Source organism: Stenotrophomonas sp. 80084_Sma (assembly GCF_056481995.1).
The window spans coordinates 56,250-113,920 of the sequence record NZ_CM151177.1; the positions used below are offsets into that span (position 1 = coordinate 56,250).

At 67.2% G+C, this 57,671-nt stretch carries 43 protein-coding genes (2 of these 43 cut by a window edge); 19 read left to right on the forward strand and 24 right to left on the reverse strand.

Translation table 11 applies throughout. From position 1 onward, the window contains the following. The 3 genes from pyrF to plsB form a co-directional block, all read left to right on the forward strand. On the forward strand, window positions 1–411 hold the 3' portion of the coding sequence (gene pyrF / locus ACZK3W_RS00250; RefSeq protein WP_478450283.1) for an orotidine-5'-phosphate decarboxylase. It extends 315 nt beyond the left edge of the window; 411 of the gene's 726 nt are visible here — the last part of the coding sequence; the start codon falls outside the window, past its left edge; the stop codon is at window positions 409–411. Between the two features lie 424 nt (window positions 412–835). Continuing rightward, window positions 836–1,786, forward strand: coding sequence for a hypothetical protein (locus ACZK3W_RS00255; protein WP_343237823.1), 951 nt, complete (start codon window positions 836–838; stop codon window positions 1,784–1,786). Further along, window positions 1,786–4,422, forward strand: coding sequence for a glycerol-3-phosphate 1-O-acyltransferase PlsB (gene plsB, locus ACZK3W_RS00260; protein ID WP_032128690.1), 2,637 nt, complete (start codon window positions 1,786–1,788; stop codon window positions 4,420–4,422). The genes ACZK3W_RS00255 and plsB overlap by 1 nt, the downstream gene beginning before the upstream one ends. A 100-nt stretch (window positions 4,423–4,522) precedes the next feature. Here the strand turns inward: plsB and ACZK3W_RS00265 are convergent, their stop codons facing one another. After that, the gene (locus ACZK3W_RS00265) at window positions 4,523–4,726 is read right to left on the reverse strand and encodes a YdcH family protein (protein WP_005421068.1); all 204 of its coding nucleotides are present in this window, start codon (window positions 4,724–4,726) and stop codon (window positions 4,523–4,525) included. 91 nt (window positions 4,727–4,817) lie between these two features. Between ACZK3W_RS00265 and ttcA the strand changes: the two genes are divergently transcribed. From ttcA to ACZK3W_RS00280, 3 genes are read left to right on the forward strand one after another with little or no spacing between them, the layout of a single operon-like run. After that, window positions 4,818–5,738, forward strand: coding sequence for a tRNA 2-thiocytidine(32) synthetase TtcA (ttcA, locus tag ACZK3W_RS00270; RefSeq protein ID WP_478450284.1), 921 nt, complete (start codon window positions 4,818–4,820; stop codon window positions 5,736–5,738). A gap of 36 nt (window positions 5,739–5,774) precedes the next feature. Further along, the gene (locus tag ACZK3W_RS00275; protein WP_005411825.1) at window positions 5,775–6,680 is read left to right on the forward strand and encodes a recombination-associated protein RdgC; all 906 of its coding nucleotides are present in this window, start codon (window positions 5,775–5,777) and stop codon (window positions 6,678–6,680) included. A gap of 59 nt (window positions 6,681–6,739) precedes the next feature. Next, complete coding sequence (locus ACZK3W_RS00280; protein ID WP_121504985.1) at window positions 6,740–7,519, forward strand: YgjP-like metallopeptidase domain-containing protein; 780 nt, start codon at window positions 6,740–6,742, stop codon at window positions 7,517–7,519. A gap of 490 nt (window positions 7,520–8,009) precedes the next feature. Here the strand turns inward: ACZK3W_RS00280 and ACZK3W_RS00285 are convergent, their stop codons facing one another. Beyond that, on the reverse strand, window positions 8,010–8,876 hold the full coding sequence (locus tag ACZK3W_RS00285) for a methylglyoxal synthase (protein ID WP_346485058.1): 867 nt from the start codon (window positions 8,874–8,876) through the stop codon (window positions 8,010–8,012). A 167-nt stretch (window positions 8,877–9,043) separates the two neighbouring features. Here ACZK3W_RS00285 and ACZK3W_RS00290 point away from each other — a divergent pair, with 167 nt between their 5' ends. After that, a complete protein-coding gene (locus tag ACZK3W_RS00290) occupies window positions 9,044–11,452 on the forward strand; it encodes an ATP-binding protein (RefSeq protein ID WP_201119265.1) in 2,409 nt (802 codons plus the stop codon). Here ACZK3W_RS00290 and ACZK3W_RS00295 read toward each other — a convergent pair. The 3 genes from ACZK3W_RS00295 to ACZK3W_RS00305 form a co-directional block, all read right to left on the reverse strand. Next, complete coding sequence (locus ACZK3W_RS00295; RefSeq protein ID WP_014035469.1) at window positions 11,438–12,883, reverse strand: FAD-dependent oxidoreductase; 1,446 nt, start codon at window positions 12,881–12,883, stop codon at window positions 11,438–11,440. The two genes, ACZK3W_RS00290 and ACZK3W_RS00295, sit on opposite strands and share 15 nt — an antisense overlap. Before the next feature lie 124 nt (window positions 12,884–13,007). Continuing rightward, entirely contained in the window at window positions 13,008–17,462 is a 4,455-nt protein-coding gene (gene gltB, locus ACZK3W_RS00300; RefSeq protein ID WP_478450285.1) for a glutamate synthase large subunit, read from the reverse strand. Between the two features lie 175 nt (window positions 17,463–17,637). Beyond that, window positions 17,638–18,027: an I78 family peptidase inhibitor gene (locus ACZK3W_RS00305; RefSeq protein ID WP_004133799.1), complete on the reverse strand. Its 390-nt coding sequence runs from the start codon at window positions 18,025–18,027 to the stop codon at window positions 17,638–17,640. Between the two features lie 111 nt (window positions 18,028–18,138). Between ACZK3W_RS00305 and ACZK3W_RS00310 the strand changes: the two genes are divergently transcribed. Further along, a complete protein-coding gene (locus ACZK3W_RS00310) occupies window positions 18,139–19,194 on the forward strand; it encodes a DNA topoisomerase IB (protein ID WP_180837748.1) in 1,056 nt (351 codons plus the stop codon). Here ACZK3W_RS00310 and ACZK3W_RS00315 read toward each other — a convergent pair. Continuing rightward, window positions 19,172–19,480: a hypothetical protein gene (locus ACZK3W_RS00315; RefSeq protein WP_004153470.1), complete on the reverse strand. Its 309-nt coding sequence runs from the start codon at window positions 19,478–19,480 to the stop codon at window positions 19,172–19,174. The two genes, ACZK3W_RS00310 and ACZK3W_RS00315, sit on opposite strands and share 23 nt — an antisense overlap. A 193-nt stretch (window positions 19,481–19,673) precedes the next feature. Here ACZK3W_RS00315 and ACZK3W_RS00320 point away from each other — a divergent pair, with 193 nt between their 5' ends. Beyond that, on the forward strand, window positions 19,674–20,780 hold the full coding sequence (locus tag ACZK3W_RS00320) for an SDR family oxidoreductase (RefSeq protein WP_478450286.1): 1,107 nt from the start codon (window positions 19,674–19,676) through the stop codon (window positions 20,778–20,780). 72 nt (window positions 20,781–20,852) lie between these two features. Here the strand turns inward: ACZK3W_RS00320 and ACZK3W_RS00325 are convergent, their stop codons facing one another. Continuing rightward, entirely contained in the window at window positions 20,853–21,920 is a 1,068-nt protein-coding gene (locus ACZK3W_RS00325) for a serine hydrolase domain-containing protein (RefSeq protein WP_478450837.1), read from the reverse strand. Window positions 21,921–22,191: 271 nt separating this feature from the next. On the opposite strand from ACZK3W_RS00325, the gene ACZK3W_RS00330 reads away from it, so the two are divergent. After that, the gene (locus tag ACZK3W_RS00330) at window positions 22,192–24,411 is read left to right on the forward strand and encodes an AAA family ATPase (RefSeq protein ID WP_478450287.1); all 2,220 of its coding nucleotides are present in this window, start codon (window positions 22,192–22,194) and stop codon (window positions 24,409–24,411) included. Between the two features lie 280 nt (window positions 24,412–24,691). Here ACZK3W_RS00330 and ACZK3W_RS00335 read toward each other — a convergent pair whose 3' ends face one another. Further along, window positions 24,692–25,855: an SH3 domain-containing protein gene (locus ACZK3W_RS00335; RefSeq protein WP_478450288.1), complete on the reverse strand. Its 1,164-nt coding sequence runs from the start codon at window positions 25,853–25,855 to the stop codon at window positions 24,692–24,694. A 325-nt stretch (window positions 25,856–26,180) separates the two neighbouring features. Between ACZK3W_RS00335 and ACZK3W_RS00340 the strand changes: the two genes are divergently transcribed. Both ACZK3W_RS00340 and ACZK3W_RS00345 read left to right on the forward strand, forming a co-directional pair. Continuing rightward, window positions 26,181–26,567 (forward strand): BlaI/MecI/CopY family transcriptional regulator, encoded by a 387-nt coding sequence (locus ACZK3W_RS00340; protein WP_478450289.1) that lies wholly within the window; start codon window positions 26,181–26,183, stop codon window positions 26,565–26,567. Window positions 26,568–26,570: 3 nt separating this feature from the next. Further along, window positions 26,571–28,496 carry a M56 family metallopeptidase gene (locus ACZK3W_RS00345; RefSeq protein ID WP_478450290.1) on the forward strand — a complete coding sequence of 642 codons (1,926 nt, stop codon included), beginning with the start codon at window positions 26,571–26,573 and terminating at the stop codon, window positions 28,494–28,496. A gap of 67 nt (window positions 28,497–28,563) precedes the next feature. On the opposite strand, the gene ACZK3W_RS00350 is transcribed toward ACZK3W_RS00345, so the two are convergent. The 3 genes from ACZK3W_RS00350 to ACZK3W_RS00360 form a co-directional block, all read right to left on the reverse strand. After that, complete coding sequence (locus tag ACZK3W_RS00350) at window positions 28,564–28,878, reverse strand: I78 family peptidase inhibitor (RefSeq protein WP_049461562.1); 315 nt, start codon at window positions 28,876–28,878, stop codon at window positions 28,564–28,566. A 66-nt stretch (window positions 28,879–28,944) separates the two neighbouring features. Further along, entirely contained in the window at window positions 28,945–29,967 is a 1,023-nt protein-coding gene (locus ACZK3W_RS00355) for a ribonuclease H-like domain-containing protein (RefSeq protein WP_478450291.1), read from the reverse strand. Then, window positions 29,964–32,453 (reverse strand): DEAD/DEAH box helicase, encoded by a 2,490-nt coding sequence (locus ACZK3W_RS00360; RefSeq protein WP_478450292.1) that lies wholly within the window; start codon window positions 32,451–32,453, stop codon window positions 29,964–29,966. Before ACZK3W_RS00360 ends, ACZK3W_RS00355 begins: the two co-directional genes overlap by 4 nt. Before the next feature lie 212 nt (window positions 32,454–32,665). On the opposite strand from ACZK3W_RS00360, the gene ACZK3W_RS00365 reads away from it, so the two are divergent. Then, complete coding sequence (locus ACZK3W_RS00365; protein ID WP_293797249.1) at window positions 32,666–33,184, forward strand: hypothetical protein; 519 nt, start codon at window positions 32,666–32,668, stop codon at window positions 33,182–33,184. 39 nt (window positions 33,185–33,223) lie between these two features. Then, window positions 33,224–33,898, forward strand: a complete 675-nt coding sequence (locus tag ACZK3W_RS00370) for a hypothetical protein (RefSeq protein ID WP_180837754.1) — start codon at window positions 33,224–33,226, stop codon at window positions 33,896–33,898. A gap of 99 nt (window positions 33,899–33,997) precedes the next feature. Here the strand turns inward: ACZK3W_RS00370 and ACZK3W_RS00375 are convergent, their stop codons facing one another. Genes ACZK3W_RS00375 through ACZK3W_RS00415 form a run of 9 tightly spaced genes read right to left on the reverse strand, consistent with a single transcriptional unit; the run spans window position 33,998 to window position 46,355 of the window. Further along, window positions 33,998–35,806 carry a hypothetical protein gene (locus ACZK3W_RS00375; protein ID WP_180837755.1) on the reverse strand — a complete coding sequence of 603 codons (1,809 nt, stop codon included), beginning with the start codon at window positions 35,804–35,806 and terminating at the stop codon, window positions 33,998–34,000. Then, window positions 35,803–37,971, reverse strand: coding sequence for a hypothetical protein (locus tag ACZK3W_RS00380; protein ID WP_478450293.1), 2,169 nt, complete (start codon window positions 37,969–37,971; stop codon window positions 35,803–35,805). The genes ACZK3W_RS00375 and ACZK3W_RS00380 overlap by 4 nt, the downstream gene beginning before the upstream one ends. After that, entirely contained in the window at window positions 37,968–39,095 is a 1,128-nt protein-coding gene (locus tag ACZK3W_RS00385; protein ID WP_180837757.1) for a BatA domain-containing protein, read from the reverse strand. The genes ACZK3W_RS00380 and ACZK3W_RS00385 overlap by 4 nt, the downstream gene beginning before the upstream one ends. Continuing rightward, window positions 39,092–39,988 (reverse strand): DUF58 domain-containing protein, encoded by an 897-nt coding sequence (locus ACZK3W_RS00390; protein WP_125893035.1) that lies wholly within the window; start codon window positions 39,986–39,988, stop codon window positions 39,092–39,094. The genes ACZK3W_RS00385 and ACZK3W_RS00390 overlap by 4 nt, the downstream gene beginning before the upstream one ends. A 7-nt stretch (window positions 39,989–39,995) precedes the next feature. Then, complete coding sequence (locus ACZK3W_RS00395) at window positions 39,996–40,979, reverse strand: AAA family ATPase (protein WP_004134018.1); 984 nt, start codon at window positions 40,977–40,979, stop codon at window positions 39,996–39,998. A gap of 16 nt (window positions 40,980–40,995) precedes the next feature. After that, window positions 40,996–41,703, reverse strand: a complete 708-nt coding sequence (locus ACZK3W_RS00400; RefSeq protein ID WP_293797261.1) for a DUF4159 domain-containing protein — start codon at window positions 41,701–41,703, stop codon at window positions 40,996–40,998. Next, entirely contained in the window at window positions 41,703–43,037 is a 1,335-nt protein-coding gene (locus ACZK3W_RS00405) for a TldD/PmbA family protein (RefSeq protein WP_053509475.1), read from the reverse strand. Before ACZK3W_RS00405 ends, ACZK3W_RS00400 begins: the two co-directional genes overlap by 1 nt. A gap of 21 nt (window positions 43,038–43,058) precedes the next feature. After that, window positions 43,059–44,693, reverse strand: a complete 1,635-nt coding sequence (locus ACZK3W_RS00410; protein ID WP_032128710.1) for a TldD/PmbA family protein — start codon at window positions 44,691–44,693, stop codon at window positions 43,059–43,061. A 30-nt stretch (window positions 44,694–44,723) separates the two neighbouring features. Next, entirely contained in the window at window positions 44,724–46,355 is a 1,632-nt protein-coding gene (locus ACZK3W_RS00415; RefSeq protein WP_478450294.1) for a TldD/PmbA family protein, read from the reverse strand. Between the two features lie 732 nt (window positions 46,356–47,087). Between ACZK3W_RS00415 and ACZK3W_RS00420 the strand changes: the two genes are divergently transcribed. Continuing rightward, window positions 47,088–47,702 (forward strand): DUF938 domain-containing protein, encoded by a 615-nt coding sequence (locus ACZK3W_RS00420; RefSeq protein WP_125893039.1) that lies wholly within the window; start codon window positions 47,088–47,090, stop codon window positions 47,700–47,702. On the opposite strand, the gene ACZK3W_RS00425 is transcribed toward ACZK3W_RS00420, so the two are convergent. The 3 genes from ACZK3W_RS00425 to ACZK3W_RS00435 all read right to left on the reverse strand — a co-directional run bounded on the left by ACZK3W_RS00425 (window position 47,703) and on the right by ACZK3W_RS00435 (window position 53,130). Beyond that, window positions 47,703–49,025, reverse strand: a complete 1,323-nt coding sequence (locus ACZK3W_RS00425) for a type II toxin-antitoxin system HipA family toxin (RefSeq protein ID WP_478450295.1) — start codon at window positions 49,023–49,025, stop codon at window positions 47,703–47,705. Between the two features lie 3 nt (window positions 49,026–49,028). After that, window positions 49,029–49,286, reverse strand: a complete 258-nt coding sequence (locus tag ACZK3W_RS00430) for a helix-turn-helix domain-containing protein (protein ID WP_004134030.1) — start codon at window positions 49,284–49,286, stop codon at window positions 49,029–49,031. Between the two features lie 157 nt (window positions 49,287–49,443). Then, window positions 49,444–53,130 carry an indolepyruvate ferredoxin oxidoreductase family protein gene (locus tag ACZK3W_RS00435; RefSeq protein WP_293799207.1) on the reverse strand — a complete coding sequence of 1,229 codons (3,687 nt, stop codon included), beginning with the start codon at window positions 53,128–53,130 and terminating at the stop codon, window positions 49,444–49,446. Window positions 53,131–53,298: 168 nt separating this feature from the next. Here ACZK3W_RS00435 and ACZK3W_RS00440 point away from each other — a divergent pair, with 168 nt between their 5' ends. Further along, complete coding sequence (locus ACZK3W_RS00440; RefSeq protein WP_032128715.1) at window positions 53,299–53,934, forward strand: tetratricopeptide repeat protein; 636 nt, start codon at window positions 53,299–53,301, stop codon at window positions 53,932–53,934. A 586-nt stretch (window positions 53,935–54,520) separates the two neighbouring features. Here the strand turns inward: ACZK3W_RS00440 and ACZK3W_RS00445 are convergent. Further along, on the reverse strand, window positions 54,521–56,005 hold the full coding sequence (locus ACZK3W_RS00445; RefSeq protein WP_253143521.1) for an AAA family ATPase: 1,485 nt from the start codon (window positions 56,003–56,005) through the stop codon (window positions 54,521–54,523). Between the two features lie 123 nt (window positions 56,006–56,128). Between ACZK3W_RS00445 and ACZK3W_RS00450 the strand changes: the two genes are divergently transcribed. The 3 genes in view from ACZK3W_RS00450 to ACZK3W_RS00460 are tightly spaced (at most 49 nt apart) and all read left to right on the forward strand, a layout consistent with a single transcriptional unit that may run on beyond the window. Next, window positions 56,129–56,758 (forward strand): ParA family protein, encoded by a 630-nt coding sequence (locus ACZK3W_RS00450; protein ID WP_010487235.1) that lies wholly within the window; start codon window positions 56,129–56,131, stop codon window positions 56,756–56,758. Window positions 56,759–56,807: 49 nt separating this feature from the next. Further along, a complete protein-coding gene (locus ACZK3W_RS00455) occupies window positions 56,808–57,284 on the forward strand; it encodes a SixA phosphatase family protein (protein ID WP_005407539.1) in 477 nt (158 codons plus the stop codon). Window positions 57,285–57,288: 4 nt separating this feature from the next. Further along, window positions 57,289–57,671: the 5' portion of a YceI family protein gene (locus ACZK3W_RS00460; RefSeq protein ID WP_032128717.1), read on the forward strand. The gene runs 235 nt beyond the window's last position; the window shows 383 of its 618 coding nt (coding positions 1–383); its start codon is at window positions 57,289–57,291; its stop codon lies off the right edge, out of view.

A 57,671-nucleotide genomic window follows, 5' to 3' on the forward strand; every position in this document is an offset into this window, starting at 1 on the left:
GCCTGCGCCGCCGCCAACAGCAGCGACATGCGCCTGCTGGCGGTGACCGTGCTGACCTCGATGGGCCGCCCGGACCTGGCGCAGATGGGCATCGACCGTGAGCCGGAGGACGTGGTGGTCGAGCGCGCGCTGGCCGCGCAGGCGGCCGGCATCGATGGCGTGATCGCCTCGGGCCAGGAAGCCGGCCCGATCCGCGCCGCTACCGGCGCCGGGTTCTCGATCGTCTGCCCGGGCATCCGCCCCGGTGGCCCGGTCGGCGATGACCAGAAGCGTACCGTTGGCGTGGCCCAGGCCTTTGCCGATGGCGCCGATGCCATCGTGGTCGGTCGCCCGATCCGCCTGGCCGCCGATCCGCAGGCTGCGGCCCGGGCCATCCAGCAGGAAATCGCGTCGGCGTTGGCTACGCGCTGAGATTCCGCTGCGCAGTCTGCAGGCCCGAACGCCATCCCGACCCGCGCGGGATGGCGTTTTTGCATCCGCCGAAGGACCGGTTGTGCCCGAATCGCCGCAAAACCTGCCGTAGATTTCATGGCCCCGGCGCAAGGCATCAGGCTAATCAATAAAATCAATGATTTATATGACACTACGTGAAGTGTTGCCTTAACTTGAGCGGCAGCGTAGGATCGCCGCCATCCGGTCCTCGGACCGGACATGTGCCACAACACTGTCCACCGGCCCTGCGCCGGCTTGAAGAGCCTGTGATCCTCGTGATCCCGGCTCTTTTTTTATTCCGATCAGTGACTTGCACAAGCAACTGCGGAAACCGTGACGTCCCGGCTTGCCGCTGTCACCTCGCAGGCCGCAAGATGCGGACCGGTCCGGGGAGTCCGAGTGCATGAGCGTGGCAGTGCGAGGAAGGTCTGCGCGTGGATGGGGGCTGGCAGTCATGCTGCTGGCCGTGACCGCGTGCCGTGAACCGGCCAACGATCCGGCCAGGCCGGCAGCCGAACCAGTTGCGGCGGTGCAGGCGATGGCCCTGCGCCTGGCCGAGGACGATCTGGTCGGCTATGCAAAGCTGTCGGTTCCGCCCAGCCAGTACCAGCGCCTGCAGCAGGCCTGGGCCGAGGGCCGCAGCCAGTGGCCGCTGACTGAACTGCCACTGGGCGACCAGCTGCTGCCGATGCTGGCCGCACTGCGCACGCCCAATGCCGGTGCCGAACTGCAACGCAGCTTCGACCGCCAGCTGGCCGGCCAGGCCGGTGCCGTGCGCCAGGCCGCGCAGTCGATGGGCAACTTCGGCGTGCAGTACCTGCGCCACCAGAAGGGCTATACGCCCGGCCAGCAGGCCCATTACATCGCCCTGGTGGAAACCCTCGCCAGCTGGGCGCAGGGCGCGCCGATCAGTGACCGTGCGCGTGCACGCAGCACGATCGCCGCGCTGGTGGGGGCCGCCGGCAAGGTCGGCTTCGACGATGAGGCCGGCCTGCAGGCCGCGGGCATGGAAGGCAGCCTGCAGCAGCTGGCGCCGTTCATCCATACCCTCAAGGCGGTGTTGGGCAGCTACGGGTTGGGCGTGGATGACGCACTGCGCAGCGTGCGCGGTGAACTGCTCTCGGTGGAGGGCGACAATGCGCTGGTACGCCTGCACTACGACCTGGCGGGGCGTGAGATGACCCTGCAGCTGCCGCTGAGCCGCCGCGAGGGCCACTGGTACCTGACCCGCACCCTGGCCGACACCGACGCGCTGCTGCGCAAGGCCGACGCGGCCCGCGCCGCTGCGTCGCCGTCACCGGCTGAAGCCCCCGCCGAGGGTGGGGAAGCGGCAACGCCGCCGCCTAAGCCATAATGGCGCCGATGTCGAAACAGAACCCGCTGCCGTTCCCCGGCGAAGAATCCCAGTCGACGCCCGCCGATACGGTGCCGGCGTCCCCCTCGACCGGTACCGGCCCGAACCCGGTACCGCCGCCCGCGCACGCGCGTCCGGCTGGCCGCCGCCCGCTGTGGGCTCGCCTGCTCGGCCGTCTGGTCGAGCCGTGGCTGTCGCTGAAGATCGAACCGGAAGACCCGGGCCAGTACAACGATGGCCGCCCGGTCATGTACGTGCTGGAAGACTACGGCCTGTCCAATGCGCTGATCCTGGACAAGGCCTGCCGCCAGGCCGGCCTGCCATCGCCGCTGGTGCCGCTGGCCGGTGACCCGACCGGCCGCAAGCGCGCCTACCTGGCGCTGTCGCGGCGCAGCTCCAGCAACTCGCTGATTCCCGAGCAGCGCGGCGCCAAGACCCATTCGGACTCGCTGGCCAAGGTGCTGCAGGCTCATCGCGTGCGCGATGACCTGGACGTGCACCTGGTGCCGGTGTCGATCTTCGTCGGCCGCGCGCCGGACAAGCAGAGCGGCTGGTTCGCCGTGCTGTTCTCGGAAAACTGGGCGCTGGTCGGCCGCTTCCGCCGCCTGCTGGCGGTGCTGCTCAACGGCCGCAGCACCATCGTCCGCTTTGCCCCGCCGATCTCGCTGCGCAGCACCGTGGACGAAGGCCTGGAGCCGGAGCGCACGGTGCGCAAGCTGCAGCGCGTGCTGCGTACGCACTTCCGACGCATCCGTGAATCGGTGATCGGCCCCGACCTGTCGACCCGGCGCCTGCTGGTGGACCAGGTGCTGGCCGCCGAGCCGGTACGCGAAGCGATCGCCGCACAGGCCAAGCGCGACAACTCGAAGCCGGCCGATGCCTGGAAGAAGGCGCACGCCTACGCCTGGGAAATCGCCGCGGACTATTCCAGCCCGGTGGTGCGCTCGGCCAGCTTCATGCTCAGCCACGTGTGGAACCGCATCTATGCGGGCGTGCTGGTGCACCACCTGGACAAGTTCAAGGCCGCCGCGCCGGGCCACGAAGTGGTCTACGTGCCCAGCCACCGCAGCCACATGGACTACCTGCTGCTGTCCTACCTGCTGTACGACCGTGGCATCGTGCCGCCGCACATCGTGGCCGGCATCAACCTGAACCTGCCGGTGGTCGGCACCCTGCTGCGCAAGGGCGGTGCGTTCTTCATCCGCCGCTCGATCCGTGGCAACGCGCTGTACTCGGCGGTGCTCAGCGAATACGTCGCGCAGCTGGTGGCCGGTGGCTACTCGCTGGAGTACTTCGTCGAAGGCGGCCGCTCGCGTACCGGCCGACTGCTGCAGCCCAAGGGCGGCATGATCTCGATGACGCTGCGCGCGTTCCTGCGCCAGCCGCGCAAGCCGGTGCTGTTCCAGCCCATCTACATCGGCTATGAGAAGCTGATGGAGGGCGGCAGCTACCTGGACGAACTGTCCGGCCGGCCGAAGGAAAAGGAATCGATCTGGTCGCTGCTGTGGGGCATCCCCAAGGTGCTCAAGCAGAACTACGGCCAGGTGGTGGTGAACTTCGGCGAACCGATCGCACTGAACGACGTGCTCGCCGAGAAGGCGCCGGAGTGGAAGGGCGAGGCGGTCTCCGAGGACGAGAAGCCGGCGTGGCTGTCGACCACGGTGGATACGCTGGCCGAACGCATCCAGGTGCGCATCAACGGCGCCGCCGACGTCAACCCGATCAACCTGCTGGCGCTGGCCCTGCTGTCCACGCCGAAGCACGCGATGGGCGAGGCCGACCTGATCGCGCAGATCGAGCTGTGCAAGACCCTGCTGGTCGAGATGCCGTACTCGGACCGGGTGACGGTGACCCCGCACTCGCCGGAGCGGATCATCGCCCACGCCGAGGAAATCAACGTCCTCACCCGCATCAAGCACCCGCTGGGCGATGTGCTCAGCGTCAGCGGCGACACCGCGGTGCTGCTCAGCTACTTCCGCAACAACGTGGTGCACCTGTTCACCGCCTCGTCGTGGGTGGCCTGCTGCTTCCAGAACAACCGCCGCATGAGCCGCACCGGCCTGGTCCAGCTGGGCCGTACGGTATACCCGTTCCTGCAGGCCGAGCTGTTCCTGCCGTGGAGCGAGGACGAGTTCGCCCAGCGCATCGACCGGACCATCGATGTGTTCGTGCGTGAGGGCCTGCTGCAGAACGTCAACGATGACGATGGCGGCATCCTGGCGCGCAACACCGGGCAGACCGACGAGGTGTTCCGCCTGCGTGCGATCGGCCATTCGCTGCAGCAGGCGTTCGAGCGCTATTACATCGCCATCTCGGTGCTGGTGAAGAACGGTCCGGGCGTGCTCGGCGCGGCCGAGCTGGAAAGCCTGTGCCAGCAGGCCGCGCAACGGCTGAGCCTGCTGTACGCACCGGCGGCACCGGAGTTCTTCGACAAATCCCTGTTCCGTGGCTTCATCCAGAAGCTGCGCGAGCTGCGCCTGGTGTGGCCGGACGAGAACAGCAAGCTGCTGTTCGACGAACGCCTGGACGCCTGGGCCAAGGATGCCAAGTTCATCCTCGGCCGCGAGCTGCGCCACACCATCGAGCGGGTCAGCCCGGAAGCGGCCCGTCCGGACGAGCCTGCGCCGCAGGATTGAAGGCAGCGCCCGGCGATGCCCGGCGAACGGCATGCCAACCAAGGTTGGCATCTACCGGGGCGAAGCAGTAGATCCACGCCATGCGTGGATGGGCCACCGCTCAGGCCGGTTCGTCGGGAATCTGCAGGCTTTCCAGCCTGGCGATGCAGTCCTTCAGCTGAAGCTTGCGCCGCTTCAGGCGCTTGGCTTCCAGCTCGTCCTCGCCATTGGCGGCCATGCGGGTGATCTGTTCATCCAGCAGGCGGTGCTCGGCGCGCAGGGCGGCGAGGTGCTCGACGATCTCGGCGGGGCTGTAGGTGTCCACAGCCTCCGAGCATACACAGCGATGATGACTGCCGGGAGAGGGGAATCCCGACCCCCGGCCGTGGCCGCTCCGAGCCGTTAGAATGGAACTCATGAGTGCCGTGATTTCCCTTCCCGATCCCCAGCCGCGCGTCGCCCGTGATCCGCGCGTGGCCGAGCGCGAGCAGCACAAGCTGGCCAAGCGCCTGCGCCGCCAGGTCGGCGAGGCGATTGCCGACTTCGGCATGATCGAGGCCGGCGACAAGGTCATGGTCTGCCTGTCCGGCGGCAAGGACAGCTACACCCTGCTGGACGTGCTGCTGCAGCTGCAGAAGAAGGCGCCGGTGCCGTTCGAGCTGGTGGCGGTGAACCTGGACCAGAAGCAGCCGGACTTCCCCGAGCACGTACTGCCGGAATATCTGGCAGGCCTGGGCGTGCCGTATCACATCATCGAGCAGGACACCTATTCGGTGGTCAGCCGGGTCATCCCGGAAGGCAAGACCATGTGTTCGCTGTGCTCGCGGCTGCGTCGTGGCGCGCTGTACAACTACGCCGAACTCCATGGCTTCACCAAGATCGCGCTGGGCCACCACCGCGACGACATGGTGGCCACGTTCTTCATGAACCTGTTCCACCACGCCAAGCTGTCGGGCATGCCGCCGAAGCTGCGCAGCGATGACGGCAAACACGTGGTGATCCGGCCGCTGGCCTATGTGCGCGAAAGCGACATCGTCGAGTACGCACAGGCCCGCCAGTTCCCGATCATTCCCTGCAACCTGTGCGGCAGCCAGGAGAACCTGCAGCGCCGCCAGGTCGGCCTGATGCTGAAGCAGTGGGAAAAGGACCACCCGGGCCGCATCGAGCAGATCGCGCGTGCCATGGGCGAAGTCCGGCCCTCGCAGCTGGCCGACACCACCCTGTTCGACTTCATGGCGCTGGGCCGTCGCGACGACGCGCCGCTGCCCGACGCCCATGCCTGGCTGGCCGGTTCCCCGGCCAACGCCGACGCAGATCCCGAGACGCCCACCGTTTAAGGTCGGTCGCCCTTCCTCTTTGCCATCCGGAATTCCATGTTCTTTCGCAACCTGACGTTCTTCCGTTTCCCGACCACCACCGATTTTTCCGAAGTCGACACCCTGCTGCCGCACGCGCTGCTGAAGCCGGTCGGCGCGCTGGAAATGAACTCGCGCGGCTTCATCTCGCCGTTCGGTCGCGAGGAGAAGGAGCTGCTCTCCCACCGCATCGCCGAACACCTGTGGCTGACCGTGGGCGGCGAGGACAAGATCCTGCCGGCGGCGGTGGTCAACGACCTGCTCGAGCGCAAGCTGGAGGAGATCGAGGAGAAGGAAGGCCGCCGCCCGGGTGGCCGCGAGCGCAAGCGCATGAAGGACGACCTGCTGCATGAACTGCTGCCGCGCGCCTTCGTGAAGTCCTCGCGCAACGACGCCTTCATCGACCTGCAGCACGGCTACGTGGCGGTGGATACCTCCAGCCGCAAGACCGGTGAGTACTTCATGTCCGACATCCGCGGCCTGCTCGGCAGCTTCCCGGCGATGCCGCTGAATGCCGAAGTCGCGCCGCGCTCGATCCTGACCGGCTGGATCGCCGGCGAGCCGCTGCCGACCGGGCTGAGCCTGGGCGAAGAGTGCGAGATGAAGGACCCGGTGGAAGGTGGCGCGGTGGTCAAGTGCCAGCACCAGGAACTGCGCTGCGACGAGATCGACAAGCACCTGGACGCGGGCAAGCAGGTGACCAAGCTGGCGTTGATCTTCGAAGACAACCTGTCCTTCGTGATCGGCGACGACCTGATCGTGCGCAAGCTGAAGTTCCTCGACGGCGCCCTGGACCAGCTGGAGCATGCCGACGAAGACGGCCGCCGCGCCGAGTTCGACGCCCGCTTCGCCCTGCAGAGCGCCGAGATCCGCCGCCTGTTCCTGTTGCTGGAAGAAGCCTTCAAGCTCAGCAAGGCTGACTGAACAGGCAGCCCGACGGCCGCCGGTCATCCGGCGGCCCGAAGCGGCGCTATGCTGGGCGCATGAGCCGTCTGCTGCGCCGCCTGATCAGCCCGACCCCGCCCGCCACCGTACAGCGCGACACCGTTCGCCTGCGCCTGGAGGATGCCGAGATCGAGGTGCTGCGCGTGCGCGATCCACGTGCGCGCCGCATCAAGCTGAGCGTGGACGAACGCGGCGCACGTTTGACCCTACCACCGCGCGCAAGCCTGGTGATGGGCGAACGCTTCCTGGAACAACACCGCGACTGGTTGGCATTGCAGCTGCGCCAGTACCAGGGCCAGGGCCTGCCGGCGCCGCTGCAGCCCGGCGAAGCCGGTGTGCTGCCACTGCGCGGCGAACTGCTGCCGCTGCGCTGGCAGGAAGGCCGCTACGCGCGGCTGGAGATCGACGCGCACGGCGCCTGCGTGCAGTGGCCGACCCGCGGCGGTGATGCCACCCTGCGCCGCCTGCTGCGCGAGTTCTACGAAGCCCAGACCCGCGCCGACGTCGGCCGCTGGCTGCCGAAGTACCTGCCCACCCTGCCGCGCGCACCCAGCCGCCTGCGCCTGAAGGTGATGTCCTCGCAATGGGGCTCACTTGCCCCGGACGGCAGCATGGCACTGGACCTGGCCCTGGTGCTGGGCCGATCCGAGGCGTTCGAGTACGTGCTGGTGCACGAACTCTGCCACCTGATCCAGCCGAATCACTCACCCGCGTTCTGGCATGAAGTGGAACAACGCTTCCCCGCCTGGCGCGAACAGCGCGACTACTTCCAGCTCGAAGGGCGCCGCTTGAAAGCTATGCTCCGCCAGCTGCTGTAGAGCCGAGCCTATGCTCGGCTAACGCGCGTAGCGCGGATATTCAGCCCTCGCGATCAACAGCAGCCGAGCATGGCTCGGCTCTACAAAAGCGCGCGCAGCGCGCGACCCGCTTTCGCTCCTGCTCTTCTTTCTTTCTTCCGTGGTGGGCACACCGGAAAGTGTCCGTGGCCGGGTGGGGTGGGTTGCGCAGGGGCGTGAGCCGCATGGGCCCGAGGCATGCCTCGGGCGGGTTGGGCAGGACGCCCAAGCCCGGTCTTGCCGTGTGCGCAGGACAGCGCACACGAGCAAGCGGCGACCGAGCTTACAGGGGTGAAGGCGCTTTGCTTGCGAAGCACTGCTTCGCAAGCGCCTGAACGCACAGCCGCCAGCGGCTGGGCCGGGCCCCGGAGGGGGACTTGCAGCGACCTCTGCGCAATCCACCCCACCCGGCCAAGCACGGCTTCTGATCTGAACGACCCACCACGAGGGGCTCAGCCGTTGGTCGAAACCCTCACCCCGCCCGCAGCGCCGCCGCCGCCGCCCACCGCGCCGCCACCCGCGGCGCCGTAATGCACACCGCCTGATCGGTCACTGTCGTCACCGCGCGCTCCAGCAGCTGGATATCCGCCTCATGCTGGCGCGCCACATGCGGATCCTCGAAGAAGATCGCGCGCTGGCAACGCCCCTCCAGCACCCGGTCGGCAATCTGCGCATCACCGCCCATCGGGCCGCTCTGGTAGCGCGTCACCCACGGCGTATCACGCGGCCAGCCCCGGCTCCAGGCCAGCGCGTTCAAACGCTGGCCGGTGGTCCCGGTGGCCACCCGCTCATCGAACCGGGCCAGCACATCGAAGTGCTCATCGGCGAAGGCCAGCATCGCCGGCTTCATCGCATCGTGCGCGATCAGCGCCAGCGTCTGGCCTTCGAACGCATGCAGGTCGTCGGCGCCGGCATCGGCTGCCAGCCCGGCGTGGACGCGCTCCACCTCCACCCAGTCGCGTGCGGTGGCCACGGTCGAAATGAACGGCTTGCCGTGGATCACGCACTGCCGCTTGAGCGCGGTTGCTTCCGGAAACACCGAGGATGGATCGACCGGGTCGATCAGGTAGATCGCGCCATCCAGTGTCCGATCCGGACCCATGCCAACGACTTCGGCGACCAGCTTCATCAGGCCACCCTCGCGTCCGTAGGGATAACGGTGCAGGCCCGCGTACCCGGTCAGGAAGCCCTGCCGTTCGATCGCGTCATGGGTGCGGCCGACCGCATGCAGCGACACGCCCAGCTCGCGCAGGCCGGCCTCGCTGCTGCGCAGCCAACGGAACAGCGCAGCGCGCGCGTCGTGGTGATGAAGACGGTTGGCAGCCAGGCCGATGCGCATCGAACGCTCCGCAGGTACGGGTGAAGGCGGCAGTGTATGTCGGCATTCCCCCATCTGGATGCTTTTACAACTTTCTTCATTGCCGTCGGCCCGGGCGTCGATAGCGTGGCAGGCAGCGGTACCGCAGCGCGGCCGTTCCTTCCGCCCGCGAGATGAGGATGCCTACCGTGAATGTCGCCGGCTTCCCGGCAGCCATTGCTGTCATGGCCAGCCTGCTGCTGCCTGCCGCGGCCTCCGCCACGGGCTGCAGCACACCGCTGCGCATCGCCTGGCCGTCCGACCGTGCTCCTTTGTCGTCCAGCGAACAGGGCGAAGCCCGGGGGCTCGGCGCGGCGTACCTGAAGCTGCTGGGCGGGCAACGGCCACTGCAGCTGTTGCCCGTGCCGGCCACCAGCGTGGACCGGGACGAGCTGCCGGCCGGCACCCAGGCGCTGCTGGGATGGCCACGCTCGCAACTGCCTGCCGGATGGGTGGTCAGCACGCCCTACCTGCAGCTGCCACAGGTGATCGTGCGCCGGGAGGATGCGCCGCCGGTGCTGGGCCTGGAAGATCTACGTGGACGCATTGTGGCCAGCCCCAGCCGGGTGCCGCTGCAGGGGCTGCTGGCCGAGCAGGCAGCGGGTGCACAGCTGCTGCCTCCGGCAGCGCTGGACGATGCACTCCCGCTGCTGGGTACCGGATTGGTCGATGCGGTGGTCGCCAACCTCGGCGACGTCGAGGCGGCGTTGCGCCGCTACCAGGGCGATGCACTGCTGATCGCCGCGCCGGCCGGATTCGATGATGCCCTGGTGCTGGCGACCACGCCCGCCTGCGCCGATGTCATCGCCGGCTTCGAACAGGCGCTGTCGCAGCTGACCGACACCGAACGCGATCAGATCCGCGCGGCCTGGCTGCCGGACCGGCCGCGCAATGCTCCGTCATCGTCGCCCCTGCGCTGGCTGGTGCCGGCCTCGCTCATCCTGCTCGCCCTGGCGCTGGTCCATGCCTTCGGCTACTGGCGGGTCCATCGCGAGAGCGTGCGCCGCCGAGGGGTGGAGCAGCGCCTGCAGGAGGTGACCGCGAACCTGCCGGCGGTGGTCTACCAGGCGCGTCGTTCGGCGGGCGGCCACTACAGCTTTCCGCAGATCGCCGGGGACGTGCAGGCCCTGTTCGGAATCAGCGTGGAGACCGCGCGGATCGATCACCAGCGGTTGTTGGCCGCGGTCCACCCGGATGACCGCAACCAGGTGATGGCCTGCGTCGAGATGGCTGCATTGGCGCGTGGCCCGATCGACGTCACCTTCCGCACCCGCTCGCCACAGGGCTGGCGATGGGTGCGCTCGCATGGGCGGCCGTTGTCCTGCGACGACAGCGACGTCGAGTGGAGCGGCTACTGGATCGACGTCAGTGAGGTGCAGTCACGTACCCGCGCGCTGGCCGAAGCGCGCCGCGAGGCCGAGCAGGCGGCACAGGCCAAGGCGCACTTCCTGGCAACGATGAGCCACGAGATCCGCACCCCGATGAGCACGCTGCTGGGCATGCTCGAACGGCTGGCGGGCAGCAGGCTGGAGCCGCGCCAGCAGCAGGTGCTGGCCACCGTCGATGATGCCGCGCGGATGCTGCGGCAGATCCTCGACGATGTACTGCACAGCCAACGCCTGGAGGGCGCACCACTGCAGCTGCGGCCCACCGACCTGGCGGCACTGGTGCGCGCGGTGCAGCAGCTGCTGATGCCGGTGGCCGCCAGCCGAGGCCTGCACCTGCAGGTGGTGCTTGATCCGGAGATGCAGCCGGGATCGCTGGCCGATGGCCTGCGCCTGCGCCAGATCCTGTTCAACTTGGCCGGCAACGCGTTGAAGTTCACCCGGCACGGCCACGTGGAACTGCAGGTGCAGGTACTGCAGCAACGCGACTGGGGCCAGCGGCTGCGCCTGCAGGTAAGCGACAGCGGCGTGGGCATCAGCGAGGAGCGCCAGCAGGCGGTGTTCGCTGCCTATACCCAGGCGGAGCGCTCGACCACGCGGCGCTTCGGCGGCAGTGGGCTGGGCCTGGCGATCTGCCGCGAGCTGGCGATCTCGATGGGGGCGGAGCTGCAGCTGCGCAGCTCACCCGGGAAGGGCACCACGGTGTGGCTGGATCTGGACCTGGATGCCTGTGAGGCACCCGTGGCCGCGCCCGCGCCGGCGGTTGCGGACGAGCGTCCATTGCCGGCGGCGCGCGTGCTGATGGCTGAAGACCATCCCACCAACCTGCATCTGCTGGAGCAGCACCTGTGTGCGCTCGGGCTGCAGGTCCACGCCTGTACCGATGGACGGTCGGCGCTTGAAGCATGGCAGGCGCAGCCGTTCGACCTGGTCATCACCGACTGCCACATGCCGGGCATGGATGGCTTCGCGCTGGCACGGGCGATCCGTGCCGATGCCTGCCCGGCGCGTGCGCAGGTGCCGATCATCGCGCTCACCGCCAGCGTGATGGAAAGCACCCGCGAAGCCTGTCGTGCGGCTGGCATCGACCACTTCCTGGCCAAGCCGGTGGAGCCGCACGCACTGCGGGCGCTGCTGGCGGCATTGCTGGTACCGGACTCAGTGGGCCAGTAGCCGCACGATGCTGGCGGCGGCATCGCGGCCTTCGGCCACGGCGGTCACCACCAGGTCAGCACCGCGCACCGCGTCACCACCGGCGAACAGGCGCGGATGCGCGGTCTGGAATGGCAGGCGGTCCTTGCCGCCGGCCACGATGCGTCCGTTGGACTGGCCTTCCACGCCCAGCTCGGCCAGCCACGCCGGCACGCTCGGTGAGAAGCCGAAGGCGATGATCACCACGTCCGCTTCCAGCAGCGATTCACTGCCTTCGATCGGCACGGCGTTCTGGCGGCCGTTGGCATCGGGCTCGCCCAGCCGGGTTTCCACCACGGTCACGCCGATCACTTCATCGTCGGCGCCGGCTTCGATCGACAGCGGCTGCCGGTTGAACAGGAAGCGCACGCCTTCTTCGCGGGCATTGGCCACTTCGCGCGCGCTGCCGGGCATGTTGGCTTCGTCGCGGCGATAGGCACAGGTGACCTTGGCCGCGCCCAGCCGCACCGCGCTGCGCACGCAGTCCATGCCGGTATCGCCGCCACCGAGCACCACCACGCGCTTGCCGTTGAGGTCGGGCAGGGCAATGGTGTCTTCCCAGCCGGCAATCGGCCGACCCTTCGGGTCATCGCCGCCCACAATGCGGCTGTTCTGTACCAGGAACGGCAGGGCCGGCAGCACGCCCTTCAGGTCCTGGCCGTCGAGGCCACCATCGGTGTAGCGGTAGGCGCCGGTGCCGACGAACACCGCGTCGTGGCTGTCCAGCAGCTGCTGCACGCTCAGGTCACGGCCGATCTCCACGCCGAGGCGGAACTGCACGCCCATGCCCTCCAGCACTTCGCGGCGGCGGTGGATCACGTCCTTGTCCAGCTTGAAGCTGGGAATGCCGAACTGCAGCAGGCCGCCGATCTGCTCATAGCGGTCGTAGACCACGGCGGCAATGCCAGCGCGGGCGAGGCGATCGGCGCAGGCCAGGCCGGCCGGACCGGCGCCGATCACCGCCACGCTGTGGCCGCTGGGCTGCACCGCGCCCAGGTCAGGGCGCCAGCCGCTGGCCAGCGCGGTATCGACGATGTACTTCTCCACCGCACCGATGGTGACCGCACCGAATTCCTCCAGCGTGCAGCTGCCCTCGCACAGTCGATCCTGCGGGCAGACCCGGCCGCACACCTCCGGCAACGGGTTGGTGCTGTGGCACAGCGTGGCGGCTTCGTGGATGCGGTTCTCCTGCACCAGCTGCAGCCACTGCGGAATGGCGTTGTGCACCGGGCACTTCCAGCTGCAGTAGGGGTTGCCGCAATCCAGGCAGCGACCGGCCTGGTACTGGGCGTCCTCCTTGCCGAACTTGCCGTACAACTCGCCCCAGTCGCCGGACGTGCGCAGTTCCACCGGAATGCGCTGCGGCATGGTGCGGGGCAGGTCGAGGAACTGGAAGGCGTGCTTGCGGCTCATGGCGGGCTCTGGAATGCGGGGGGGAACGTTGCCGGCCAGCGGCCGGCACTACGTGATCCTGGGATGCCGGCCAGCGGCCGGCACTACGTGATCCTGGGATGCCGGCCAGCGGCCGGCACTGCCGTTAGGCGGCGCGTCGCAGGGTTTCGGTCAGCGACTCGATGCTGGCGGCCTTCGGTTTGACCAGCCAGAACTTGCCGATGTAGTCGCGGAACTCGTCCAGGATCTGCTGCGCCCAGATGCTGCCGGTCAGCTCGCGATGGCGGCCGATCAGGCGGTGCAGGTGCTGGCGGTAGTTCTCGAAGCCTTCGGCGGACACGCGATGGATGTCGATCAGCTCGTGGTTGTAGCGGTCGACGAAGTCGCGGTCGACGTCCAGCACGTAGGCCAGCCCGCCGGTGAAACCCGCACCGAAGTTCAGGCCGACCTTGCCCAGCACCAGTACCACGCCATCAGTCATGTACTCGCAGCAGTGGTCACCGGCGCCTTCCACCACCGCCAGCGCGCCGGAATTGCGCACGGCGAAGCGTTCGCCGGCACGACCGGCAGCGAACAGTTCACCGCCGGTGGCACCGTACAGGCAGGTGTTGCCGATGATCGCGGTGCTGCGTGCCTCGAAGCGGGCGCCGCGCGGCGGACGCACCACCAGGCGGCCGCCGGCCATGCCCTTGCCGACGTAGTCGTTGGCTTCGCCTTCCACTTCCAGGTGCAGGCCACCGACGTTGAACGCGCCGAAGCTCTGCCCGGCACTGCCGCGGAAACGCAGTTCCAGCGGCGCCTCGGCCATGCCCTGGTTGCCGTGTGCGCGTGCCACCGCACCGGCCAGGCGGGTGCCGATGCTGCGGTCGGTGTTGTGGATAAGGAAGCGGTGTTCGCCACCGCGCTTGTGTTCGATGGCCGGGGCCAGCAGGCCGTCCATCTGCGTGGCCAGGCTGTCCGGCGATTCGTACAGGCGCTGCGCGGCACAGTGACTGCCCTCGTAGCGGGCATCGGCCAGCAGGCGTGACAGGTCCACGCGCACGCCGTCGCGCGGCGCCGCCTCGATCTGCCGCAGCAGGTCGGTGCGGCCCACGATTTCTTCCAGCGAACGTGCGCCCAGGTAGGACAGCCAGCCACGCACTTCCTCGGCCAGCAGGCGGAAGAAGTTCTCCACGCGCTCGGGCTGGCCGGTGAAGTGGTTCTCGCGCAGGCGCTCGTCCTGGGTGGCCACGCCGGTGGCGCAGTTGTTGAGGTGGCAGATGCGCAGGTACTTGCAGCCCAGCACGATCATCGGTGCGGTGCCGAAGCCGAAGCTGTCCGCGCCCAGCAGCGCGGCCTTGACCACGTCCAGGCCGGTCTTCAGGCCGCCGTCGGTCTGCAGCAGGGTACGCCCGCGCAGGTCGTTGGCCAGCAGCGCCTGGTGCGCTTCGGCCACGCCCAGTTCCCACGGTACGCCGGCATAGCGGATCGAGCTGACCGGCGAGGCACCGGTGCCGCCGTCATGGCCAGAGATGGTGATCAGGTCCGCTCCGGCCTTGACCACGCCCGCGGCAATCGTGCCGACGCCGGCATGGCTGACCAGCTTCACCGACACCAGCGCGGTCGGGTTGACCTGCTTGAGGTCGTAGATCAGCTGCGCCAGGTCCTCGATCGAATAGATGTCGTGGTGCGGCGGCGGCGAGATCAGGCCGATGCCTGGACGCGCGTAGCGCAGCCGCGCGATCAGCTCGTTGACCTTGTGCCCGGGCAGCTGGCCGCCTTCGCCGGGCTTGGCGCCCTGCGCGACCTTGATCTGCAGCACTTCGGCATTGACCAGGTATTCGGCGGTGACGCCGAAGCGGCCCGAGGCCACCTGCTTGATCTTGCTGCGCTTGGCGGTGCCATAGCGGGCGGGATCCTCACCGCCTTCGCCGGAATTGCTGCGACCACCGAGGCGGTTCATCGCAATCGCCAGCGCCTCGTGTGCTTCTGGTGACAGCGCACCGAGACTGATCGCCGCGGTATCGAAGCGCGGGAACAGTTCGCTGGCCGGCGCCACGTCATCGAGTGGTGTCGGCGCAGCGGCCGGCACCAGTTCCAGCAGGTCGCGCAGTGCCGACGGCGGACGCGCGTGCACGGCATCGCAGTACTGCTGCCAGGCACGCGGATCGCCGCTGCGCGCCGCGCGCTGCAGGGTGGTCACCACGTCCGGGTTGTACATGTGGTACTCGCCGCCGTGCACGTACTTCAGCAGGCCGCCGACATCCACGTCCTGCTGCGCATCCCAGGCCTGCGCACACAGCTCGCGTGCGTCGGCATCCAGGCGCGCGAAACCGGCACCACCGATGCGCGAAGCGGTATCCGGGAAGCACAGGTCCACGACTTCCGGTTCCAGGCCGATGATCTCGAACAGCTGCGCGCCGCGGTAGCTGGCCACGGTACAGATGCCCATCTTCGAGATGATCTTCGACAGGCCCTTGTACACGCCCTTGCGGTAGCGGCGGCCGATCTGCGACTGCTCACCGCCCTTGCTGAGCTTGAGGATGCCGCGTCGGCCCAGATCGAACAGGGTCTGGTAGGCCAGGTACGGATACACCGCCGTGGCGCCGAAGCCGAGCAGGCAGGCCATGTGGTGCGGGTCGCGCGCGGTGCCGGTCTCGACGATGAGATTCACGTCGCAGCGCAGGCCCAGCCGTGAGAGGTGGTGGTGGATGGCGCTGGTAGCGAGCAGGGCATGCACCATCGGCCGCCCGGCCACCGGGTAGCGGTCAGACAGCAGCAGCATCACCATACCCTCGCGCGCGGCCTGTTCGGCCTCGGCACAGATACGCTCGATGCCGGCACGCAGGCCCTCGTCTTCGCTGTAGGACAGGTCGAGCAGGCGGTTGGCCTGCACGTACTGGTCCATCTTCAGCAGCTGGCGCAGCTTGCGCTGGCTGAGCACCGGCGAATTGAGGATGACGTGGTTCACCGTCTCCGGGCCGGCATGGAAGATGTTGGTCTCCTTGCCGAGCTGGGTGGACAGCGACATCGCGCAGTCTTCGCGCAGCGGGTCGATCGGCGGGTTGGTGACCTGCGCGAAGGCCTGGCGGAAATAGTCGTACAGTGGACGGCTGCGCTGGCTCAGCACCGCCATCGGCGTGTCGTCGCCCATCGAGCCGGTGGCTTCCTGTTCGGTCTCGGCCAGCGGCCGCAGCACCTGTTCCGCTTCCTCGCTGCTGAGCTGGTAGAGCTTGTGGTAGCTGCGCAGGGTGCCTTCGTCGAAGGGTTCCTCCACCAGCGACGGGTCGATCAGTTCGGTCTGCAGGTAGGTCACGCCCTGCTGCAGCCATTGCTTGTACGGCGCGCGACCGCGGTTGATGCGATCCACCGCATCGGAGTCGAGCAGGTCACCGCGCTTGAGATCGATGGCCACCATTTCGCCGGGGCCGAGCTTGCCCTTGCGCACCACGCGCTCGGTCGGCACTTCCCACACACCCGCTTCGGAGGCGACCAGGAAGTGGCGGTCGGCGGTCAGCATCCAGCGCGCCGGACGCAGGCCGTTGCGGTCCAAGGTGCACACCGCATAGCGGCTGTCGCAGGCGACGATGCCGGCCGGGCCATCCCACGGTTCGCTGTTCAGTCCGTGGAACTCGTAGAAGGCGGCCAGGTCCGGATCCTTGAATTCCAGCGACTGGGTGGCCGGCGGCACCAGGATGCGCAGCGCCTGGATCAGCTCCATACCACCGGCCACCATCAGCTCCAGCATGTTGTCCAGGCTCTGCGAGTCAGAGCCGTGCATGGAGATGACCGGGTCGAATTCACCGATGTCGAAGCGCGGCGTCTTCCACACCTTGCTGCGCGCCTGGGCCCAGCGCCGGTTGCCTTCGATGGTGTTGATCTCGCCGTTGTGGGCGAGCATGCGGAACGGGTGCGCCAGCGGCCAGCGCGGCAGTGTGTTGGTGGAGAAGCGCTGGTGGAACACGATCGCGCTGGAGGCCAGCTCGCGGCGCTGCAGGTCCGGGAAGAAACGGCTGAGCTTGTCCGGCAGCACCATGCCCTTGTAGCTGATCGCATCCGGGGTGAGGGTGGTGACGTAGAAGTCGGCGTGTTCGCGCAGCTGCTGTTCGCTGCGGCGACGGGCCAGGAACAGCGCCAGCGCGAAGCCGGCATCGTCCTGGCCGATGCCGGCGTCGACGAACACCTGCTCGATGCGCGGCAGCGTGTCGCGCGCCAGCTGGCCGCAGACGCTGTCATCGGTGGGCACCTCGCGCCAGCCGGCGACCTTGCAGCCGACCGCTTCCACCTGCGCCTGCAGCTGCGCGCGGCAGGCCTGCGCCGCGTCGGCGTCGTGCGGCAGGAACACCAGGCCGGCGGCGAAACGCGCAGCGACCGCGATGCCGGCTTCGCTGGCCAGCAGTTTCAGGAACGCATCGGGGCGGCGCAGCAGCAGGCCGCAGCCATCGCCGGTCAGGCCATCGGCGGCGACACCGCCACGGTGGGTCATGCGCGAAAGCGCGGCGATGGCGGTATCAACCAACAGGCGCGATGGTTGATCGTCGAGCTGGGCGACCATGCCAAATCCACAGGCATCGCGCTCGGAGCGCGGGTCGTAAAGCCCTTGGCGGTTGCGGGGGGCCATCTCTACCTCGATGCGGAATGAATTGAACGGGGACACTCAAGCCCGCTCAATCCCTGGAGCGCATCGTGAGGCCACCGGATGCCTCGACTAGATCACAGGTTGCTGCAACGCCGCAATACACGGTTGCAGGTGCAACAGAACGCGCCGGCAACCCAGTGCCGGCGCGGGGCCGGACTCAGCCGCAGCGCGCGCCGCTGACGGCGCCCTTGGCGTCCACTTCGATGTTCAGGCGGTCGCCGAGGAACTCCATCGTGGCCACGTCGTTGGGCTTGAGCACGCGCACCTGGTTGGCGCCGGCATCTTCCTGCGCCTGCTTGCCCAGCGCGTCGGTGTAGGTCTGGCCGACCAGGCTCTGCACCTGGCTGGCATCGCAGGTGCCGACCGGCGGAGCCTCGGTGGCCTTGCCGGCTTCGTCGGCCGGCGCCTTGGCGGCTTCGGCGGCCTGCTGGGCGTGGGCCGTGGCCGAATCCTGTTCATCCAGCGCCGGTGCCTGGCAGGCGGTCAGCGCCAGCACGGCCGGCAGCAACAGGGCGGAGAGCGAACGGGCGCGAATCGGGAACGACATCATGACTCCGGAAGGGGTTGTGAAGACCCGAGCATAGCGGCGAACCGGCCCTCACGTGTTTGTCTTGTGTTATCGACAGGATCGCGGCATGGCGACGGCGACACTACCGACATGCCAACCCCCTCTACTCCCGAACGACAGGCCGCACGCGCGGCCGGCCTGCGCTATGTCGACGATACCCAGCCGGGCATCAGCCGGCGCCGCGCCGGCAAGGGTTTCAGCTACCGCGATGCCGATGGCCACGCGATACGCGACGCCACCACCCTGCAACGCATCCGGGCGCTGGCGATTCCGCCGGCGTATACCGCCGTATGGATCTGCGCCCACGCCAACGGCCACCTGCAGGCCACCGGCCGCGATGCACGCGGACGCAAGCAGTACCGCTACCACGCCGACTGGGCCAAGGAGCGCGACGCCGGCAAGTTCGACCGCATCATCGCCTTTGGCGAGGCCTTGCCCACGCTGCGGCGGCGGTTGTCGCGGGATCTCAAGCGACCTGGGTTTCCGCAGGAAAAGGTGCTGGCCATGGTGGTGGCGCTGTTGGCGGACACCCTGGTGCGGGTCGGCAATGAAACCTATGCACAACAGAACCGTTCGTTCGGACTGACCACGCTGCGCAACCGCCATCTGGAGCTGCTGCGCGGCGGCCGGGTGCGCATGCGCTTCCGCGGCAAGTCCGGGCAGCTGCAGGAGGTGACCGTGGGCGACCGCAGGCTGGGGCTGCTGGTGCGGCGCCTGCAGCAGCTGCCGGGGCAGGCGCTGTTCCAGTACCGCGATGATGACGGTGCGCTGCAGCCGGTGGAATCCGGCGCGGTGAACGACTACCTGCGCGAGGTGATGGGCGAGGACTTCACTGCCAAGGATTTCCGCACCTGGGGTGGCACGGTGGCGGCGGTGCAGGCGTTTGCCGCCACCGAACTGCCGGAACCGGCCAGTCAGCGCGCGCTGGCGCAGGCGCAGCGCGCGGTGGTGTGCGAAGTGGCATCGCTGCTGGGCAACACTCCGGCGGTGTGCCGCAAGGCCTACATCGACCCGTGCGTGTTCGCCGGCTGGGAACGCGGCGAACTGGCCACGCTGGCCGGCCTGCGCGGGCCGCGCCAGTGGGAACAGGCCACCCTGCGCGTGCTGCGCAGGGCGCGCCGGCTCAACCGCAGTAGATCGCGGTGATGTTGTTGGTGCGGCCCTTTTCGATGGTCAGGCGGTCGCCGCCTTCGCTGGCCGGCGGTACCCGCGGACCGTCATGGCGCAGCACCCGAACATGCAGGCTGTCGCTGTCCACGCGTGCGCGGGCCACGGTGGCATCCGAAGCGGCCAAGCCCAGTGCGCCGCGCACCATGTCGCTGTGGCACTGCCCGGAAATCACACCGTCGATCGGCTGCACCTGGGCCATCGGTGTGCTGCTGCAGGCGGCGAGGGCGAAGCAGACGGCGGTGGTAGCGATGGCATGTTTCATGGTGGCGTTCCTTGTGTGGTTGCGTGCAGCGTGCGACGTCGCACGTGGTGGCGGAATGAATACCGTGCACATCGTGGACACGGTGCGCTCACTGCCGCCAACAGCATAGGTGGAGACACTGCAGGCGCGGCGGATGCCGCCCCGGTAGTGCCGGCCGCTGGCCGGCAACCCCATTCCCCCCGAGGAGACCTGCATGGCCACCGCCAAGAAGACCCCCGCCCGCCGCAAGGCATCGCCGAAGGTGCGCAAAGGCAGCACCGCAACCAATACCGTCGCCGACCCCGATCGCCCGCGCGTGGTGAAGACCGCAACCCGCAAGGCGGCTGCCGGCGATCCGCGGGCAGCGCGCGTCGCGGCCCGGCAGCGGCGCCTGCAGGACCAGGAAAAGGCCAAGGATGTGCGCGCGGCAAAGAAGGCAACAAAGAAGACCGCGACCCAGGCAGGTGCACGCCGTCAGCCGGAGGCGATGCCGGCGCAGCAGCTGGCCAAGCCAGGGCATGAACACGAACTGGAGCTGGCGCCGCGTTTCCTTGCACCGGACTACACCGGCAGCGGCAAGCTGCAGGGCATGCGTGCGATCGTCACCGGTGGCGATTCCGGCATTGGCCGTGCAGTGGCGGTGCTGTTCGCACGCGAAGGCGCCGATGTGGCGGTACTGCACCTGGACGAGGCTGAGGACGCGGACATCACCCGCCAGCACGTGGAGCGCGAAGGCGGCCGCTGCGTGGTGATCGCCGGCGACGTGCGCGATCCGCGCTTCTGCAACAAGGCGGTCAAGCAGGTGGCCAAGGCGTTCGGCGGCATCGACATCCTGGTCAACAATGCCGCGTTCCAGCTGCATTGCGAGCGGCTGGAAGACCTGGAAGACGCGCATCTGCAGGAAACCCTGCAGACCAACATCGGCGGTTACATACAGATGGCGCGCGCGGTACTGCCGCATCTGGGCGAGGGTGCCAGCATCATCAACACAGGATCGGAAACGGGAATCTTCGGCAGCAAGGCGCTGATCGATTACTCGGCCACCAAGGGCGCGATCCATGCGTTCACCAAATCGCTGGCGAGCCAATTGCTACCACGTGGCATCCGGGTCAACTGCGTGGCGCCGGGACCGGTGTGGACGCCGCTGAACCCGGCCGACAAGCCGGCGGAGGACGTGGCGGAGTTCGGCAAGGACAGCGACATGGGGCGGCCCGCACAGCCTGAAGAACTGTCGCCGGCCTATGTATTCCTGGCCTCGCCGGTCTGTGCCAGCTACATCAGCGGGGTGATCCTGCCGGTGATGGGCGGGCCGCACGGCTGACGCACCGATTCTGCCGGAAATGGCCGTCGGCGCGGCCGATGCTCCGGTAGTGCCGGCCGCTGGCCGGCAGCCTCAGGGCACGGTCACCGCAGGCGCATAAAGATCGGCAATGCGCGGAATGAACTGCTGTGGATTGGCACCGACCAGATTGGTCAGCACCACCACCGCGACGTCGCGGTCGGGATAGACCACGAAGGCCGAGCGCGCACCGCCGATACCGGCCACCTGCAGGTCGGGCGATGTGCGCAGCACCGGCCAGCCGCCCGCCCATGGGCCGGCACGGCCATCGGTGAGGCGCTCTGCGGTCCACATCCTCTTCCGAGCTGCATCCTGAAGCAGGCGCCCGTCGGTCAACGCGACCAGCCAGCGCGCGGTGTCATCGGCGGTGGTCAGGATGCCGCCGCCGGCCCACAGGCTGGGTGGCATGTCGTAAAACCAGTGCGACAGCCGTGGCGGTGTCTCGGCCGGTTCGGTTGCACGCGGGGCCAGGCTGTACATCGTTGCCGCATCGGGTACCAGGTCGTAGCTGTCGCCGAAGGTGGTGCGGTCCATGCCGACCGTGCCGAACTGGCTGCTGGCGAGGAAGCGTTCGTAGGGCATGCCCGATTGCCGCGCGATGATCCGCGCCAGCAGCAGGTAGTTGGTCTGGTTGTAGGCGAAGCGCTGGCCGGGTGCGGCATCCATCGGCCGCGCGGTCACGGCCTGCCAGGCCTGCGCTTCGGTGCCTCCACCCAGCAGGCCATGCTCATCGAGGATGTCCGGCAGGCCCGAGGTGTGCGCGAGCAGCTGGCGCACGCGAACGTCTTGCCAGGCCGGCGGCAGCGCATCGAGATAGCGCGCCAGCGGCGCATCCAGATCCAGCTTGCCCTGCTGCGCCAGCTGCGCGGCCGCCACGCCGGTGAAGGCCTTGGTGGCCGAGTTCAGCGGGAAGCGGGTGCTGCGCGTGGCGGCGATGCCGTTTTCCACGTTGGCCAGGCCGAAGGCTTCGGACAGCACCACGTGGCCATCCTGGACCACGGCCACCTGCAGGCCGGGGATGCGCTCTTCCTGCATGGTCTGGCGGATCAGGCGACGCGCCTGCTCGTTGGCGGCATCAGGGCCGGGCGAAGCGGCGGACACTGGCAGGGCGGCGAGGAGCAGGAGCAGGACGGGCAGCGTTGGGCGGAACATGGGCATTCCCGGTGGGGTGTCGGGATCGGATGCGTGGGGCGTGGAGAAGGTTTAAGCGTGATAATGCTGAGATTCCAACATGTTGCTGTGGAATCAGGTCGAAGCGATTCTGGCTTCGCCAGAAGTGCGAGTATGCATGGGGGCGCCTGCCGCGTTGTAATGTAGGCGATAACGTGAAGCGCACTGGCGGTGTATGCCGCAGTGCTTCAGCCATGGGAACGGCGACCTCTGGGGGAGAGGCATGATACGAACTATCAACATTCAGGGCTTCCGCAGCTTCGATCCAGCCTCGAATACTCCGATTTCATTTGATCCGAGTAAGCGCGTCGCCTACTTCTATGGGCTCAATGGTGCGGGCAAATCCGCGATTGCACAGGTGATTCAGGGCTTTTCGACCGGTCAGAATGCTGTTCCCAGTTGCACAGTAAGCGTGTTTCCCCAAGACACAAAGTACGAGTACCTGGTCTACAACGACCACTTCGTCGAGGCCAACTTCCGCAACCGAAGCGATATGCCAGGAATCTTCACCATTGGTGATCCTGAGTCGTCCGCTCTTGAGGCCGCTGAGGGCTTGGAGCGTGAGCTCATTGTGTGGCGCGGTCAGTACGATAGCTTGGCTGAGCAGGAGCAGTTGCGCCAGACAGAGGCAGACAGAGCCCATGAGAGTGCCATCAGGGGAGTGTGGAAGAGCTACACCGCGATAAAGGATGGGCCGTTCAAGCCTTGGGTGCCTTACGGCAACTCCAAGCAGCGCTTCTTTGACGTGCTCCAAGCCAAGGCAAAGCTTGCCTATGATGGTGAGCCGCCGGAACTGGAGAAGCTCGAGCAGTTGCTTACCGAGCTTGGAGACAGCAACGCGATACCCAAACCTCGGGTTGCCGTCGACCTGCCCAATTTTGACCGTATCGAACAAGATGAGATCTGGCCCGAACCCATATTGGGCTCAAGCGATAGTGCACTTTCTGCGCTGATCAGGGACATCGGCAATTTTGACTGGGTCAGTCAGGGGCGGCCCTATGTTGATCAAAGTCATGACCTCTGCCCGTTCTGCCAGCAAGGTCTTCCTCCGTCTTTCCGCCAAGAGCTTGCAAAGCTATTTGATGCAAGCTTTGAAAGGCGTGTAGAACGGGCAAAGCTGCTCGCGTCCTCCTATGCCACTTATGTCGCCAATCTCGAGAGTGCGATCAACGGCGTTCTAGCGACCGAGCCGTTCGCCTCAGAGAACGACGCACTCCGGCTCGCTTGGGCAAACGCAAGTCATCTTCTAAACGAGAACGCTCAGCGCATGGCGACCAAGTCGGAGTCGCCACAGAGCTCCATCGAACTGCATTCAACCCAAGCACTGGTGGCCCTGCTAGATGGTGTGATCGATGAAGTGTCCAAGCGCGTCGATGAACACAATCGGCGCTTGAGCCGCCGGCAATCTGAGTTAAGCCGAATCGAGAATGCATTCTGGATGCGTCTCTGCGCTGACAACGAGGGCGTCCTGACGCTCTACAGGACCACGGCAAAGGTAGCTGCGGACGCATTGGAGTCCATCCGTGAGTCGAAGGGCAACCTTCAACGGAGCATTGCCCAAGCAGAGCTAAGTCTAGTTGAGTTTCGTGCAACCAGCGGTGGAACCGAAGAAGCCGTCGTTGCCATCAATGCCCGGCTGCAGTCGCTGGGTGTCGACTCCTTCAAGATCGAACGCCGCGTCGACGATCTGTACCAGCTGGTACGCCCTGGCAAGGGTCCGGATACGTATGGATCACTGAGTGAAGGGGAGAAGACCATCATTACATTCCTGTACTTCGTAGAGCTGATCACGGGTTCGTTCGCATCAAACACGTCATCTCCATTGGAACGAAAGATCGTTGTCATTGATGATCCGATCTCAAGTCTTTCGCACAATTTCGTGTACGACATCGCAGCTACGATCTCCCGCGACATCATCGGGCTGAAGAGCGCGCAGGATAAGCGGGTGAAGCAGGTGATTGTGCTTACCCACAGCCTCTTCTTCCTCAATGAACTCATTAAGGTAACCAAGAAGGCAGATGCCCCGCAGCTGCAGCGCGTCGTAAAGAAACGCTATTCGGCGGTTGCGCCTATGAAGATCGAAGATCTTAAGAATGACTACGAATCCTGGTGGCAGGTAGTGAAGGACGCCTATCAGGACTTGGTGAGCTCTGCGACTGTCGCCAATGCGATGCGGTGCATCCTGGAGCGGTTCTTCTACTTCACCAAGCAGCAGGAGTCGTTCAACACCGCGATGGAGAAGCTAGCTGCGCAGGATCGGTCATTCTTGGCCCTAAGCCGTTACTTGGCACATCACTCCCACGGTGATGCCAACACCTTGACTGACTTCGGCGAGTACGACGTTGGCTACTGCCTGATCAAGTTCAAGGCAGTGTTTGATGAACTTGGTTTCGCCGAACATCATCGCGTTATGGCCGGGCTGCCGGAGCAGGCAGCGCAGTAGCAATGGGAGGGGGTTGGAGCCTGTGTGTCTCTACATCAGAGATTGCGCTCTGAGCTGAATTCACAGCTGAGTGCAGTGAGATGCGCCCAGTGAGGCCGGACGTCTGGTCCCCATCAATCTTCAGGACGCTGACCCGCAAAATCTTCCCATCGGGGCAGTGATGCCCACGGCCAAGAACGTTCCCACCCGCGTGTGCATGCTGGTAAGAGCGTTGCAGGAACGGCTGAGGGACCGGCCGAGCATGGAGTGCGTCCAAGCAACCGTGGCCAAGACCGCTGGGTCAATTCGAAGAGGATGCAGATTCTGCTGAGGCGTCCTTGGTCTTTACGTACTGCTTGAGAATCCAGCCTTCAACCTCTCGCTCGTCTACATGATTCCTGTAGGTCACCTTTAGCCAGCGGCTGTGCTTTCCGGTGACGGCGACTAATTGATTTGGATAGACGATATCCACAACGAAGCCACTTCCCGGAGACGAGCGAACCCTCAGCCCTTGAGTTCCAACTATGGCGCCATTGATGGTCGGAGAAAGACGTTCGGCGATCTTGTCCATGGACTGCGCAATCGACTTTTGGACGGCCATTGACTCGTCGTGCCGTTGCGCTGATGCAGTCTGCTGGGCTGCCTGGTCACGCTTGTCCATCTGCAATTGAAGCGCCAGAAGAAGATTGAGTACGAGGCTTAGAATTTGAATGTAGAAGAGGATGTCGTTCTTGAGTTCACTCTTCTTGGGGCTAGACGCAGACCATGGGACAGGCGGTAGTGCTTCGATGGCATCGGCAATCAGCGCCGCGTCGCGACCGATCTTCTGCTGATCAAACTCATCAGATGCGAGTAAAGATTCAATCGTGGACTGTGCATTTTCCGGAGATTCGTCCTCCGGATCATCTTGCGTAGAGACAAGATCCAGCCATTCAGAAACAACGGCCGATGTCGAGAGTTCAGCAGGTGCCCCGTCGTCGGCTTCTGCCAACGTGGGCTCCCATGAGGGATGCTTGCCCAGAAGCTCACGCATCATCTCGCCGATATCGACTGAACGGCGTGCGGCGGTGGCTGCAGCCCATCCAGATGCAGACGGACCTTGAATTCCCCGCAACAAAGAGCTGACAGGATCGCGGTTGGATCTCTGCCCAATCAATTTCTGGATGTGAGCGAGCGAGTCAAGACGTGACAGATCGGACTTTGGCAGGAAGCTCTGAAGAAACGCAGTCTTGGAGCTAATCTGATCGAGAGCATCCAGATAGGCCGGTCGAGATCTCTGCAGGGCCTTGGCCACGTCCATGAAACTCGAACGCTCCATCATGCTGCCCAGCTGATTGACGCCAGGGCGGTTCATGAACTGAGCGATTTGGGCAGCCTGCGCCGAAGCACCGCTAAAGGAGTTGCCAAAGTTCAAGCCCGCGAGCGCTTGACCAAGGGGGGCCAGATGCGAGAAATCCTTGATCATTCTGTTTCCAGATCCTATGGATGGACGCTTAGCCAAGATCGCGCCTGCAACGCTCAGCACTCTTCGCTCCAGGGTAGGTCATTGTCCGCATTCGCGCCCTATTCATGCTGCCCAATTGGGACCAGCTTTTCAAAACTTTGACGTTCTGGTGGCCCCGAACGGTGGGCTTCAGTCCTAAACGCGTCAGACATCTCCGGAATTTCGGGAATGCTTGTCCTAAACGACCACCCACCCCTACCGTTCGTCGGCCCATGACTTCCGGGGGGTTGACTACAACTGTCGTCACGCAGACAGTGTCGACACGTGTAGTCAAGGGAGTGGTGTCATGCGTGGCAAGACCATCGGGGACCAGGAGCTGGCCCTGCTGCAGTACATCGATGAACATGCGCCGGCCACTGTCGGCGAGGTCGCCAGTGGCTACGGCGAGGCCCGCGGGCTGGCCCGTTCCACCGTGCTGACGATGATGGAGCGGCTGCGCGCCAAGGGGTATCTTCAGCGCGAGCAGCAGGAGGGCGTCTACCGCTACCAGGCCACCCGTGGCCCGGACAGCGTGCTGCAGGGCGCCGTGGCCCAGTTCGTCGACAACACCCTGCAGGGCTCGGTGTCGCCGTTCGTGGCCTATCTGTCGCAGCGGCAGCAGGTCAGCGACAACGAGCTGGCCGAACTGGAAGCACTGGTCGCACAACTTCAATCGCGTCGGGACGAGGGCTGAGCCATGGACACCACGATGCTGATTCCTCTGCTGGAACGACTGGGCTGGACCAGCCTGCAGACCGTGCTGCTGGTGGCGCTGGTGTACGGGCTGTGCCGCGCGCTGCCATCACTGTCGGCCAGCACCCGCTGCCGCCTGTGGTGGCTGGTGTCGCTGCAGGCAGTGGTCGGCCTGTTCTGGAGCCAGCCACTGCAGCTGGCCTGGCTGCCGGCGCCTGATGCCGTGGCGATGAGCGCCACGGATATGGCCGCCGAGGCGATCTACCCGATGGCCCCCGAACTGTCAGCGCAGGTGCTGGCCGCCGCGCCCATTGAGCAGGCCCATGACATCGCCGCATCCATCGGTCACAGCGTATCGCCAATGGCCTGGTGGGCGATGGCGCTGGCCGCGCTGTGGCTGTCCGGCGTGCTGGTGATGGCGTGGCGCACCTTCGGTGAGTGGCGCCAGTGCCGTGCGCTGCTGGCCGCCTCGCACCCCTGCGAAGACGCTGCCCTGGTGCAGGCGCTGCAGCTGGCTGCCGATGCTCACGGCCTGCGCCGCGCACCGCGCCTGTGGATGAGCGGGCAGGTGGACGCGCCGCAGCTGGTCGGCCCGCTGCGCCCGGTGCTGTTGCTGCCGGCCGGTGCCAATGCCCTGCAGGGCGATGCGCTGGATCTGGCGCTGACCCACGAGCTGCAGCACATGCAGCGCCGTGACCTGCAGTGGGGTCTGCTGCCCGCACTGGCCCAGCATCTGTTCTTCTTCCATCCGCTGCTGCGCCTGGCCGTGCGCGAATACGCCCAGACCCGCGAGGAAGCGGTGGATGCGGCGGTGGTGGGCCAGCACGGTGCCAGCCGCCACGCCTACGGCCGCCTGCTGCTGCAGCTGGGTGTGGCGCCGCAGCCGCACCTGGGCGTGGCCAGTGCCGCGCCGAGCACCACCAGCCTGAAGCGCCGCCTGATGAGCCTGCAGCCGCGTCGCGCCTGCCCGCGTATCCTCGCCATCGGCCTGACCGCCCTGGTGGTTGCAGTGGGCGTGGCGCCGATGCGCCTGGTGGCCGCGCCGGCACCGCCAGCGCCGCCCGCACCGCCGAAGGCGGTACCCGCACCGCCGGCCGCGCCTGCAGTGCCGGCCAATGCCACCCACGTGGTGATGCCGACCCCGCCGACCCCGCCGACGCCGCCAACCCCGCCGGCCGCCGCCGATGCACCGCCTGCGCCGCCCGCCCCTCCGTCACCGCCGGCAGAGGATGACGACAGCTACACCACGGTGGGCGAGCTGCACCTGGGCAACGACCTGGAACGTGGCCACGTGCTGATCGACCATGGCCGCAGCTATGCCAGCGCGACGATCGAGGACATCAAGCAGGCCCGCCACGATGTCGGCCGCGATGGCCCGGTGCTGTGGTTCCGCGAAGGCAGCAAGCGTTATGCCGTGCGTGATCCGGCCCTGATCCAGCCGCTGCAGCGCGTCTATGCGCAATCGGCCGAACTGGGCCGCCAGCAGGGCCAGCTCGGTCGCGAGCAGGGCGTACTGGGGCGCCAGCAGGGTGAACTGGGTCGCAAGCAGGCCGTGCACGCCCGCGAAATCAGCCGCGTGGCGACGCAGGCCGCCAGCAGGGCGGTGCGCGAGAGCGACATCAACCGCCAGGCCGCAGCGGAGGCCGCGAGGGCCGCGAGCGGTGCGATGGATGATGCCGCGATTGCCCGCCAGGCCGCAGCCGAGGCCCGTCTTGCGATGCGTGAAGTGCAGGCGGTGCAGGACGCACACAGCCACGACATCAGCGAACTGGCCAACCAGCAGGCGAAGCTGGGCCTGCGCCAGGCCGCGCTGGGCAGCCAGCAGGCGGAACTGGGTGAACGCCAGGCGCAACTGCAGGCGCAGGCCTCGGCACAGGCGAAGCAGGTGATCGCGCGCGCACTGGCCAGCGGCAAGGCCGAGCGCCTCTGAGCGGTAGTGCCGGCCGCTGGCCGGCAATGTGGGGTGCCGGCCAGCGGTCGGCACTTCCCTGGGAACATCAACCGCAGCTGGCGCGCTCGATGCGGTTCTGCGCATCCACCTGCACGGTCACGCGGTCCTGGCGGAAGTCCATGGTCACCGCCATGCCCGGCTTGACCACCCGTGCACCGCGCGCGCCGCTGTCAGCCACCAGTTTCTTGATCGTGGCTTCGTCGGCGGTCTTGCCGGTGAAGGCTTCCAGCGCCTCCGGCCTGCATTCGTGCGCGGCATCGGCCACGGGCGCTGGCGCGGGATCGTGGGTGGTGCTGCTGCCAGCGTGACTGCAGGCGGCCAACGGCAGGATGGCGAGCAGGACCAAGGGATTGAGGCGCATCGTCGGGCTCCAGGCATGGATGGTGGCGGCAGTGTCACCGCTGCCACCGTCAGGCCGCGTCAACGCCTACTGCCCGACCAGCGCCAAGGTTTCGCGTTCACGTTGTTCTTCCCGTACCAGCCGCTGCAGCAGCAGGGCCAGGGTCACCACGTCCTGGTGGTTGTGGTCGGCCACCCGGCGCAGGTTCACCGCGTCGCCGCCGCGCAGGAAACGCAGCCATGCGCCGGGCGATTCCGAGCCGGGCAGGTCATCCTCGCGCACCACGCGCAGCAGCTGGCGTTCGATGGTGGACAGCTTGCAGTTCTCCCACGTGCCGCGATAGCGGCGGCGGGTCGGATAGAGCAGGTCGACGTGATCCAGCGCTGTAATCGGGCAACGCTGGCGGGCCAGTCGGTAGCGCGCCTTCAGCAGCGGCGCATCGTAGCTGCGGCCGTTGTAGCTGCAGAACACGGTGGACGGCTGCAGCCAGCGGGCGAAGGTGGCCAGCATCGCGTCCTCGGCGGCCATCGTCGCCATCAGCAGCTGGCGGATGCGCAGGCCTTCGCCGCGTTGCGGGCACACATGCCAGTCGGCGGCACCGATCATGAAGGCACGGGTGCCGGTGCCGCCGGCCAGGCCGGTGGTCTCGGTATCGAAGAACAGCAGATCGCGTGGGGCCACGTGTTCGCCTTCGCGGCGGGCGAAATCCAGTGACAGCGGCTGCGACGGAATGGGCTGCGGCTGCAGCGATTCGATCAGGAACAGGCCCGGTGCGATCTCCTCACCGGGCAGCTGGCGATCCTGCGCGCTGGCGCGTGCCGGCGCGGCTCCACCCCGCGAACGCAGGCCGAGCAGGCGATGCAGGCTGCCCACTTCCGGCCGACGCAGCGGTGCGGGTGCCGGTGTGGAGGCCGCAGCGCCGGTTGGCTTGTGGCGGACTTCCTGTTCGACCCAGGCGAACACCGAACGCTCGGCCGGTGGCTGCCGCGCATCGTTGGCGGCAACCGGTGCCGGCGCTGCGGGCGGCGGCTCGGGCGCAGCCGGCGTGACTGCCTTCGGGTCACCGGCCTGCTTCCGCAGCAGGCGCAGCTTGTCCAGACTCAGGCTCACGGGGCCAGCAGCTCCATCGGATCGCGCGTGGCCACCACCACGTCGGGCACGTGCTGGCAGGCCTCGCCATCGAACAGGTCGAGCACGCGCAGCGCCAGCGCACGCGGCGAAGTTTCATCCTCTTCCTGCGCGGCCAGCACCGGGCCGACACAGGCCGGGCAGCCGGCCTTGCAGTCGCAGCGCTGCACCAGTTCGCGCGCGCGCTGCACCAGCTCGGCCTGGCGCTGCCACAGCGGTTCGCTGAGACCGACGCCGCCGGGAAAGTTGTCGTACAGGTATACGGTGGGCACGAACTCCTGCAGCAGCTCCACCACACCGGGATCGCCTTCACTGCCGCGCAGCTGGCCACGGCCGCTCTGGTCGGCGATCGCGAACCAGGAACCATCGCCGTTGCCCACCGACTTCTGCAGGTCGCGCGCATCGGCCATCACCGCCACGGTGGCGACGATGTGCAGCGCATACGCGGCGCCGAGGAAGCCATCCAGCGCATCCTGCTTGCTGGCGAACGCGCGCAGCAGCAGTGCCTGCGGTAGCTGCCACCACACCGCAGTGGTGTGCAGTTCCTGGTCGGGCAGGTTCACCGGGCCGTAGCCGATGTTCTCGTGGGTGTAGTAGCGGATCTTCTTGTAGCCGGCCACGTGGCGCACCACGTGCACCTCGCCATGGTGCGAATCGCCACGCCCGGCCACACCGCCGTCGAAGCGGTCCAGCACCTTGAGCTTGGTGAAGTCGATGCTGTCGGTGTAGTAATCCACATGCGTGCGGGTGACGTAGGCCTTGCGGCCGTCCCAGTCGAGCGTCTCCACCTGGTAGGGCGTGGACTGCACCATGTGGATGGCACCTTCATACAGGGTGAGTGCGGCAGCGGAATAGTCGACCTCGGCGATGATCTGCTGGCGGCCATCGCTGCGATCGACCACCACGAAGTTGCCATCGGCCACCGCACGCAGGCTGACCGCGTTGGCCGGGTAACTGTCGGCGATCCATTCCCAGCGTTCGCCCTCGCGGTGGATCACTTCTGTCTCTGCCAGCGCTTCCAGGAACACTTCCGGGTCGATCGGGCCGAAGCCATCGCCGACCCGGAACGGCAGCTCGAACGCCGCGCAGCGGATGTGGTCGAACAGGATCAACGGCTGGTCCGGCGCAATGCGCGCGTGTTCGGGCGAGGCCTCGGCGAAGAAGTCCGGATGCCGCACCACGTACTGGTCCAGCGGCTGCGAACTGGCCACCATCACCCCCAGCGCCGGCTGCTGACGGCGGCCGGCACGGCCGAAGCGCTGCCAGGTGGCGGCCACGCTGCCGGGGTAGCCGTTGAGGATGACCACGTCCAGGCTGCCGATATCCACGCCCAGCTCCAGCGCCGAGGTGCTGACGATGCCGTCGATGTTGCCCGCGCGCATCGCACGCTCGGTCTCGCGGCGTTCGGTGGGCAGGTAGCCGCCACGGTAGGCGCGGATGCGCGGCGGCTTGCGCGGGTCGTGGTCGAAGATGTCCTTCAGGTACTTGGTCAGCACCTCGACCATCAAGCGGGTCTGCGCGAACACCAGGGTCTTCAGCCCGGACTTGATCGCGATGCGCGCGATACGGTTGCTCTGCGAGCGCGCCGAGGCGCGCAGGCCCAGGTCCGGATTGATCACCGGCGGGTTCCACAGCAGCACCTGCTTGGGCCCGCTGGGCGCGCCGGATTCGGTGATGGCGGTGACCGGTGCCTCGATCAGCGCCTCGGCATGCGCCTGCGGGTTGCCGATGGTGGCCGAGCACAGGATGAACTGCGGTTGCACGCCGTAGAACGCGCAGATGCGCTTGAGCCGGCGCAGCACGTTGGTGACGTGGCTGCCGAACACGCCACGATAGGTGTGCACTTCGTCGATGACGATGTAGCGCAGGTTCTCGAAGAACTGCGCCCACTTGGTGTGATGCGGCAGGATCGCCTGGTGCAGCATGTCCGGGTTGGACACCACGATGTCGCCGTGCAGGCGGATGGCCTGGCGCGCATCGCCGGGAGTGTCGCCATCGAAGGTGAAGGCCTTCACCCCGAGGTCGCCGGCGCGGTTGAGTTCCAGCAGCTCGGCCACCTGGTCCTGGGCCAGTGCCTTGGTCGGGAACAGGTACAGCGCCTTGGCCTTGTCCTGCATCGCCGCGCTGACCACCGGCAGGGTGTAGCACAGCGACTTGCCGCTGGCGGTGGGGGTGACGATGGCCACGTGCTCGCCGCGCTGGCTCGCCTCCCAGGCCTCGGCCTGGTGGCTGTAGAGCTGTTCGATGCCACGCGCCTTCAGGGCGGCAGCCAGGGCCGGCGGAACCGAATCGGGAATGGGCGCATAGCGGCCTTCGCGGCCGGGAATGGCAAAGCTGCCGGTGATGCGATCCTGGTAGCGGCGCTGCAGGCGCGCGCTGAGCAGTGCGCCGTCGCGGGCGGGCAGGCCATCGCGGGTGGCGAGCTTCTGCTCGGCATCGGCGGTGCGCTTGGCGAGTTCGTAAGCCATGGAAAGTGGAGCCGGGACGGATTGCGAGGGGTCACATGGCACCACACTCACGTCTCAGGATGTGAGACACCGCACACCAAGGGCATGAACCGTTCAGTGCTCGCGTCCCGTGGCGTCGCCGCATCTCCCCTGGCTGAACAGCTGCCAGTGCAGCAACGAAATCTGAAGCCGGCATCCGTATCCTTGGGTGCTGGACGCAACCAACAGGGTGGATGGCTGTGGCACGACGTGGAACGCAGGGAGCCGTCCTGGCCAGCATGCTGCTGGCCGGTATCGCGCAGGCGCAGCAGGCCACGCCGGTAGCGGTGCCCGACCCAGTGCCCGAACCTCCTGCAGATGCGCCGGCGGCAACCACCGCGCCGATCTCCACCACCCTGCCGCAGGACAACGTCACCACCCTTGGCGAAGTGCGTGCGCTCAAGCCCGAAGACGAGCCGCTGGATCTGTACCGTTTCAAGAACCCGGTGAAGTTCGGCGACAACCGCTTCAGTCGCGACTGGAGCGAACCGCCGTCGCCGGAGCAGGTCAGCATGGGCGGTGGCTACATCATGATGGGCGTGGTCAAGGGTGTGATGGCGGCGGCCAAGGGGATCAACAAACTCACCGGCGGACCGGCGCAGATCCAGGCCGCCGTGGCGCGGCCACCGCCGGAGCTCAGTGCCGAACAGCAGCAGCGTGCGCTGCGGTTCTCCCAGGAGCAGGATGCCGGCGATGCACCGCCGGTGAAGTAGGCCGGTATATCCTGCCGGCTCCCCACCGCTAGTGCTGCCATGTTCCTGCGTTCGATCTGCCTGCTGGCCGCATTGCTGCCGGCGTCCGCCTTCGCCGATGGCATCGCCGATGATGGCGCCTGCCGCAATGGCGCGTTTCCCTCTGAACAGAGCCGGTTCGCTCTGGCGCGGGTGGTCGATGCGCCCCGTCTGTACCTGCTTGGCGACATGGACGGCTGCCCGGCGAAGGGCGAACCGGCCTGCCGACAGCGCAGCTATGTGGTCAATGGCGATACCGTGGTGACCGGGCGTGATCTTGGCCGCTACCGCTGCGCGTTCTTCCCGAACAAGGTGGGTGGCAGTGCTGGCTGGGTGGACCGCAGCAAGCTGCAGGCGTTGCCGGTGGTCGTGCCGTCGCTGCAGGATTGGGCGGGCCACTGGAAGGACGGCGACAACGGCCTGCGCATCACCGTGCAGGGCGGGCAGCTGCATGTGGAGGGTGACGCCTACTGGCCCTCCGCCAACCCCACGCCGGAGCAGCGTCCCTACGGGCCGAACATGGGCCAGGTGGAAGCGCGCGCGGCGCCGCGTGGTGCCGATGTCGAGTTTGTAGAGGACACCTGCAAGGTGCGCGTGCATTCGCTGGGGGAGGTGCTGATCGCGGCCGACAACAGCGAATGCGGTGGCATGAACGTGCGCTTCAACGGCGTGTACCGGCGCGCGGGCACGCGTTGACCTCGCGGAAAGGCGCCAACCAAGGTTGGCATCTACCAGGGCAACCGGCCAGTAGATCCACGCCATGCGTGGATGCTGTCCGCGATCCAATCGATGGGCTCAGCGTCGCCGTTCCAGCCACCACAGCAGCGATGCGCACAACACGAACGCCAGCCACCACGGCCAGCGTGGGCCTGCCACGGGTTGCATCACTGACGCGTCTGCCGGCGTGCTGGCAGCCAGTGCACGTGTGGTCGCATCGATCATCGCCTGCCGATGCAGCGTCGGTGCATCCTTCGGGTCGAACACATAGCGCCAGACAACGCTGCCGCCATGCTGCAGGCGCTGCCAGCCCGGTTCGCGGGGCCACCAGCCAGCGCAGCGCAGCGCCGACGTCGCGCCATCGACGATCAGGGGTACATCGTCGCCACGCTTGTTGAAGACATGCAGCGGCGCCTGCACACCGCACAGCGCCTGTCGTTCGCCTGCCCAGCCGATCGGTTGCGGTGACCACAGCGCATCAGCGCTGCCCTGTGCACGTGCCAGCGTGGCCACCACGCCGCTCCACAGTTCGCCGTGGCGGTCGTCGCGCCCGGCCAGTACCCAGCGCCAGCTGTCGGTCAGCGGCAGCAGGCCGATGCGGCCCTTGCCGGCAGCGCGCCAGCCACCGACAGCCTTGCCCGTGCCATCCTGCAGCAGGGCGGTGCTGCCCGGTGCCTGCAGCGCGAGTGCTTCCAGCGCAGGCAGGGGAGCATTGTGCGAGCTGCGGTCAGCCTCTTCGCCGTAGCCGGTCGGCAGCGTACCCGCGGCGAGCGGGCCACGCCGTGCAGCGAGGACCGCGCTGTCGCCGTCGCCGGGAAGTTCGAGGGCGTGGCTGCTGCCATCGCCTTGCACCGGTAGACCAATATCCTGCAGGCGCTGGCGCGCGCTGGCCGAAGGTGCGCCCGCACTGCGTACCAGCACGCCCAGTCCCTCGCGCAACGCCTGGCGCATGGCAGCCAGCTGGCCGGCACTCAATGCGGCCAGGCTGCGCTCGTCCAGCAGCAGCAGATCGCTGCGCGCGAGTGACGCCGCATCCAGCGCGACCGCGCCATCTCCCACGCTGACACCCGCCCCGGTATCGGCCTGCACCTGCACGCGGATGCCGGCATCGGCCGCCCAACGCCGCAGGTACTTCAGCTCTGGGCCCGGCGCGCTGGCGCGCACCAGCAGGCGCAGCGGTGCGGCCGGCAGGGTCTGCTGCGGCACCGGTACGCTGTCCACCACATGGCCGTCGGCATCGAGCAGGCGCAGCTGGAACACGCTGCGGCCTTCGGCGCGGGCGATGCCGCTGAGCTTCACGCGCCCGTCCTCGGCAACGTCCGTGCGATCAACCACGCTGTCGGCGGGGTCAAGCAGCTCTGCTTTCGCCTTGGCCGCGCCACGCGCCTGTGCCTGGACGTCAAAACGAGCACCGGGAGCGACATCGGCCGGTGGTTGCAGCGCGATCCAGCCGCGCGGCTCCGGTGCGGCCTGCCAACGTACATCCGGCGGCAACACCGCGTCGCGATCACGTGCGGCGAGGCCCGCACCGACCAGTGTCAGTGTGGACGCCGGATGCTGGCGCAGCGCGGTGGCCAGGTCGGGAACGCGCTGTGCGCCGGAAATATCGGCAGCTTCGGGCAAAAGCAACAGCGGGCCTTCGCTGGCCGGGAGCGCGCCGGCCTTGCCGGCATCGGTTCCGAGGACCACCAGCCCGCCTGCGGGTTGCTGGCGGGTGGGCGGCACCAGGCAGAAATACAGCAGCGCGGCGACGATGATCTGCAGTGCGATCACGATCCACCGGCGGCCAGGGTGGGCGGTGTTTCCACGCAGCTGGCGCACGCTGGCGATGACCACGATCAGGGCAAGTGCCAGTGCAATCCACAGGTCCACAGCGGAGGCGTTCATGGCTGCGCCTCCAGCGCATCAAGGTACCGCTGCCCCATCGCATCGGCGGCACTGCGCCGCATCGCCTGCGGCAGCGGACGCTGCAGCGCCCGCCACAACTGTGCACGCAGGCGCTGGCGACAGTCTTGGCAACCGGGCTCGATGCGCAGCTGCTCGATGGCCGCAGCCAGATCGAGTGCATCGGGCAGGTAGGCCGCGTTGCGCTGCTGCCAAGTCGCGAGCGCATCCAGATCCGGCGCGCCGGTGTCGTCGCCGAGACGCTGCCAGGCTTCGACGATGGCCGGATCGGGCGGGGTGCGGGCGGCCAGCGGCAGTTCCCGACTGGCCAGTCCAGCGCGATCACCGCCGAGGCGGCGGCCTTCATCGATCGGTGGCAGTTCCGGCCCGACCCGGGCCAGATAGATGCGCTCGGCCTGCTGCACCTGCTTGATGAAGCCCAATGCCTTGTAGGCGAAGGGCAATGCCTGCTCCGGTCGGCCCTGGCGCAGCTCGCCTTCGGCCGACCACATCTGGTCAAGCGCCGCCTTCAGCGTGGCACGGGTCTGCGGATCGAGCAGAGTGGCCGCCTCGGCGTGGTCATGGGTGTGTCCGTACTCGGAGAGCACGTCGGTGGCGCTGCCGAACACCGGCGGCGTATCGGCATTGGCCGGCTTGCCGCCGTGGTCGTGGCCATGCGCGTCGTGCGCTCCGGCCTCGGCGCCATGGTCGTGATCGTCGTCGTGATCGTGGTCGTCTGCGGCGGGCGTATCGCTGGTGGGCAGGTCGCTGGTCGGCGGTGGCTTCGGCGCACCTTCGCTTTCCTCACCCAGGAACTGGCCGTAGCGCAGGCGCAGGATGCGCTGGTCGACGCCGATCGCATCGCTGCGCTTCACGAAGTCCTCGGCGGCCAGGCTGCGTCGTTGCCGGATCAGCGCTTCGGCATCGATGATGATCTGCCGCTGGCTGCGGAAGTAGGCAGGCAGGGTCTTCTTGATGCGGCCTTCCAGCTCTGCACCGAGTGCGACTTCGGCGCTGGGCAGGCGCAGGATCACGCTGCTGCTGCGTCCGGTCTGCGGCGTGGGCGCATGGTTGTCGCGCACTTCCAGCTGGGCGATGACATCGTTGCCGGGCTGTGCGCCCAGCGCAGCCAGATCAAGGGTATGGGCGAAACGCCGCGCGGTGGCTTCGCCGCTGCCGGCAAGCGTGACGCTGCGCTTCACGAAGGTGATGTTCTCACCGCTGCCCTGGGTGGTGGTGATCGACAGCGTTGCCTGCGCCGCGACACCGTAATCGTCGCTGGCCTCGAAGCGCAGCGCCCATTGCCGTTGCCCGGGCGTGCCCAGCACCAGGCTGGCGGCCGGCTCCAGCACGCGCACGCTGGGCGCGCGGTCGGCCACAACATCCAGCCGGTACAGGCGGGTTTCGGCCAGCGCCGGTTCGCTCACCACGCGGTACAGCACCGGCGTGCGCGCCACATCCTGTGCCTGCCACTGCCCATCGCGCTCGCTCAGCGGCAGCCGTCGACCATCGTGGAACTGCAGCCATGCCTTGGCCGGTGCGTGGTCGAAGCGCAACGACCACGACAGCTGGCTGTCGGCGGCGACCTTTGCATCCAGCGTGCTCTGCGTCAGCGTGGCTTGCCCGGTGTAAGCCGGTGCGTCGATGCGCAGGCGACTGGACTGCAGTTGCAGCGGGCCTGCGGACGCCGTGCTGCCTGGCGCCGACGTGCGAGCAGGCGCGGAACCGGGATTCGAACGCGGCCAGCCGAGTGCCAGCGCAACGATGGCCAGGCCTGCGATCCAGCACAGCGCCAATGCCCCACGCGGCCAGCGCGGACGCAGTTCCGGCATCGCGCGTTCCAGCGTGGCCAGCACGCGCGCGCGCTGGCGCTGCTGCAGCGGATTGAGGGTGAGCGTATCGGCGAACAGCAGATCGGCACTGTCCTCGCTGGTACCGCCGGCATCGAGCTGGCGCTGCACCCACTGCGGGTCCAGCTGGCGGGAACGTGCCGTGGCGAGCGCTGCGCAGGCGAGCAGGCTGACCGTGCCGACCACGCAGGCGATATCGAAGCCCGCCAGGCGCAGCGCCAGCGTCGTCGCGGCCAGCGCCCACGGCAGGCCCAGCAGCAGGGTAATGAGTGCACGGCGACGGCGTGCGCGTTGCCAGGCGTGCTGCAGAGTGTTCATGTGGCCACCCTGCGCCGGCGACTGCTGGCCATCCAGCGCTCCAGCGCGAACAGCAGCACGATGGTCAGCAGCAACCAGGCGGTTGGCTCCCGCACCGGCGGTGTTGCCGCAGGCAACGCAGACCGATAGGGCGCCTGGTCCCTTGCATCGCCGAGGCGCGGCGAAGGGGGCGCTTGCAGCGCCAGCAGCAGGGCACGCGGCAACTGCGGATCGCGCAGCGCAGCGTTGCCTGAGGCGTCCCAGTCACCGGGCAGAGACAGCAGGACACCGTGGCCGATGCGTTGCTGCCACAGCAGCGGGGTGCCCTCGGTGTTGCGCAGCAGGATGCTGGCGCTGGCAGCAGGCTTGCCGGCAGTCATAGTCATGACACGACTGCCGTCGCGCAGCCACGCCTGCCAGTTCGCCGGCAGTGCATCGTTGCGGCTCCATACGCCGATCTCGCCGCGTTCGGGCAGGGTATCCGCCACCAGAGGAGCGAGCGGCGCCTGCACGCCCCACGCGCGCTGCAGTGCATTCAACCAGTGCTGGGCAGCGGCCGAAGCATCGCTGTGCACGCGCAGGCGCGGCGACGTTGCGGCACGCGGTTGCGCAGTGACCGGCATCGGCTGCGGGCGCCACTGCACCTCGCGCGACAGCTGCAGGCGTGCGCCGTCCAGGCCGGGCAGGGGATCGGGAACGTGCACGGTCAATGCGGTGCCAACGGGCAGCTGCGCGTCCAGTTCGCGCAGCAGGCTGGGCAGGGATGCACTGGCTGCAGGTGGCGCCTGATCAATGGCCGGGAAGCCGGGCGCCAGCCAGTGCCAGTTGCGATCCGCAGCGGTACCGCGCAGTGCGGCGGCATCCAGTCCCGGGGCCACCACCGTCCATGCACTGGAGGCCGGCACGGGCCCGGTCAACGCAGGCCGTGCCAGCAGCAAAGCCAGCGCGGCAAGCAACAGCAGGCGCACCAGCAGCAATGGCCAGTCATCGAAGCGGATGCGCTGGCGTGGCCGGATCTGTGCGCGCAGCCAGCGCAGCGCGGCGAAATCCAGCGGTGTGTACGGATGGCGGCGGGCGAGGTGGATCAACAACGGCAACAGCCCTGCGGCGAGCGCGGCCAGGCCCAACGGGAACAGCAGGATCATGCACCGCCCCCACGCCCGAACAGCGCCTGCAGTGGTTGATCCAGCGGCTGGTCGAGCCAGCCGGTGGCACTGGCGATGCCACTGGCCTGCAGGCGCGACTGCAATGCGTTGCGTGCGCCAGCGAAGCGCTGCAGGTAGTCGCTGCGGATCGCCGCGCCATCGCCCAGCAGTTCCTCGCCGGTCTCCGGATCGCGGAAGCGATGGCCGGCGTCGAACGGGAAGTCGCGTTCGTCGGCAGTCAGGATCTGCAGCAGGGCCACTTCGCGGCGCGCGCTGGCCAGTTGTTCCAGCAGCACGATGCCGGCCTCGTCGAAGCCATCACCGATCGCCAGCAGCAGGTCGCCCGGACGCACGCGCTCCCACAGCGGGCGCAGGCGATCGGCCGCAGGCCAGCCGCCGCGTGCCTGCAGGGCATGCAGTTGCAGATGCACGCGGTCACGCTGGCGTGCGCCGTTCGCTGCGGGTACCAGCTGCAGGCCATCGCCATTGATCGCCAGCAGGCCGAAACGGTCGCCCTGCTGCAGGGCCAGCTCCACCACGCACGCGGCCACGCCGCGCATGTGGTCCAGGCGCGTGCGCTGCGGTGCCGCGCGATCGGCCTGGCCGGCCGAGGCGGTGGCATCGAGCAGCAGCCAGACCGTGATCGGGCTTTCGCGTTCGGATTCGCGCACGAAGAAGCGGTCCGAGCGTGCATACAGCTTCCAGTCGATCTGGCGCAGCTCGTCTCCCGGTTCGTAGGCCCGGTACTGGGCGAATTCGAGGCCCGCACCGCGGCTGCGGCTGGCGTGCTGGCCGATGCCGCTTGCGCCGCTCGCCAGGCGCGGCCGCAACCGCAGCAGGCGCAGGCGCGCACGCAGTTCCGGTGGCAACGTCAGCGGGGCACCTGCGTTCACGCGTGGCTCAACCCGGGAACGGCACGGCCTGCAGCAGGGCGGCGACCACGTCGTCGGCACGCTTCTGCTCGGCCTCGGCGGCGAACGACAGCAGCAGGCGATGACGCATCACCGGCGCGGCCAAGGCCTGCACATCCTCACGGGTGGCGGCGAAGCGGCCCTGCAGCAATGCGCGTGCTTTCGCCGCCAGCACCAGCGATTGCCCGGCGCGTGGGCCAGCGCCCCATTTCACCCATTGGTTGATTGCTGCCGGTGCGCCCTCGCCGGGACGGCTGGCGCGCACCAGGCGGGTGATCCAGGCCAGCACATCGGGGCTGACATGCACCTGGCGCACCGCGGCCTGCAGGGCAATCACCGCTTCGGCATCCATCACCTTCGGCACCGCGTCGGTGGCACCGCCAGTGGTCTGTTCCAGGATCTGCCGCTCTTCGTCCTCGCTCGGGTAATCCACCAGCACGTGCAGCAGGAAACGATCCAGCTGTGCTTCCGGCAGCGGGTAGGTGCCGGCCTGCTCGATCGGGTTCTGCGTGGCCAGCACGAAGAACGGTGCAGGCAGTGCATACGTGGTGCCTGCGTAGCTGACGGTACGCTCCTGCATCGCTTCCAGCAGCGCGGCCTGGGTCTTGGGCGGGGTACGGTTGAGTTCGTCGGCCAGCAGCAGGTTGGTGAAGATCGGGCCCTGCTGGAAGCGGAAATGGCGATGGCCGGTGCCGTGATCTTCCTCCAGCAACTCCGTACCGAGGATGTCGCTGGGCATCAGGTCGGGGGTGAACTGCACGCGCCGGAACTGCAGTTCCAGCGCCTGCCCGAGCGAGCGCACCAGCAGGGTCTTGCCCAGTCCCGGGGCGCCTTCCAGCAGGCAGTGGCCGCCGGCCAGCAGGCCGATCAGCAGCTGCTCGACCACGGTGTTCTGGCCAACCACCGCGCGTGCGAGCGCAGCGCGCAGATCGTGCAGGCGCGGCAGCAGGGAGTCGAGGTCAGCGGTGGTCATGGGCGTGCAGGTCCTATCAATTGTTCAACGCGTACATCACGATGTTGACGCCGAAGCGGGTGTTGTCTTCGGCCAGGAAACGCTTGTTGCGCCAGTCGTAGTCCCACTCGCAGCCGTAGTCCTTGTTGCTGTAGAGCAGGCCCAGGCGGCCGTCGACCTCGATGCCCTTCAGGTAGTCGTGCACCAGGTCGTCGCCCCAGCCGTTGAGCTCGAAGCTGGTGGCCGGTGGCCCATCGGGGAAGCGGAAGAAGCTGCGGTACAGCGCGTGGCTGTTGGGCAGCTTCTGCAATGCCTTCGGTCCAAACAGGCGACCCATCTGCGCCTCGAACGAGGTGGCGAACAGGCCGTCGATATCATGGTTGCAGTCGTCGACGAAGACGAAGCCGCCATTGCGCACGTAGCGCACGAAGTTCTGCCGCTCGGCGGCGTTGAACTCCACCAGTGTGTGCCCGGCCAGGTAGCAGAACGGCGCTTCCAGCATGCGCGGGTCGGCCAGCGCCACCACGTGTTCCTGCGGATCCACGCGCAGCGAGGTGTAGTCAATCAGCGAGGTGATCAGGTTGGACGGCATGCGCGCGTCCACATCCCAATCGCCGGAGTCGTACTGCAGGCGGGTGAACCAGAAGTCGTAGCACGAACTGCGCGGGCCTGACTGCGCCAAGGCCGGCAGCACCGCCGCCGAAGCGGCAGCGGCCAACCAGCGCAGGCAGGCCCGGCGATCCATCAGACCGCGTCGGACAGCGAGGTGAAGGTGAAATCGCGCAGCTTCATCGGCGGGATCATCATCACGTAGCTGGATTCATCACCGGCCACGCGCACCGGCTTGCCCAGCTCTTCGATGTTGTTGAGCATGATCACCGGCGATTCGTTGAAGCGGAAGTTCTTCACCGGGTGCTTGATCTGGCCGTTCTCGATGTAGAAGGTGCCGTCGCGGGTCAGGCCGGTCAGCAGCACGGTCTGCGGATCAACCATGCGGATGTACCAGGTACGGGTGACCAGGATGCCCTTCTGGGTACCGCGCACCAGCTCGGCGGTGCTCTTGTCGCCACCGCTCATCAGCAGGTTGCCCGGCGTGGCCTTGGCGGTCTTGCCCTGCTTCTGCGCCCAGAAGCGCGAGTAGTCGAGGTTGGCGATCCTGCCGTTCTCGATGATCGCCATGCGTTCGCGCGGCATGCCTTCGCCGTCCCACGGCAGCACCGGTGCATCCGGATGCCAGGGGTCGGCAATCATGGTCACGCGCGGGTCGTAGACCTGCTCGCCCAGCTTGTTGCCGCCGCCCTTCTTCGACAGGAAGCTGCGTCCTTCATCGGCCGAGCGTGCGCTGAAGAAGTTCATCATGAAGCTGATCAGGCCGGCGGCCGCGGCGGGCTCCAGGATGACCGTGTACTTGCCCGGCTCCAGCGCCTTGGCTTCGGCCGATTCGGTGGCCTTGCGCATGGCGATGCGGATGTCCTGGTCGGCCTTGAAGTCGGCCGCATCCTTCAGGTTGCGGCCGACCCAGCCCGAACCGCGGCCATCTTCGGTACGCACGGTGCAGGTGTAATCGAAGTTGGTGGTGCGCTGGTAGGCGAAGTTGCCGTTGCTGTTGGCGGTGGCCTGGAAGCCCTGGCCGTCTTCGAGGAAGCCGGCGGCGATCAGGCCGTGGCCACGGCACGGGGCGATCGAATCGGCGGCGACCTTGGCGCGGAACGCCGGATCGATCGCTGCAGTGGATTCGCTGAAGGTCGGGCTGGCGCGATAGCTCTGCTTGCCGATGGCCGGCATGAACTCCGGGTTCTCCGGCGCCAGGCGCGCCAGGTCTTCGGCACGGCGCACCACGCGTTCCAGCGCGGCGTCGTCGAACTCGTTGATCGAGGCCGTGCCGACGCGCTTGCCGAAGGCGACGGTGACCGCCAGCTCGGTGTTGTCGACGATGCCACTGGTGGAGACGTTGTTCAGCGCGAAACGGATGTTGCCGCTGATCGCGCCGGCCAGCACGGCGGTGCATTCGTCGGCCTTGGACAGGGCGATGACCTTGTCGAGGATGGCCTTGGCCTGGGCTTCGGTGAAGATACTCATGGTGTAAGGGCTCCTGACCGATCAGCCGAGGCTGCGTGCGGTGTTGATGACGTTGATGCCGTTGAAGCGCGCAGTCGACGAACCGTGCGAGACCGCCGAAACCTGGCCCGGCTGGCCCTTGCCGTCGAAGAACGAACCGCCCAGGCGGTAGTCGCGCTCGTCGGCCACGGCGGTGCAGGCGTTCCAGAACTCCGGTGTGCGGATCTGGTAGGCCACGTCTTCCAGCATGCGGGTGATCTGGCCGTTCTTGATCTCGTAGAACAGCTGGCCGCCGAACTGCGCGTTGTAGCGCTGCTGGTCGATCGAGAACGAACCATCACCGATGATGTAGATGCCGTTCTCCACGTCCTTGATCAGGTCCGGCACGCTCAGCGGCTTCTTGCCCGGTGCCATCGACACGTTGGCCATGCGCTGGAACTGCACGCTGGACCACGAGTCGGCGTAGCAGCAGCCGTCGGACTCGGTCTTGCCGAGGATGTGGGCCTGGTCGCGGATGGTCTGGTAATCCACCAGTTTGCCGTTGCTGATCAGGTCCCAGCGCTTGCACTTCACGCCTTCATCGTCGTACGCCACCGCACCGAGGCTGCCCGGCTGGGTCTTGTCGGCGAAGATGTTGACCAGTTCGCTGCCGTACTGGAAATGCTGTTCGCGCTTGTCCAGGGTGGCGAAGCTGGTGCCGGCGTAGTTGGCTTCGTAGCCGAGCACGCGGTCCAGCTCCAGCGGGTGGCCGATCGACTCATGGATGGTCAGCCAGGTGTGCGACGGGTCGAGCACCAGATCGTACTTGCCCGGCTTAACGGACGGGGCCTTCAGCTTCTCCTGCGCCTGCTTGGCGGCGGCGATGGCATCTTCCTTCATGTTGTAGGAAGAGCTGTAGTTGACCACGCCATTCGGGCTGACCACCTTGCCGGCAGCCGCGCCGTCCAGATACTCGTAGCCCAGGCCCATCGGCGAGGACAGGCCTTCGCGGGTACGGAACTTGCCGCTGGACTTGTCGATGGCGGTGATCGTCATCGGTGCCCAGATGCGGTGCACGTCCTGGTCGATATAGGAACCATCGGTGGAGGCGAAGTACTTCTGCTCGTTGACCAGGAACAGCATCGAGTTGACGAAGCTGGCACCGGCGCCCATCGCCGCAGCGTTGACGTCCAGCAGCAGGCCGACCTTGTCCTTGATCGGCACTTCCATCGCATTCTTGCGGATAGGCGTGCGCCAGCTCACCTCACCCACGCCCGGCGCCTTGGCCAGCTGTACCGGTGCGGTCTGCACGCCGGCATTGGCCTTGGCGATTGCTGCGGCCTGCTGCGCGGCCTTGGCTACATCGGCCGTACCCAGCGCATTGGTGGCGGCGAAGCCCCACGCACCGTTGACGATCACGCGGATGCCAACACCGGTGGACTCGGTGTTCACCACGTTCTGCACCTTGTCCTCGCGGGTGATCACGAACTGCCGCAGGTAGCGGCCGATGCGCACGTCGCAGTAGGTGGCACCGGCCTGGCGGGCAGCGGCCAGTGCTGCATCGGCCAGGCGCTTCTTCAGCCCTAGGTCCAGCGTGCTCTGCAGTTGCTCGGCGGCAATCGCCTTGCCGAAGAAGGAGGGCACGATCAGCCCGCCCGCGGTAAGCCCGGTCAGGGCCAGGAAGTCACGTCTTTGCAAGGCTGCTCTCCATGTCGAAGGATGGGTGGCTCAAGCGCCGAGACTGCGCGCGGTGTTGATGATGTTGATGCCGTTGAAGCGGGTGGTGGACGAACCGTGCGAGACCGCCGAGACCTGGCCGGGCTGGCCCTTGCCGTCGAAGAACGAACCACCCAGGCGGAAGTCACGCTCGTCGCAGATGGCAGTGCACGCGTTCCAGAACTCCGGCGTGCGGATCTGGTAGGCCGCATCCTCGACCATGCCGGCGATCTTTCCGTCCTTGATCTGGTAGTACAGTTGGCCGCCGAACTGCGCGTTGTAGCGCTGCTGGTCGATCGAGTACGACCCGCGGCCGTGGATGTAGATGCCGTTCTCCACGTCCTTGATCATGTCCTCGACGCTGAGTGGCTTTTTGCCAGGTGCCAGTGAAACGTTGGCCATGCGCTGGAACTGCACGCTGGACCAGGAATCGGCGTAACTGCAGCCATGCGAGGCATTGCGGCCGAGGATGTGGGCCTCATCGCGGGTGGCCTGGTAATCGACCAGGATGCCGTCGCGCACCAGATCCCAGCGCTGGGTCTTCACGCCTTCGTCGTCGTAGCCGACCGCACCGAGGCTGCCCGGTTGGGTCTTGTCGGCGAAGAAGGTGACGATGTCGCTGCCCCAGCGGAAACCGGCATCGCGCTTGTCCAGCGTGGCGAAGCTGGTGCCGGCGTAGTTGGCTTCGTAGCCGAGCACGCGGTCCAGCTCCAGCGGGTGGCCAACGTTCTCGTGGATGGTCAGGAACAGGTTGGACGGGTCCAGCACCAGGTCGTACTTGCCCGGCTTCACCGACGGCGCCTTCAGCTTCTCGCGCGCGTGGCGGGCGGCGGCGATGGCGTCCTCGACCGGGTCGTAGGAATCGCGGTAGGCGGTGATGCCACCGGGCAGCTGCACCTTGCCGCGCGCATCGCCATCAAGGAACTCGTAGCCCATGCCCATCGGCGAGGACAGGCCGGCACGAGTGCGGAACCTGCCGCTGGCCTTGTCGATGGCGGTGGCAGTGAACGGCAGCCAGATGCGATGGATGTCCTGGTCGATGAACGAGCCGTCGCTGGAGGCGAAGTACTTCTGTTCATTGACCAGGAACAGGGTGGAATTGATGTAGTCGGCGCCCGCATTCAGCGCGGCGGCGTTGAGTGCCAGCAACAGCTCGACCTTGTCCTGGATCGGCACCGTCATCGCGTTCCTGCGCACTGGGGTCTGCCAGCGCACCTCGCCCACCGACGGCGTCGGTGCCAGCTGCACCGGCCGGGTCTGGATGCCGGCGTTGGCGCGGGCGATCGCTGCGGCCTGCTCGACCGCCGCGCGCACGGCAGCCTCGGTCTGCTGGTGGGTAGCGGCAAAGCCCCAGGCGCCGTTGACGATCACCCGCACGCCGACACCGGACGATTCGCGGTTGGTCACATTGCCGACCTGGTGCTCGCGGGTGATGACCGACTGGTTGAGATAGCGGCCGATGCGCACGTCGCAGTAGCTGGCCTTGGCGGTGCGTGCGGCGGCGAGCGCAACGTCCGCCAGGCGTCTGCGCTGGGCGGTATCGACCGGGGCGAGCAGCTGCTCGGCGGCGATGGCACGGGAATGCGGCAGCAGCAGGCCCGCCAGGCCCAGACCGGAAAAAGCCAGGAACTCACGTCGTTGCACAGCGTTTCTCTCTCTCGCTTGCGTGCGGTTGGCAACGGGCCGGACCGATCACGTCAACTCCTCGACTTTCGCCAGCGCGGCGCGTCCGGGCAAGTGACTGCAGTCATGGTTGGGTGGGTTTCGGCAGGGCTGCGCCCTGCACCTTCTCAATGCAACGGCCGGAGCCAAAGCAAAAGCCAGAGCGGCATTCCGTGGGTTGGTGGGGCGGTGTCGGACTGCGGGGACGCCGCAAGTACGTCCCTGTAGGCTTGGCAGCCGCATCCATGCGGCTGACACCCCGCAATCCGACACCGCCCCACCTTCGACAGGTTCACTCGGCTGTTGGTAGGTGTCGACCTTGGTCGACACGTCTGTCAGATATCGAAATGTATCCGGGGTCAGAGCCGTTCCGACAGACCGCAGAAAACTGTCGAAGGCGGGGTGGGTCCGGTTGCGGGGGCGTGAGCGCCATGGATGGCGCGACCGAGCCTCCATGGGTGAGGGCGCTTTGCTTGCGAAGCACCGCTTCGCAAGCGCCCGAACGCACAGCCGCCAGCGGCTGGGCCGGACCCCGGAGGGGGATTCACGGCGTCCCCCGCAACCGGACCCACCCCGCCATCCCCCAGGAAGCCCGCGCTGTTGCAGTTGCTTTGGCTGTTGCTGTTGCTCCGGCTCCTGCGGGTGCAGGGCTGCAAGCCCTGCAGACACCCCCTCGTGCACAATGGGGCCGACCCCGCCTGGACACCGTCCCTGATGTCGAGCAAGCCGTATTCAGAAGCCTGCGAGCGCAACCGCGAACCCATCGCCACCGCACTCGACCCGTGGATGGGCGACCGTCATCGGGTGCTGGAGATCGGCAGTGGCACCGGCCAGCACGCGGCGTTCTTCGCCGAGCGCTGGCCCTGGCTGCGCTGGCAGCCTAGCGATCATCCGGACCATCTGCCGGGCATCGAGGCCTGGCGTGCGGAGGCCGCGCTGCTCAATCTGCTGCCGCCGGTGGCACTGCAGGTGGAACTACCTCCGGCGTCGGGCCTGTCGTTGCCCGAGGGCAGCACGTTCGATGCCGCATTCAGCGCCAACACGTTGCACATCATGAGCTGGGAGCATGTGCAGGCGCTGTTCGCCGCGCTGCCATCGGTGCTGCGGCATGGTGCGCTGCTGGCGGTATACGGCCCGTTCAACTACGGCGGCCGCTACACCAGCGACAGCAACGCGCAGTTCGATGCCTGGCTGAAGGCGCGTGATCCACGCAGCGGCATCCGCGATGTGGAAGCGGTGCAGGCGCTGGCGGCGGACAACGGCTTCACCCGCCTGGGTGATGTGGCGATGCCGGCCAACAACCGGTTGCTGCTGTGGCGGCTGGGGTGATCAGGCGTCCGGCGACATGCTGGAAAGGCGTGCCGCCGCAGCGCGCAGCCCGTTGAAAATGGGTTCGGACACGTTTACGGGGAAATCACTTGGGAGCTGACGCGTGACCTGCTCGATGGCGGGTTCGACGGCTGCGATCAGCGCTTCGATCCACGGCTCCGCACCATCAGCGATACCACAGGCGCGTGCGGTTTCGTTCCAATGGCGTCGTCGCACAAGGTGCAGCTTCCGGTGGCGATTCTTGCCCTGGACGGACATGGCGAGCTGTGCATTCCGCGGGTCGAGCTGGTTTGGCCCCCTACCCAGGATGGGATGCACCGACAATACGTCGTAGACGGGTGTCAGGCGGAAGCGTCCACCGGCTTCGAGGTAAACACTGAAGTTCTTGGCATGTCCATCGGTTGCAGCCAACATCCAGAAAAGAATCTGCGTCTTGAAGAAGGTCGCCCGATCCTCGAAATGCTCGGATTGTCGAAGCAGATCCATGATGGTCACGATGCCTGGGCCGCCACCGGATTCATACTTCCTGGCAGCGGGCAGACCGAAGACCTGGCACATGTCTTCCTGCGGCAGCCGCAGCCACCACCGGCGATCCGCAGAAGGGCGGCGGTCGAATCGCTCCACAATAAGCGCGCGTTCGTCCTTGAAGCGTCCCATCTGCGTATTCGCAACGGGGATTCCAAAGGCGGAAAGCAGTTGCATGCACAGCCATTCGTTCTCGACGGATTGGTGCATGTCCGCCCGCATGTTGCCCACAATGCCAAGCGGCAGCTTGAAGATATGGGTGGATGGGGTACTGCCGGTGGGAATGCACCACTGGCCAGCATGCAGCAGAAGTCCCGTCTTCTCCTGCGCACCGGCGATGGATATGCGGAACGCATCATCACTGGTGGGTGCGCCAGGTAGATTCCCTGCCGTCACCTGACGCAGGATCGCAGCGACGCCTGATTCGTCCAACGCTTCGCACGTAATCTGCTGGATGTCCCCCGGTGTATGCGAAAGCGGCAGCAGTTGCACTGCGCCGACGCAATCCCGGCCAATGGCTTCGAGAAGATCGAATGTGTCGCTGCTGCGCGTGGAGAACCTGTCGCGGATCCGGTTGCGGATGACGGCGTTGTCGGGAAGAAGGTTGTCGAAGTAGTTGTTGACGACATTGCCCCGATGGCTCTCACCCTCCGGGAGCAGGGGCAGTGAGAGTGACAACGGCCGGGACTGGGCGGAGCTGATCCACGAGTCGACGTACGAAAGCCGGGAAGAGCCGCTCCGGACATCATCCCAGAGCGCGACCTCGACACCATTCATCCAGACCCGCAGCGTACCCATGGCTCACCACTCCAACGTTGACGTTGTCTCCGGGGGGCTTCGCTGCTGCAATCTGACTTCCAGACCCAGCACTGCCCAGACCCGCATCAGCCGTTCGAAGCTTGCCGATGCCGGGTCGCGCTCCAATGCGCCTACTGCCTGGCGGCTTATGCCGAGCTGTGCCGCCAACTGCGCCTGGCTCAGGCCCGCCTGGCGCCTGAACGCACGCATCAGCGGTGCCAGTTGTTGAGGTGTCCTCACCGTGTGCAGCGGCCTGTCCATATCGGCAGTCCCCTAGAAAGTGACCGTACGCGAACGTGTACGCAAAGGATAGGTTGCATTACGACAAGCAACCTATCTCTTTCCTTCGCTGGAGGCAACCTATCGATTGCTATCTCAATATGCAATCAATAGGTTGCTTTCGCGCCGCCAGCGGTGCTCAAGCCACCTGCACGATGTGCAGCGCCTTTGGGTTCCGCCACTGCGCCAGCAGGGCGGCTTCGCGCGCCTTGGCCTGCTCGAAATGCGCTTCCTTGACGTGGCCGAAGCCGCGGATGTGCTCGGGCACGCTGGCGATCTCCACCGCCAGCGCCAGACGGTCGTCATCCAGGCCGTCCAGCAGCAGCTGCACGGTGGCCTCGTAATCGCCGATCAGCTTGCGCTCCATGCGGCGTTCCTCGGTGCGTCCGAACACGTCGAAGCGGCCACCACGCAGGAACTTCAGCTTGGCCAGCAGGCCGAAGGCCTTGAACATCCACGGGCCGTATTCCTTCTTCAGCAACCGGCCCTGCTCGTCCTTCTTGGCGAACAGCGGCGGTGCCAGGTGGAAGCGCAGCTGGTAATCGCCCTCGAACTGCTGCTGCAGGCGGCGCTGGAAGTCGCCACTGGTATACAGGCGGGCCACTTCGTACTCGTCCTTGTAGGCCATCAGCTTGAACAGGTAACGGGCTACGGTCTCGGTCAGCGCGGTGGAACCGCCGATGCGGTCGGCTTCGGCGGCGCGCACGCGCTCGACCAGGCTGCGGTAGCGGTTGGCGTAGGCAGCGTCCTGGTACTCGACCAGGAACGCGGCGCGGCGCTCGATCATTTCATCCAGCGAGCGCGACAGGCGGGCGTCGTCCAGCGGCAGGAACGCAACATCGCCACCGTGCGAGGGCAGGCCACGCAGTTCGCGTTCGTCGCCGGTGTTGCGCGGTGCGGCGGTGGCACCCCATTCGTTGCCCTCCCACTCGCCCGGCGGCAGCGGGTGCAGCGGGCCCGGAGTGGATTCGGTATCGGTGTGGCGGTTGCGCACCAGGCCGGCGGCCTGCTGCACGGCCTGCGGGTCGACCACGGCCAGGCGGCCCCAGGCGAAGGCCTGCTGGTTCATCGCCACGGCCGCACCGTTGAGCTCGATGGCGCGCATCAGCGACTCGAACGACAGCGGCACCAGGCCCTGCTGCCACGCATAGCCGAGGATGAACAGGTTGGCGGCGATCGCATCGCCCAGCAGCGCGGTGGCCAGCTGGGTGGCATCCAGCAGCAACGGCTCCTGGCCGCCCAGCGCCACGCGCACACCGGCCACGATGTCGGCGGCGGGGAACTGCATGTCCGGTCGGGTGGTGAAGGTGCCGGGCATTGCTTCGTAGGTGTTCAGCACCACCTGCGAACGGCCGGCACGCACCTTCGACAGCGCCCAGTAGTCGTTGACCACCACCATGTCGCAGCCCACCACCAGGTCGGCTTCGCCGGCGGCGATGCGCACGGCGTGGATGTCTTCGGGACGACGGGCAATGCGGATATGCGTGGTCACCGCGCCGCCCTTCTGTGCCAGGCCGGTCTGGTCGAGCACGGTCGCACCCTTGCCTTCCAGGTGGCCGGCCATGCCCAGCAGCGCGCCGATGGTCACCACGCCGGTACCGCCGACGCCGGTGATCAGGATGTTCCAGGGCTGTTCGAGGGTGCCGCGGATGGCCGGTGCCGGCAGGTTGTCCAGCAGGGTGGAAGCATCGCGCTTGCTGCCCTTGCGCGGCTGGCCACCGTGCACGGTGACGAAGCTCGGGCAGAAACCGTTCACGCAGGAATAGTCCTTGTTGCAGTTGGACTGATCGATCTCGCGCTTGCGCCCGAACTCGGTTTCCTTCGGTAGCACCGACACGCAGAAGCTCTTCTTGCCGCAGTCACCGCAGCCTTCGCAGACCAGCGAATTGATCAGCACGCGCTTCTGCGGATCTTCCAGCTTGCCGCGCTTGCGGCGGCGGCGCTTCTCGGTGGCGCAGGTCTGTTCGTAGATCAGGATCGAAACCCCCTTCACCTCGCGCAGGCGCTTCTGCACCTCATCCAGCTCGCTGCGGTCGTGGAACTCGACGTCGCTGGGGAAGTGCTCGCGCTGGCCGGTCCACTTGCCGATGTTGTCCGACAGCACCACGATGGTGTGGATGCCTTCGGCGCGCATCTGCTTTGCGATGTCCGGCACGCTCAGCGGGCCGTCCACCGGCTGGCCGCCGGTCATCGCCACCGCGTCGTTGTAGAGGATCTTGTAGGTGATGTTGACGCCGGCGGCGACCGCCTGGCGGATCGCCAGCGAGCCGCTGTGGAAATAGGTGCCGTCGCCCAGATTCTGGAATACGTGCGGGGTGTCGGTGAACGGCGCCTGCCCGGCCCAGGTCACGCCTTCGCCGCCCATGTGAGTGAAGGTGTCGGTGCTGCGGTCCATCCAGGTCACCATGTAGTGGCAACCGATGCCGGCCAGCGCCCGCGAGCCTTCCGGCACCTGGGTAGAGGTGTTGTGCGGGCAGCCCGAGCAGTAGTGCGGTACGCGCGGGAAGCTGGCGCGCGGCAACGCAAGCTCGGCTTCCTTCTCCTGCATCCACTGCAGGCGCTGCTCGATCGATTCGTTGTTGAAGAACTTCTGGATGCGGCGACCGATCACGCCGGCGATGGTGGCCGGCGTCAGCTCACCGGTGGACGGCAGGATCCATTCGCCGCTTTCATCGTACTTGCCGACGATGGACGGGCGCTGGCCCCAGCTGGCCGGCCAGTTGAAGAACTGTTCCTTCATCTGGCGCTCGATGAAGGCACGCTTCTCCTCCACCACGATGATGTCTTCCAGGCCCTGCGCGAAGCGCGCGATGCCCTGCGGTTCCAGCGGCCAGGTCATGCCGACCTTGTACACGCGGATGCCGATGCCGGCGCACGCGGCTTCGTCCAGGCCCAGGTACTCCAGCGCCTGCAGCACGTCCAGGTAGCTCTTGCCGGTGGTGACGATGCCCAGCCGCGCGCGCGGCGCATCCATCACCACCTTGTCGATGCCGTTGGCGCGGGCAAAGGCCTGTGCGGCCTTCACCGCATAGCGGTGCAGGCGCATTTCCTGGTCCAGCGGCGGGTCTGGCCAGCGGATGTTGAGGCCACCCGACGGCATCTCGAAGTCTTCCGGCAGCACGATGCGGCGCGCCATCGGATCGACCTGCACCGACGCCGACGATTCCACCGTCTCGGCGATGGTCTTGAAGCCGACCCAGCGGCCGGTATAGCGGCTCATCGCCCAGCCCAGCAGGCCCATGTCGAGGATGTCCTGCACGCCGGCCGGGTTCAGCACCGGCATCATCGCGCTGACGAACTCGTCCTCGCTGCCGTGCGGCAGCGTCGAACTGCGGCAGGCATGGTCATCGGCGGCCAGTGCCAGCACGCCACCGTAGCGCGAGGTGCCGGCGGCATTGGCGTGCTTGAACACGTCGCCGCAGCGGTCCACGCCCGGGCCCTTGCCGTACCACATGCCGAACACGCCCTGCACGTTGGCGCCGGGGAACAGGTTGGTCTGCTGCGTGCCCCACACCATGGTGGCGCCCAGGTCCTCGTTCAGGCCCGGGGTGAACTTCACCTTGGCTGCTTCAAGGTGCTTGCGCGCGCGCCACAGCTCCAGGTCGAAGCCACCCAGCGGGCTGCCACGGTAGCCGCTGACAAAGCCGGCGCTGTCGATGCCTTCGGCGGCGTCGCGCAGCCGCTGCATCAGCGGCAGCCGCACCAGCGCCTGCACGCCACTCAGATAGATCCGCCCCTCGCTGCGGGTGTACTTGTGGTCGAGCGTGTAATCACGGTCGAGCAGGTCGGCGGACGAGGGCGAAGTGAGTTGCGCGGTACTGGTCATGGCTGGCCCGGTAGGATCGGCTGGCACCGGCCGCGTGCAGGCACGCGGCGGGAAAGGCGCGAATTGTAGCAGCGGGGCCGCGAGGCCCCGGCACTCGCGCCCGCGGCGGTGCTGGGGTTAGGATCGGGGAGAGAGAGGGAGGCTGCAGTTGCGGCCTGGGGAGAAGGGATGTCAGTTCCAGGAAAGATCCTGGCCAGCGTGCTGCTGGCCTCGGGAGTGGCCACGGCGTGGGCCGCGCCGGCCGTGCCGGCACCACAGGAGTTCTACTTCGACAACGACCTGGCGGCAACGCCGATGGTGGCGGTGCAGGGCGAGGGCGATGAGCTGGTGGCCCAGCTGGTCAAGCTGCGTGAGCGCGGCCGCCGCGCGGTGGAGGCGACGGTGCAGCTGGCATCGGTGGCCGGTGCGCAGGGCCGGGGCGAGCTGGCCGAGCAGCTGTATGGCGAGGCGATGAAAGAGGCGCCGGCACAGAGCAGCAGCGGCCGCAGCGTGCGCTGGAACTACGGTTGGGACCTGCTGCGCCAGGGCAAGCCGGAGGCGGCGCTGGAACAGTGGCTGGTATCGGCCAGCAACGCCCGTACGAAGCCCACCTGGGTGCCACCGACCTATGCGTTGGCATTGTGGCGGATGGGGCAGAAGCAGGAGGCGGTGCAGTGGTATGCGGCTGCGGTACGCACCGAGCCGACGCAGTGGAGTACCACGGCCAACTATGGGCAGCTGCTGCCGCAGTGGCGTGAGGATGAGCGCGCGTCGCTGGCCGAGGTGCAGCAGGCCTGGGCGGCCGCACCACCTGCCTGGCCCTGAGGGAAGGGGTTCGGCCGGGTTGCACCCGGCACCCGCAGAGGCAACAGCTGAAGCAACAGCAACAGCCGAAGCAACAGCGGGCTTCCTGCGGGATGGCGGGGCACTGTGGGTTTGCGGGGCCGCCGTAAACCCGTCCTGGGGGCTTGGTCGCCGCATCCATGCGGCTCACACCCCGCAAACCCACAGTGCCCCGCCTTCGACAGATTCCGGCAGCTGTTGGTAGGTGTCGACCTTGGTCGACACGGTAGATCCACGCCATGCGTGGATGAATCTGTAACGGAATCGACTATTCGATATCTGATCGAAATGCAGCCGAGTGTGGGCTCGGCTCTACAGGAAGCGGCCAGCCAACCGGCTTTTGCTTCTGCTCTTCTTTTTTCTTTTCCGTGGCGGACGCACTCGGAAATTGTCAGAGGCCGGGCGGGGTGGGTTCGCGGGGGTGTCCGCGGCATGGATGCCGCGGCCAAGCCCCCATGGACGGGTTGACGGCGTCCCCCGCGAATCCATCCCGCCCGGCCAAGCGCGGCTTTTGATGTTCACAGTCAACCAGCCGCCACGAGGGGCTGCGCCGTTCGCTGGAAACCCCTCAGTCGTCCGCGGAAACCGTCCGCCCCGACGCCCACGCACGCAGTGCTTCTACCTGCTCTGCCATCAGCACCGACAGCGGTCGGGTGGCGCGGATCTCGGTCATCAGCAGCTCGGTGTCCAGCGGCCGGCCCTCGGCATGCGCCGCATACAGGCCAGCCACGATCGCCTGCTCGATCTCGGCGCCGGAAAAACCATTGGCGGCCGCCGCCAGCGCGGGCAGTGCGAAGTCGTCGGCGTTGAGCTGGCGCCGGCCCAGGTGCAGCCGCAGCAGTTCCACGCGCACGTCGGGCGAGGGCAGATCGACGAAGAAGATCTCGTCGAAGCGGCCCTTGCGCAGCAGCTCGGCGGGCAGCTCGTGCACCTGGTTGGCGGTGGCGACGATGAACACCGGCGCTTTGCGTTCGGCCATCCAGGTCAGCAGGTAACCGAGCACGCGGCGTGACACGCCGCCGTCCTCGCCTCCGCTGGCCAGGCCCTTCTCGATCTCGTCCATCCACAGCACGCAGGGCGCGAGTTGTTCGGCCGAGGCCAGTGCCTGGCGCAGGTTGGCTTCGGTCTCGCCGTGGTACTTGTTGTACAGCGCGCCCACGTCCAGGCGCAGCAGGGGCACGCCGAAGCCGGCGGCGGTGGCCTTGGCCAGCATCGACTTGCCACAGCCCTGTACGCCCAGCAGCAGCATGCCGCGCGGCGGGTCCAGCCCGGCCGGGGCGGAGCCGGCAATGAACGCCACCCGGCGTTGGTTGATCCAGCGCTTGAGCCGGTTGGCACCGGCCACATCGCCGAAGCGCGCGCTGTCATGTTCGAAGAACAGGTGGCCGCTGCGGTTGAGCAGCTCGAACTTCAGCCGCGCCAGCTGTGGCAGGTCGTCGTCGCGCAGTGCGCCATCGGCGTAGATCAGCTGGCGCGCGATGCGCCGGGCATCGACCAGGCTCAGGCCCTGCAGGTTCTTCAGGATTTTCTTCACCGCCTCGCTGTCGACTTCAACCCGGCGGCCGCCATGCTCGCGCGCATAGGCGTCGGCCTCCTCGCGCAGCATCTTCAGCAGGGCATTGGCATCGGGCAGGCGCGGGTTGAAGCGCACCGCCAGCGCTTCCAGCTCGGCCGGCAGCTCCACTTTGGCACCGATCAGCACCAGCACATGCGGCTCGCTGTGGCGGCGCTGGATCAGGTCGCGAAGGGCGCGCTGGTGGCTGGCATAGCCCAGGTAGGGATGGAAATCGAGCAGCAGGTAGACGCCGCGCTGGTGGGCCTGGCGGATCATCTGCAGGGCCGCGCTGGCATCGGGCGGCCCGACCGGCGGGTCTTCGCTGTCCAGGTCGATCCGGCGCAGGCCCTCGGTGATCGACCAGCGGTGCAGGGCCCGCCAGACGTGCATCAGCGTCTGCCGGAACAGCTCGACGATGCGACCCTCGTCCTGGGTCTCGATGACGATCAGTGGGGTATTGGCGCGGATCAACGCGCTCAGATCCTGCAGTTCGCTCATGCCGGTTCGATCCTTCGGGGGCGCCACGATAGCAAAGGCGATGGCCGCTGGTTCAGCACGACGCTACCTCCCGTCACCATCACCGGTGTACGCTCGGGGCACGTACCCGGAAGCGAGGCTGGCATGAAGACGATCCTGGTGGCCGGTTCCAAGGGCGGGGTGGGCAAGACCACCGTCGCCACCCACCTGGCCGCGTACGCGGCATTGCAGGGCAAGGCCACGGTGATTGCCGATGCCGACCCGCAGGGTTCCAGCACCCGCTGGGCACAACGCCGTGCCGGGCTGGAAAGCGCGGTGCTCCCCATCGACGTGTATCGGAAGAAGCAGTGGGCGCAGAAGCTGCCCGACGGCACCGACACCGTCATCATCGATGCGCCGGCCGGTGCCCTGGCTGACGATATTCCCCATTTCCTCGACGCTGCCGACGCGGTGGTGGTACCGGTGCTGCCCTCGGCGCTGGACATCGAAGCGATCGTCGGCTTCCTCAACAGCCTGGCCCAGAACCCGCGCGTGCACAGCCGCAAGCTGCCGGTGGGGCTGGTGCTCAACCGTACCAAACCATGGACCCAGACCTCGCAGCAGGCGCTGCAGATGCTGGGTGAATGGCCGTACCCGGTGGTCGCGCAGCTGCGCGACAGCCAGAGCTATGTGGTCATGACCGGCCTGGGCCGCAGCCTGTTCGACTACCGCTCGGCCCAGGTGCGCGAGCACCAGGCCGACTGGGAGCCGCTGCTGTCCTGGCTGAAGCTTTGATGCCTGCGTCACTCTTTCTGCTGCATCCTCTTCTTCATGGAAACCCGCGATGCGTGAACTGATCCTGCTGCGCCATGCCCATGCCGAACCGGCTACCCCCGGCCAGGCCGACCTCGACCGGCCGTTGTCGCCGGTGGGGCTCGCCGAAGCCGAAGCCGCCGGCAAGTGGCTGAAGGAGAACAACCTGCTGCCGGACTGTGTGCTGTGCTCACCGGCGCGGCGCACCCGGGAGACCCTGGAAGCCGTGCTCGGCACCATCGGCTATGTCGAGAAGCGCCTGGAAGACCGCATCTACGAGGCTACCCCCGGCACCCTGGCGGCGCTGGTGGACGACCGCCGTGACCTCGACCGGGTGCTGATCGTCGGCCACAACCCCGGCCTGGAGCGCCTGGTGGCGTTGATGACGGAAGGCACCAGCAGCGACTATCGCGGCATGCCGCCGGCCGGCATTGCCGTGCTCGGCTTCCCGCGCGAGGCCTCGATCGAGCCGGGCGTGGCCAGCCTGAACGCGTTCTGGTGGCCGTGATCCAATGAGCCTGGCGCGGCGCAGCCGCTTTCTGCTGCCCGTGCTGCTGGCTTCCGGCGCGGCCTGGGCTGCCGCGCCACCGCCAACGCCCTTGCCGCCGGTGGTCGCTGAAGCGCACCGGGTCCTGCACCTGGATACCCAGCGCTCGCAGATCGGTTTCGAGGTGCGGACCCGCTTCGGGCAACGCATCGAAGGCCTGTTCCCGCACTTCGAGGGTCGCATCGAGATCCTCTCCGACGGCCGCCACCAGGTGCACCTGAAGATGTTCACGCGCTCGGTCGAGATCCCCGGCAAGGCGCGCTACACCGGCTGGATGCGCGGCGAGGAGTTCTTCGACGCAGGCCGCCACCCGGTGGTCGAGTTCGACTCGCTGCCGTACTGGCCGGA

Excerpts from the sequence above, each read along its gene's own strand:
- ACZK3W_RS00285 (WP_346485058.1), bottom strand. The coding sequence starts at position 8,876 with ATGCGCATCGGCCTGGCTGCCAACCGTCTTCATCACCACGACGCGCGC.
- ACZK3W_RS00335 (WP_478450288.1), bottom strand. The coding sequence starts at position 25,855 with ATGATCAAGGATTTCTCGCATCTGGCCCCCCTTGGTCAAGCGCTCGCG.
- ACZK3W_RS00450 (WP_010487235.1), top strand. The coding sequence starts at position 56,129 with ATGAAGACGATCCTGGTGGCCGGTTCCAAGGGCGGGGTGGGCAAGACC.
- ACZK3W_RS00440 (WP_032128715.1), top strand. The coding sequence starts at position 53,299 with ATGTCAGTTCCAGGAAAGATCCTGGCCAGCGTGCTGCTGGCCTCGGGA.
- ACZK3W_RS00395 (WP_004134018.1), bottom strand. The coding sequence starts at position 40,979 with ATGACCACCGCTGACCTCGACTCCCTGCTGCCGCGCCTGCACGATCTG.
- ACZK3W_RS00275 (WP_005411825.1), top strand. The coding sequence starts at position 5,775 with ATGTTCTTTCGCAACCTGACGTTCTTCCGTTTCCCGACCACCACCGAT.
- ACZK3W_RS00430 (WP_004134030.1), bottom strand. The coding sequence starts at position 49,286 with ATGGACAGGCCGCTGCACACGGTGAGGACACCTCAACAACTGGCACCG.
- ACZK3W_RS00405 (WP_053509475.1), bottom strand. The coding sequence starts at position 43,037 with ATGAGTATCTTCACCGAAGCCCAGGCCAAGGCCATCCTCGACAAGGTC.
- ACZK3W_RS00420 (WP_125893039.1), top strand. The coding sequence starts at position 47,088 with ATGTCGAGCAAGCCGTATTCAGAAGCCTGCGAGCGCAACCGCGAACCC.
- ACZK3W_RS00315 (WP_004153470.1), bottom strand. The coding sequence starts at position 19,480 with ATGAAACATGCCATCGCTACCACCGCCGTCTGCTTCGCCCTCGCCGCC.
- ACZK3W_RS00445 (WP_253143521.1), bottom strand. The coding sequence starts at position 56,005 with ATGAGCGAACTGCAGGATCTGAGCGCGTTGATCCGCGCCAATACCCCA.
- ACZK3W_RS00310 (WP_180837748.1), top strand. The coding sequence starts at position 18,139 with ATGCCAACCCCCTCTACTCCCGAACGACAGGCCGCACGCGCGGCCGGC.
- ACZK3W_RS00400 (WP_293797261.1), bottom strand. The coding sequence starts at position 41,703 with ATGGATCGCCGGGCCTGCCTGCGCTGGTTGGCCGCTGCCGCTTCGGCG.
- ACZK3W_RS00320 (WP_478450286.1), top strand. The coding sequence starts at position 19,674 with ATGGCCACCGCCAAGAAGACCCCCGCCCGCCGCAAGGCATCGCCGAAG.
- ACZK3W_RS00305 (WP_004133799.1), bottom strand. The coding sequence starts at position 18,027 with ATGTCGTTCCCGATTCGCGCCCGTTCGCTCTCCGCCCTGTTGCTGCCG.
- ACZK3W_RS00435 (WP_293799207.1), bottom strand. The coding sequence starts at position 53,130 with ATGACCAGTACCGCGCAACTCACTTCGCCCTCGTCCGCCGACCTGCTC.
- ACZK3W_RS00375 (WP_180837755.1), bottom strand. The coding sequence starts at position 35,806 with ATGAACGCCTCCGCTGTGGACCTGTGGATTGCACTGGCACTTGCCCTG.
- ttcA (WP_478450284.1), top strand. The coding sequence starts at position 4,818 with ATGAGTGCCGTGATTTCCCTTCCCGATCCCCAGCCGCGCGTCGCCCGT.
- gltB (WP_478450285.1), bottom strand. The coding sequence starts at position 17,462 with ATGGCCCCCCGCAACCGCCAAGGGCTTTACGACCCGCGCTCCGAGCGC.
- ACZK3W_RS00380 (WP_478450293.1), bottom strand. The coding sequence starts at position 37,971 with ATGAACACTCTGCAGCACGCCTGGCAACGCGCACGCCGTCGCCGTGCA.
- ACZK3W_RS00295 (WP_014035469.1), bottom strand. The coding sequence starts at position 12,883 with ATGAGCCGCAAGCACGCCTTCCAGTTCCTCGACCTGCCCCGCACCATG.
- ACZK3W_RS00340 (WP_478450289.1), top strand. The coding sequence starts at position 26,181 with ATGCGTGGCAAGACCATCGGGGACCAGGAGCTGGCCCTGCTGCAGTAC.
- ACZK3W_RS00330 (WP_478450287.1), top strand. The coding sequence starts at position 22,192 with ATGATACGAACTATCAACATTCAGGGCTTCCGCAGCTTCGATCCAGCC.
- ACZK3W_RS00360 (WP_478450292.1), bottom strand. The coding sequence starts at position 32,453 with ATGGCTTACGAACTCGCCAAGCGCACCGCCGATGCCGAGCAGAAGCTC.
- ACZK3W_RS00370 (WP_180837754.1), top strand. The coding sequence starts at position 33,224 with ATGTTCCTGCGTTCGATCTGCCTGCTGGCCGCATTGCTGCCGGCGTCC.
- ACZK3W_RS00365 (WP_293797249.1), top strand. The coding sequence starts at position 32,666 with ATGGCTGTGGCACGACGTGGAACGCAGGGAGCCGTCCTGGCCAGCATG.
- plsB (WP_032128690.1), top strand. The coding sequence starts at position 1,786 with ATGGCGCCGATGTCGAAACAGAACCCGCTGCCGTTCCCCGGCGAAGAA.
- ACZK3W_RS00455 (WP_005407539.1), top strand. The coding sequence starts at position 56,808 with ATGCGTGAACTGATCCTGCTGCGCCATGCCCATGCCGAACCGGCTACC.
- ACZK3W_RS00255 (WP_343237823.1), top strand. The coding sequence starts at position 836 with ATGAGCGTGGCAGTGCGAGGAAGGTCTGCGCGTGGATGGGGGCTGGCA.
- ACZK3W_RS00425 (WP_478450295.1), bottom strand. The coding sequence starts at position 49,025 with ATGGGTACGCTGCGGGTCTGGATGAATGGTGTCGAGGTCGCGCTCTGG.
- ACZK3W_RS00345 (WP_478450290.1), top strand. The coding sequence starts at position 26,571 with ATGGACACCACGATGCTGATTCCTCTGCTGGAACGACTGGGCTGGACC.
- ACZK3W_RS00350 (WP_049461562.1), bottom strand. The coding sequence starts at position 28,878 with ATGCGCCTCAATCCCTTGGTCCTGCTCGCCATCCTGCCGTTGGCCGCC.
- ACZK3W_RS00280 (WP_121504985.1), top strand. The coding sequence starts at position 6,740 with ATGAGCCGTCTGCTGCGCCGCCTGATCAGCCCGACCCCGCCCGCCACC.
- ACZK3W_RS00385 (WP_180837757.1), bottom strand. The coding sequence starts at position 39,095 with ATGATCCTGCTGTTCCCGTTGGGCCTGGCCGCGCTCGCCGCAGGGCTG.